General features: G+C 33.1%; 38 protein-coding genes (1 of these 38 running past the window's edge). 23 read left to right on the top strand and 15 right to left on the bottom strand.

Annotated elements, in window-relative coordinates; genetic code table 11:
* From AABL81_RS10395 to AABL81_RS10375, 5 genes are all read right to left on the bottom strand, one after another.
* On the bottom strand, positions 1-1,606 hold the 5' portion of the coding sequence (locus tag AABL81_RS10395; protein ID WP_158209183.1) for an ABC transporter ATP-binding protein. It extends 224 nt beyond the left edge of the window; 1,606 of the gene's 1,830 nt are visible here — the first part of the coding sequence; its start codon is at positions 1,604-1,606; its stop codon lies off the left edge, out of view.
* A 63-nt stretch (positions 1,607-1,669) separates the two neighbouring features.
* Positions 1,670-3,397 carry a phospho-sugar mutase gene (locus AABL81_RS10390; protein ID WP_341340989.1) on the bottom strand — a complete coding sequence of 576 codons (1,728 nt, stop codon included), beginning with the start codon at positions 3,395-3,397 and terminating at the stop codon, positions 1,670-1,672.
* 21 nt (positions 3,398-3,418) lie between these two features.
* Positions 3,419-4,375 carry a glycosyltransferase family 2 protein gene (locus tag AABL81_RS10385; protein WP_341340988.1) on the bottom strand — a complete coding sequence of 319 codons (957 nt, stop codon included), beginning with the start codon at positions 4,373-4,375 and terminating at the stop codon, positions 3,419-3,421.
* Positions 4,376-4,378: 3 nt separating this feature from the next.
* Positions 4,379-4,969, bottom strand: a complete 591-nt coding sequence (locus AABL81_RS10380) for a DUF4199 domain-containing protein (RefSeq protein ID WP_341340987.1) — start codon at positions 4,967-4,969, stop codon at positions 4,379-4,381.
* 209 nt (positions 4,970-5,178) lie between these two features.
* Entirely contained in the window at positions 5,179-6,474 is a 1,296-nt protein-coding gene (locus AABL81_RS10375; RefSeq protein ID WP_341340986.1) for a S28 family serine protease, read from the bottom strand.
* Between the two features lie 275 nt (positions 6,475-6,749).
* Between AABL81_RS10375 and AABL81_RS10370 the strand changes: the two genes are divergently transcribed.
* Both AABL81_RS10370 and AABL81_RS10365 read left to right on the top strand, forming a co-directional pair.
* The gene (locus tag AABL81_RS10370) at positions 6,750-7,001 is read left to right on the top strand and encodes a type B 50S ribosomal protein L31 (RefSeq protein ID WP_090407597.1); all 252 of its coding nucleotides are present in this window, start codon (positions 6,750-6,752) and stop codon (positions 6,999-7,001) included.
* 132 nt (positions 7,002-7,133) lie between these two features.
* Positions 7,134-8,324 carry a GlmU family protein gene (locus tag AABL81_RS10365; RefSeq protein ID WP_158209178.1) on the top strand — a complete coding sequence of 397 codons (1,191 nt, stop codon included), beginning with the start codon at positions 7,134-7,136 and terminating at the stop codon, positions 8,322-8,324.
* 92 nt (positions 8,325-8,416) lie between these two features.
* On the opposite strand, the gene AABL81_RS10360 is transcribed toward AABL81_RS10365, so the two are convergent.
* Both AABL81_RS10360 and AABL81_RS10355 read right to left on the bottom strand, forming a co-directional pair.
* A complete protein-coding gene (locus tag AABL81_RS10360; RefSeq protein ID WP_341340985.1) occupies positions 8,417-10,219 on the bottom strand; it encodes a hypothetical protein in 1,803 nt (600 codons plus the stop codon).
* A gap of 128 nt (positions 10,220-10,347) precedes the next feature.
* Positions 10,348-10,791, bottom strand: coding sequence for a DUF4268 domain-containing protein (locus AABL81_RS10355; protein ID WP_158209176.1), 444 nt, complete (start codon positions 10,789-10,791; stop codon positions 10,348-10,350).
* 50 nt (positions 10,792-10,841) lie between these two features.
* Here AABL81_RS10355 and AABL81_RS10350 point away from each other — a divergent pair, with 50 nt between their 5' ends.
* Entirely contained in the window at positions 10,842-11,480 is a 639-nt protein-coding gene (locus tag AABL81_RS10350; protein ID WP_158209175.1) for an NUDIX hydrolase, read from the top strand.
* A gap of 155 nt (positions 11,481-11,635) precedes the next feature.
* The gene (locus tag AABL81_RS10345) at positions 11,636-12,442 is read left to right on the top strand and encodes a lysophospholipid acyltransferase family protein (RefSeq protein WP_158209174.1); all 807 of its coding nucleotides are present in this window, start codon (positions 11,636-11,638) and stop codon (positions 12,440-12,442) included.
* A 44-nt stretch (positions 12,443-12,486) separates the two neighbouring features.
* Here AABL81_RS10345 and AABL81_RS10340 read toward each other — a convergent pair whose 3' ends face one another.
* The 5 genes from AABL81_RS10340 to AABL81_RS10320 all read right to left on the bottom strand — a co-directional run bounded on the left by AABL81_RS10340 (position 12,487) and on the right by AABL81_RS10320 (position 19,280).
* Positions 12,487-13,023 (bottom strand): TlpA family protein disulfide reductase, encoded by a 537-nt coding sequence (locus AABL81_RS10340; RefSeq protein WP_341340984.1) that lies wholly within the window; start codon positions 13,021-13,023, stop codon positions 12,487-12,489.
* 18 nt (positions 13,024-13,041) lie between these two features.
* A complete protein-coding gene (locus tag AABL81_RS10335) occupies positions 13,042-14,139 on the bottom strand; it encodes an efflux RND transporter periplasmic adaptor subunit (RefSeq protein WP_341340983.1) in 1,098 nt (365 codons plus the stop codon).
* A 26-nt stretch (positions 14,140-14,165) separates the two neighbouring features.
* Positions 14,166-17,339: an efflux RND transporter permease subunit gene (locus tag AABL81_RS10330; RefSeq protein WP_341340982.1), complete on the bottom strand. Its 3,174-nt coding sequence runs from the start codon at positions 17,337-17,339 to the stop codon at positions 14,166-14,168.
* 11 nt (positions 17,340-17,350) lie between these two features.
* Complete coding sequence (locus AABL81_RS10325) at positions 17,351-18,736, bottom strand: TolC family protein (RefSeq protein ID WP_341340981.1); 1,386 nt, start codon at positions 18,734-18,736, stop codon at positions 17,351-17,353.
* 121 nt (positions 18,737-18,857) lie between these two features.
* Positions 18,858-19,280: a hypothetical protein gene (locus AABL81_RS10320; protein WP_341340980.1), complete on the bottom strand. Its 423-nt coding sequence runs from the start codon at positions 19,278-19,280 to the stop codon at positions 18,858-18,860.
* Between the two features lie 671 nt (positions 19,281-19,951).
* On the opposite strand from AABL81_RS10320, the gene AABL81_RS10315 reads away from it, so the two are divergent.
* The 13 genes from AABL81_RS10315 (at position 19,952) to fabV (ending at position 45,295) form a co-directional block, all read left to right on the top strand.
* The gene (locus tag AABL81_RS10315) at positions 19,952-22,333 is read left to right on the top strand and encodes a hypothetical protein (protein WP_341340979.1); all 2,382 of its coding nucleotides are present in this window, start codon (positions 19,952-19,954) and stop codon (positions 22,331-22,333) included.
* A gap of 910 nt (positions 22,334-23,243) precedes the next feature.
* Positions 23,244-24,194, top strand: a complete 951-nt coding sequence (locus tag AABL81_RS10310; protein ID WP_341340978.1) for a helix-turn-helix domain-containing protein — start codon at positions 23,244-23,246, stop codon at positions 24,192-24,194.
* Positions 24,195-24,210: 16 nt separating this feature from the next.
* A complete protein-coding gene (locus tag AABL81_RS10305) occupies positions 24,211-25,338 on the top strand; it encodes a helix-turn-helix domain-containing protein (protein ID WP_341340977.1) in 1,128 nt (375 codons plus the stop codon).
* Between the two features lie 1,109 nt (positions 25,339-26,447).
* Entirely contained in the window at positions 26,448-26,843 is a 396-nt protein-coding gene (locus tag AABL81_RS10300) for a hypothetical protein (protein ID WP_341340976.1), read from the top strand.
* Positions 26,833-28,644 carry a DUF11 domain-containing protein gene (locus AABL81_RS10295; protein ID WP_341340975.1) on the top strand — a complete coding sequence of 604 codons (1,812 nt, stop codon included), beginning with the start codon at positions 26,833-26,835 and terminating at the stop codon, positions 28,642-28,644. The genes AABL81_RS10300 and AABL81_RS10295 overlap by 11 nt, the downstream gene beginning before the upstream one ends.
* Positions 28,645-28,682: 38 nt before the next feature.
* Positions 28,683-34,595: a hypothetical protein gene (locus AABL81_RS10290; RefSeq protein WP_341340974.1), complete on the top strand. Its 5,913-nt coding sequence runs from the start codon at positions 28,683-28,685 to the stop codon at positions 34,593-34,595.
* 429 nt (positions 34,596-35,024) lie between these two features.
* Positions 35,025-36,359 (top strand): gliding motility-associated C-terminal domain-containing protein, encoded by a 1,335-nt coding sequence (locus tag AABL81_RS10285; RefSeq protein WP_341340973.1) that lies wholly within the window; start codon positions 35,025-35,027, stop codon positions 36,357-36,359.
* Positions 36,360-36,371: 12 nt separating this feature from the next.
* Entirely contained in the window at positions 36,372-37,304 is a 933-nt protein-coding gene (locus tag AABL81_RS10280; RefSeq protein ID WP_341340972.1) for a PorP/SprF family type IX secretion system membrane protein, read from the top strand.
* Positions 37,305-37,316: 12 nt separating this feature from the next.
* Positions 37,317-39,290, top strand: a complete 1,974-nt coding sequence (locus tag AABL81_RS10275) for an OmpA family protein (protein ID WP_158209161.1) — start codon at positions 37,317-37,319, stop codon at positions 39,288-39,290.
* Between the two features lie 452 nt (positions 39,291-39,742).
* Positions 39,743-41,014, top strand: a complete 1,272-nt coding sequence (locus AABL81_RS10270) for a gliding motility-associated C-terminal domain-containing protein (RefSeq protein ID WP_158209160.1) — start codon at positions 39,743-39,745, stop codon at positions 41,012-41,014.
* Positions 41,015-41,027: 13 nt separating this feature from the next.
* Positions 41,028-41,960, top strand: coding sequence for a PorP/SprF family type IX secretion system membrane protein (locus AABL81_RS10265; RefSeq protein WP_158209159.1), 933 nt, complete (start codon positions 41,028-41,030; stop codon positions 41,958-41,960).
* A gap of 11 nt (positions 41,961-41,971) precedes the next feature.
* Positions 41,972-43,939, top strand: a complete 1,968-nt coding sequence (locus AABL81_RS10260; RefSeq protein WP_341340971.1) for an OmpA family protein — start codon at positions 41,972-41,974, stop codon at positions 43,937-43,939.
* A gap of 162 nt (positions 43,940-44,101) precedes the next feature.
* Entirely contained in the window at positions 44,102-45,295 is a 1,194-nt protein-coding gene (gene fabV / locus AABL81_RS10255; protein WP_158209157.1) for an enoyl-ACP reductase FabV, read from the top strand.
* 102 nt (positions 45,296-45,397) lie between these two features.
* Here the strand turns inward: fabV and AABL81_RS10250 are convergent, their stop codons facing one another.
* Positions 45,398-47,323 (bottom strand): hypothetical protein, encoded by a 1,926-nt coding sequence (locus AABL81_RS10250; protein WP_341340970.1) that lies wholly within the window; start codon positions 47,321-47,323, stop codon positions 45,398-45,400.
* Positions 47,324-47,624: 301 nt separating this feature from the next.
* On the opposite strand from AABL81_RS10250, the gene AABL81_RS10245 reads away from it, so the two are divergent.
* A complete protein-coding gene (locus AABL81_RS10245) occupies positions 47,625-49,034 on the top strand; it encodes an FISUMP domain-containing protein (protein ID WP_341340969.1) in 1,410 nt (469 codons plus the stop codon).
* Between the two features lie 76 nt (positions 49,035-49,110).
* On the opposite strand, the gene AABL81_RS10240 is transcribed toward AABL81_RS10245, so the two are convergent.
* Positions 49,111-51,546 carry an ATP-binding protein gene (locus AABL81_RS10240; RefSeq protein ID WP_341340968.1) on the bottom strand — a complete coding sequence of 812 codons (2,436 nt, stop codon included), beginning with the start codon at positions 51,544-51,546 and terminating at the stop codon, positions 49,111-49,113.
* A gap of 152 nt (positions 51,547-51,698) precedes the next feature.
* Positions 51,699-52,841: an acyl-CoA dehydrogenase family protein gene (locus AABL81_RS10235; RefSeq protein WP_090407668.1), complete on the bottom strand. Its 1,143-nt coding sequence runs from the start codon at positions 52,839-52,841 to the stop codon at positions 51,699-51,701.
* Positions 52,842-52,941: 100 nt separating this feature from the next.
* On the opposite strand from AABL81_RS10235, the gene AABL81_RS10230 reads away from it, so the two are divergent.
* The 5 genes from AABL81_RS10230 to AABL81_RS10210 all read left to right on the top strand — a co-directional run bounded on the left by AABL81_RS10230 (position 52,942) and on the right by AABL81_RS10210 (position 57,527).
* Positions 52,942-54,030 (top strand): anhydro-N-acetylmuramic acid kinase, encoded by a 1,089-nt coding sequence (locus AABL81_RS10230; RefSeq protein WP_341340967.1) that lies wholly within the window; start codon positions 52,942-52,944, stop codon positions 54,028-54,030.
* Between the two features lie 328 nt (positions 54,031-54,358).
* On the top strand, positions 54,359-55,078 hold the full coding sequence (locus AABL81_RS10225; RefSeq protein WP_090407674.1) for a MotA/TolQ/ExbB proton channel family protein: 720 nt from the start codon (positions 54,359-54,361) through the stop codon (positions 55,076-55,078).
* Entirely contained in the window at positions 55,078-55,473 is a 396-nt protein-coding gene (locus AABL81_RS10220; protein ID WP_158209149.1) for an ExbD/TolR family protein, read from the top strand. Before AABL81_RS10225 ends, AABL81_RS10220 begins: the two co-directional genes overlap by 1 nt.
* 3 nt (positions 55,474-55,476) lie before the next feature.
* On the top strand, positions 55,477-56,289 hold the full coding sequence (locus AABL81_RS10215) for an energy transducer TonB (protein ID WP_158209148.1): 813 nt from the start codon (positions 55,477-55,479) through the stop codon (positions 56,287-56,289).
* A 20-nt stretch (positions 56,290-56,309) separates the two neighbouring features.
* Complete coding sequence (locus tag AABL81_RS10210) at positions 56,310-57,527, top strand: bifunctional folylpolyglutamate synthase/dihydrofolate synthase (protein WP_341340966.1); 1,218 nt, start codon at positions 56,310-56,312, stop codon at positions 57,525-57,527.
* Positions 57,528-57,671: the final 144 nt, after the last annotated feature.

The raw sequence follows: 57,671 nt of genomic DNA, 5'->3' as shown, positions 1-57,671 counted from the left end.
AAGTAGCTTCGTCAAGTATCATAATAGGAGGGTTTTTCAATACTGCTCGTGCAATTGAAATACGTTGTTTTTGTCCACCTGATAATTTGTTTCCAGAATCTCCAATGTTAGTATCAATACCATTTGGAAGGTCTTTTACAAACTCATAGGCATTAGCAATCTTTAATGCCTCTATGATTTCTTCATCAGTAGCATTTTCTTTTCCTAATTTAAGGTTATTTTTAATAGTATCATTAAACAAGATGCTGTCTTGTGTAACTAAACCAATCATTCCTCTTAAATCGTGAATATTCAAATCGCGAATGTCTTGTTCATCTATCTTTATAGCTCCTTCATTAATATCCCAGAAACGAGTCAATAAATTAGCCATTGTACTTTTTCCACTTCCAGATTGACCAACCAGAGCAACTGATTTTCCTTTAGGAATAGAAAGAGAAAAGTCTTTTAGCACATAATCCTCTTCATATTTAAAAGAGATATTATCTACTTTGATAGCCTTGTCAAAAGAAGATTTAGCAATAGCATTCGGTTTAGAGTCAATAGGGTTTTCTTCTTCTAATATTTCTAACACACGTTCTGCTGCTGCATTACCACGTTTTAAGCTATAAGAAGCTTTAGACATTGCTTTAGCAGGAGTTAGAATATTATAAGCCATACCAATGTATGCAATAAATGAAGCACCTGTTAAAGTACCTTCACCTAAAACTAAATGACCACCGTAAACTAATAAAACAGAAATAGTTACAATTCCTAAAAACTCACTCATAGGAGAAGAAAGGTTTTGACGATTTAATATTTTATTGTTTAATTCATAAAAAGTTTGTGTAGAACCTTGGAATTTATCGTTGAATCTCTTCTCTGCATTAAAGCTTTTAATTACTTTTAATCCAGCCAAAGATTCTTCAATAATAGATAAAAAGTATCCTTGTTCTTCAGAAGCTTTTTGTGAGCTTTTCTTTAAAGTTTTACCAACTTTAGAAATGATAATTCCTGAAATAGGTACAAAAATAAATACGAATATAGTCAACTCTGTACTGATGAAGAACATTGCTACAATTGTAAATACAATCGTTAATGGCTCACGTACCACTACTTCTAAAATAGAAAGGAATGAGTGTTGAATTTCTAATACGTCAGAGGTAATTCTTGAAATAACGTCACCTTTTCTTTTTTCAGAGAAGAAAGCAAGAGGTAAGTCAACTGCTTTTTTGTACATCGCATTACGGATGTCCTTTAATACACCATTACGCAAGAATGTAATAAAATACATTGCCCAATAGTTAAATAAGTTTTTCAATAAGAAAAGCGAGATGATAATTGCCGCTAACCACATCAATGTGTTTTGTGCTCCATGTTCAGCAGAGTACTGCGTAAGGTAAAACGACATTGAGTCTTGTAAATAGTTTTTAGCGTGTCCAAGCGTAGTATATACAGGTTTTTCAGTGATAGGTTTCTCATCACCAAATAGTACAGTAAGCATTGGAATTAGGGCAACAAAAGACAATGCACTGAAAAGTGCATATAGGATATTAAAGAATATATTTAAGTAAGCGTAGTTCTTATAAGGTTTCGCAAAGCGAATAATCTTTTTGAAATATTCGTTCATATATTGTTGTTGTATAAAGGGGAAATAAAAAGATAGACTGGCATTGCTACCAGTCTATTCTATTTAGTTTAATTTCATTTCTTTAATGATATCTTGAATTTTCTGGTCTAAAAGTTGCTCAGTAGCTTTTACTTCAGACAAGTCGTGTAACGGTTCGTTTACACTGAAATAGAACTTAATCTTTGGCTCAGTACCACTTGGACGAGCTGCGATTTTCGTACCATCTTCAAGATAGTAAATCAACACGTTTGACTTAGGAACATCAATCGTTTCAATTTCATTTGTAATTAAGTTTTTAGCCTCACTACTTTGATAATCTTCAACACATACTACGCGTTGTCCGATAATTTCTGTTAATGGGTTTTGTCTTAATTGAACCATCATTTCTTTAATTTCTTCTGCTCCAGAAATACCTTTTTTCACAAGAGAAATTAAATGTTCTTTATAGAAACTATTATCAATGTAAAGGTTCATCAATTCTTGGAAGAATGAGCTTCCAGCAGCTTTTGCAATTGCAGCAATCTCACAAACTAATAACGTAGAAGCAACAGCATCTTTATCGCGTACTGCGTCACCTACCATATATCCGAAACTTTCTTCACCACCACCGATGAACTTTTGATCTGGACATTCGTTGATGAATTTAGCAATCCATTTGAATCCTGTTAAACCAACTTTACACTCTACATTGTAGCTTTCTGCTAAGTCTAACATCATAGGAGTCGATACAATTGTAGAACCGATAAATTCGTTTCCTTTGAATCCTTTGTTTCGTTTCCATTGCTCTAATAAGAAAGCAGTCATCATAACCATAGTTTGGTTACCATTTAACAATCTCATATTTCCATCAAGGTCACGTACTCCAATACCGATACGGTCAGAATCAGGGTCAGTACCAATAACGATATCTGCACCTTTTTCATCTGCTAATTCCATTGCCATTTTCAATGCTTCTGGCTCTTCTGGATTTGGAGATTTTACAGTTGGGAAGTCCCCATTTGGTTCTTCTTGTTCTTTTACAATGAATACATTTTTGTATCCAGCAGCTTCTAAAGTTCTTGGAATAAGTTTAATAGAAGTACCGTGTAAAGAAGTATAAGATATTTTTAATCCGTCTTTGATATTTTGAGGAGTATCAAAGCTTGCATTTTCAATTGTAGATTGGATGAATGCTTTGTCTAACTCTTCACCAACGTAAGTGATTAAGCTGTCGTTTCCGGTGAATTGTACTTCGTCATAGCTTAATGAATTGATTTCGTCAATAACTGCAGCATCGTTTGGAGGAACAATTTGTCCACCATCTTGCCAGTACACTTTGTACCCGTTGTATTCAGGAGGGTTATGTGAAGCAGTCAATACAATACCAGCATTACAGTTGTAATGTCTAACAGCGAAAGACAACTCAGGAGTAGGACGCATTTCAGAGAATAAGTAAACTTTTATTCCATTTGCTGTAAAAACGTCAGCTACTACTTTCGCTAATTCTTGACTGTTATGACGACAGTCATAGTTAATAGCTACTTTCCACTCTTGTCCAGGGAAAGATTCTTTGATATAGTTAGATAAACCTTGTGTATTTTTACCCAAAGTATATTTGTTGATGCGGTTTGTACCGATACCCATAATACCACGCATACCACCTGTTCCAAATTCTAAGTTTTTGTAAAAACTATCTTTAAGTAGGGCAGGGTCAGTATCAATCATTGTTTGAACAGAAGCCTGTGTGTCAGCATCGAAAGGTGATTTTAACCACAATTCTGCTTTTGCTAAGATTTCTTTTTCTATTTGCATAATATTAAATTTTAGTGTGGATTAAAAACCGCTTTGTTCAGCGATTTTATATCTACTAATGTTTGTTCTCGTTTTTAAAATCATTTCTCCTAAGAAACCAGCAAGGAACATTTGTGTTCCAATTACCATTGTTGCTAAGGATATATAAAACCAAGGATTCTGTGTAACCAAAATCGCTGTTTCATTGTTGTATAACTTGTATAATTTACTCATTCCAATACCAAAGGCAGCACAGAATCCAATACCAAAAGTTATTCCTCCTAAGGTACCGAAAAAATGCATTGGTCTTTTCCCAAATTTTGATAAAAACCAAATTGTAATAAGATCTAAGAAACCATAGATAAAACGGCTCATACCAAATTTAGTTGTACCGTATTTTCTTGCTTGGTGTTGTACTACTTTTTCACCGATATTGTCATATCCTTCATTCTTTGCAAGAACAGGAATGTAACGATGCATTTCACCGGATACTTCAATGTTTTTAATCACCTCGTTTTTATAGGCTTTTAATCCACAATTGAAATCGTTTAAAGTAACACCGGATGTTTTACGGGCAGCCCAATTGAATAATTTAGAAGGAAGGTTTTTAGCAATGACTGAGTCATATCTCTTTTTCTTCCAACCAGATACCATATCAAAACCATCAACAGTAATCATTTTGAATAATTCTGGGATTTCATCAGGACTGTCTTGTAAGTCGGCATCCATTGTAATGACTACATCTCCATTCGCTTGTGCAAATCCAGCGTGTAGTGCTTGTGATTTACCAAAGTTACGTTGAAAACGTATTCCTTTTGTATGAGAATCGTCATATGATAATTGTGAAATTATTTTCCAAGAATCATCTTTACTACCATCGTCTACAAATAAGATTTCATACGAAAAGTCGTGCTCACGCATAACCTTCGTTATCCACTGATGCAGTTCGGGAAGCGACTCTGCTTCATTAAGCAAAGGAATTACAATTGATAAATTCATTTATTACTTGCGTTTCTTAGGCTGTTTTGGTTCAGCAATTACTTCTTCTGTGTGTTCTTCAACAGGTGGAATAAATTCAGACTTGTTTTTAAAAATAGCAGCTAAAAGTAACCCTAAGATAGAGTTTCTCAATATACTACCAGCCCACATAAACAATTGAGATTTTGGCGCAAACTGACTTATGTCGCGTGCTTTTTGTAATTGTTCATCTATTTGGTCTTGTGGTAAACCTGAATTATCTAATGTTTGAATAAGCATTTCATACAATGCTTTATTTACGACATCTTTTGCCGCTGGGTCAACAACGTTAAACAATAAGTTATATACAATATAGTTTACGGTAACCCCAATAGTAATCATGATTAAGTAAGGAGTAAACGCCTCTCTAAAAGTTACATATCCACCACATTTGTTTTTAGCAACAAGGACAGATAAAATACCAAGACATACAACAACTCCCATATTGAAGAAACCTGCAAGTGTGTTGGCAAATAATGTTTGATCTGTGAAAAAGATAACACAGTTAAACAAGATATAATAGATGGCTAATATAATTCCAAAAGTGATTCCTACTTTATTTACGGTACTCTTCATTACGATTTTAATAGATATAATTGACAAATATACTAAAAATAACCCTTTACCTTTTGGTTACAATAAGAGAATATTAACATTAACTATGGAAGATTTGCTGTCTGTTATAGTTGTACTACAAGAAGTTTGTGTAGCTAATTGATCAGTAGGGAAGTATAAAACAAGAAGTGAGCCTTTAACTCACTTCTTGTTTCTATGTGTTATAGCATTTAAGGTGTTTGCGTTTGGGGTTTTAAGCCAGTCATTTGTTCTAACGACTTAAAGAAATCTTTTCTCATTTGTGGCGTCATATTCTTTACCCTTGCTTGTCCGTGGTCTTTACCAGGTAAAACAAAAGACTTAGAATTTACTTGTTTTGTTGGTACTACCATAGACGCACTCCAAGTGTCTGTTTCTCCATACACATAAAGAATGTTGTTTGCTTCTGTATCTAACCACATTTTTACCTTTTGGATTAATTCGTCAGAAAATACGTCATATGTAGTTCCTTTTGGCATAAAAGTAGCCAGTGGATTATGGTCAAAGCTAACGTATTGTTTGAAAGGTGTAATATCATACCCATAGTATCCTAATTGTGTGCCCGCTTGGTAAAAGTGTGAAGCAAAACGTTCAATTGTTTTATCGCTAAAGAAGTCGATGTTACTCACACTTAAAAAGTGCTCTGTTAGTTCGTCTAAGTTTGTAGTATTTGGAAATACAGTACAAGAATGCCCAGATTGCCAAAAGCCAAAACTATATTCTAATACTGCATATTCAAAGGCTTTTTCAAGAGAACCTAAGTAGTCAAAAGTCAAGTTAGCTCCTTTAGCATACCAATTTAGCTTTTCTAAGATTGCCTTTTTGTTTTTAAACAAGCTTATTTGAATAGTGTAAATCTTGTCGCGACACGTTTTATCTCCAACTTGTTCAAGAAAAGGGTAGATACGTGGTTCTTCTAAGGATTGGTTAAATGGTGCTACGTAAGGAATCGCTACATCAACATCATTAGGGTAGAAGTATTTGTAGTAAATAGCCGTTTGTCCGCCTTTGCTAATACCCGTACTAATCCATTTTCCGTGGTATAATTCACGAAACAATTGGTTAATTTCGTGTAGATCGGTTGTTACTTGTTCCATTGTCAGAAATTCCCACGGTTTGCCATCAGGAATTGACTCGCCAAAATAGCGATGTTCTATATTGAGGTAATTACTGTTTAAGTAGCTTACCATTTCACTTGCGCGTACATATAAGTTATACCCGTTGGTTTCCATAATCGTTGGTCTGTCAAAACCTCTGTGGTAGTAATGTACTTTTTGTTTAAAATACCCTTTAGAAGGGTCGTTGTGATCTACTAATTGTCGTATAAACAATTCATACAACAGATAGTCATCGTCATTTGTTTCTATCTGTTTAAAAGTTACATTCTTTAAATTGTAAAGTGCTTGTTCTACAACCTTTTTGTCGGGATGAGCAAAAGACAGTAAGTAGAAGCATAAAAAGAGTAAGGTAGTGAGTGTTTTTTGCATTGGTTTTGTGTGTTTGAAGGTGTTATAAAAATAGTTTAGGTTTATCAATATGATGTAAATCCAAGTTTGAAGCCTTGGAAAGCAAAAAGATAGGGATTATACTTTGTTTGAACAAAAAATAATTTAAATACTTATTTGATAATTGAATTTTAGTTGTACATTTGCACACTGAAAAGTAAATAATTATAACAAAAAAGTTATCGGAAGTTTACACCTTTCTTGAAAATAGAAAGCTTCGGGACGGAAAATAACTCAAAATTTAAATAGAATTTATCATGAAAAAAGGTATTCACCCAGAAAATTACAGATTAGTAGCATTTAAAGATATGTCTAACGAAGACGTATTCATCACAAAATCAACAGTAGATACAAAAGAAACTATCGAAGTTGACGGAGTAGAATACCCAGTGTTCAAAATGGAGATCTCTCGTACATCTCACCCATTCTACACAGGTAAATCTAAACTTATCGATACTGCAGGACGTATTGACAAATTCAAAACTAAATACGCTAAATTCAAAAAATAATTTAGTATATCATATAATAAGAACCTCTCAAGCAATTGAGAGGTTTTTTTTTGGTCCGTTGTGAGAAAATGTTGTGTTTTTCCAGCTGATTAAAGTAACTTTGATTTCAATTAGAAAAAGATCCGATTAATTATGAATTATATTTTATTTGATGGAGACGTAAGAGAGGCATTATTGCCATTTACTTTTACTCGCCCAGTAGCTGATATACGTATTGGTATTCTTACAATTAGAGAAAAATGGGAGACTTACCTGCGTTATACTACAACTACATTAACGGAAGAATATTTGTCTGCTAAATTTCCAATGGTAGAGGTAGAAAACAATGTGATGATTAATGCATCTTACTTGCCAAACCGTGAATTAGCTGACCTTATTTTAGACTTAGAGCCAATGCAGGCTGTAGTTTATCAAGAAGATATCATTGCTTTTTATACACAAGAAACACAAGAGGAAGTAGATTTTAATGATTATACATTAATTTCTTATGAAGGAGAGTTAATACAAGTTGCTAATAAATGGGATATTTTCCAAAAGAACGATGAGGCGCTTCGTGCTGACTTTGCTCTTGTTACGGAAGATAGAATATCAGAGCCAATCCCTTCTAATGTTAATGTAATCGCTCCAGAGAACGTATTTATTGAAGAAGGTGCAAAGTTAGCTTTTGTTACTTTAAATGCTTCTACAGGTCCAATTTACATCGGTAAGGACACCGAGATTATGGAAGGGTCAATTATTCGTGGACCTTTTGCTCTTTGTGAAGGTGCCCAAGTAAAATTGGGAACTAAAATATATGGTGCTACTACAGTTGGACCAGAGTGTAGAGTAGGAGGAGAAGTGAATAACTCTGTAATGTTTGGTTATTCAAACAAAGGACATGACGGATTCTTAGGGAACTCGGTTTTAGGGGAATGGTGTAATTTAGGAGCAGATACAAACAACTCTAACTTAAAGAACAACTATGCACCTGTTAAATTGTGGAACTATGAAACAGGTGATTATGAGAATACAGGTTTACAGTTCTGTGGATTAATGATGGGAGACCACAGTAAAAGTGGTATTAACACTATGTTTAATACAGGAACAGTAGTAGGTGTGTCTTGTAGTATTTTTGGAGGTGGTTTTCCTAAAACATTCTTGCCAAACTTTACTTGGGGTGGTGTAGAATCTACAGATCACTACAAAGTAGACAAGGCTATTGAGACAATGAAGATTGTAATGGAAAGAAGACATATCGAGTTAACACCAATTGATGAGGAGATAATTCGTCAAATTGCTGCAGATACTGAATTAGAAAGATTTCAACACAGTTTGAAAAGATAATATGAAAATGTGAAAAGGGGCTATCTCATTGAGATAGCCCCTTTTTTTATGCTTTGTTATTTATCATACACACTACAAGATACAATGTATTCTTAATAATATGATACTGTTTGTGGTCTGTCGTAATTAAAGTTAGGTAACGACATATCATATTGACTTGAATTAGCTCTAAAAATACTTGAACCAGCATCTGGCATTGTAGGGTAGAATATCAATGATATCGCTATTTTACTAAATACCAAGTAATCGTTATTCGCTACTACTCCAATACTAAAACGAGAATACAATTTTGAGTCTAAAAAGCGGTTGTTCTTATCTCCCATAAAAGCTGTTTCTATATTAAAGAATGGGTTAAAGCGAAATCCTTTCCATTCATACGGAGCGTAGGACTGCCATTGGTATGCCATTGAAAACCTACGTGTCCCCGTTATTTTTTGAGCTCTTATTCCTTGTATAACACCGTCTAAGCGCAATTCATCACCAACATTATCTATTCTATTAGTACCTAAAACTAATTGGGGGATGAAGAAATGACGGAACCTCCAATTGCCCATCATAAAGAGTTTAGTGAAATATGTACCTTCTAATCTAAATGCTCCTTGTTCTGCTTTATTGCCAAAGAAATAACTACCCCATTCTATGTTTCCTGCAAAATAACCTAATCTTGTATAACCTCCGATAGAGAATTTAGCACCAAAATAAGCGCGACGCTTAGAGTATTGGTCTTTCATTCCTCCTGTGATAGCAAATACTTTTCCAACTTGTACGTCCTCAATTAAGTTATAATTAAAGATATAACGGTCTTGTACATAGTTAATAGAGCTTAAACTAATAGAGGCAAGATAGGTCCTTTGATCTCGATAGTATTCTAAAGGATCATATATCTCATTAGGTGTTTTTAAAAAGTTCTGTTGCACATAGCGTAAAGACGTACGTAAATTTGTTATTACAGGTTTGTCTTTATAGCTTTTAAACAATGGTATGGAATATCCTGCCCAATAGTCATAAGTATTGTATTTGACAGACTCTAAACTGTATTTATCTTGTGCTTGATTTGGAAGTGAATCTCTTTTAAATCGTTGAGAAACACTTACTCCTCCTGCCCATTTAGTATAGGGTGAATAAAAAGGACGATCTACAACAACTCCTTTTACATAGTTCTGCCAAACATCTTGATTAAACAAAACATTGGCGCGTATAAAGGTGTTTTGAATGTTGTTTACAGAATAGCTGAAAAGCATTCCTTCTTTTCCTCTTTCTTTGTAACGCGAACGATATTGTAAGATTACATCGTGTCCAAAACCACCAAAATTACGGTCTGTCAGTTTAAAACGAAGGTTGTTTGTTGATAAGGAACCTGTTGGGTAAATACTCCACGAGTCTAACTCTCTAATTACCACGTCAACAGAGTCGGGAGATGAAGTAGGTATTGCATACATTGTAACCCTTCTCACAAAACGTTGGGTACGTATTAAACGTTCACTTTCCTTTATTTTAAGGGAGTCGAATTTATCTCCCTCTTTAAAAATAAGGTAATTACGAATGGTAAATTTCTTTGTTTTTAAGTGAAAGTTATTTCCAAGTTTTTCTAAGCTTTTTGTAGGCTTACGCAAAGAGTCGGAATCTGAATAACCAAAAGGATCTAAAGTGGTTATACGGATATTTCTAATAATTTTTCCTTCACCAAGTTCTAAGTGTTGGTCAAGTTTAAGTTCAGGAGCATTAGCAACAAGCTTTCTATTATTTTTATAAATAAGCTTATTGATTAATCTCCCAAACTTAGTTTTTTTATTGTTTTCCTCTAAGTTTTTAAAAATACGAGTAGTGTCGCGTTCTATAACTGTAGGGATTTCTGCTTTTGAATAATGTATAGTAGTTGTTGCTACGCTATCCATTTTTATAGGCTCTAATTCTTGTGCTTTTGAGGGCATCCAAAAGAATAAACATAAAAATAGTATGTAAAAGCAATCACGCATATTCGTTAATACAGTATAAAAAGTAAGGTTTTCTTATAACGATAAACTTACGTGTTTATTTCTAAATCACGAATATAATCTTCATATTCATAGAAAAATAATTCAAAAAGTCCCATTTTTTCATTAAAGAAGTCATAAATATCATTCCAAGTAGCTTTGTTATTGATACAAACATTTGTTTGTTCGATCCAAATACGACTTACAAGCTTTCCATTTTCTAAATAAAAGTTTTCTTCGAAGATAGCTTCAGGTAAATACTCTTCTAAAAGTATTGTTTTTAAAGACTCAATTTTTTGAAAATAAATAGTTCTTTTCTCTTCATCTTTATGTTCTATATCCAATAACACTTGTGCTTTTTTATTGTCAGCATAAAATTTAAATGCAAAGTCTTTAATCTTGGTATTGTGCAAAAGCCATTTACGAGGATAAACATCTGCAAATGTTATCCAAAACTCTCTTTTTATTCTTTGTGCTTCTTCTTTACTGAACATAGGTAATAAAATTGTAATTTTATAATACAAATAATTTGTAGCGCGAAGATATGACTTTTGAAACTTTTTTTCATCAAATACAAGCAATTAAAAGCACTGAGCTTCTTGGTATAGAGGCCCAAGAGGTTATGGTACCTACTGAAAGAAGACCGTATTTAGATGTAGAGAAATTTAAAGAGAGACATCCAAGAACCTCTGCTGTGATGATGCTTTTGTATCCTAAAGAAGGAGAAACTTCACTATTGTTGATTGAACGTGCAACTTATAAGGGAGTACATTCAGGCCAAGTTGGGTTTCCTGGAGGGAAATTTGAGAAGTCAGATGTAGATTTAGAAACTACGGCTTTGCGTGAGACAATGGAAGAGGTAGGGATTACAGCCAATCAAATTGAGGTAATTAAACCTTTTACACAAGTCTATATTCCTCCAAGTAATTTTATAGTACAACCTTTTTTAGGTGTATTAACCGAAACTCCGCTTATTATTCCAAGCGACTACGAGGTTGCAAATATTATAGAGATGCCTTTAAATACTCTATTAGACGACTCAATTGTTCAAAATGTATATCTACAGACGAGTTATGCCGATTATATCAATGTACCTGCTTTTGTGTATAATGACTATACTATTTGGGGAGCTACTGCTATGATGTTAAGTGAGTTAAAGGAGACAATTAAGCTGTCGATTTAAATTTAATTGCTTTTTTAACGTTATTTTACACATTTACAGCTATTTACTTTTGTAATTTTCTTTTTTTAGTCGTAATTCTGTACTAATTATAAGTATTTTAGGTTAGTCTATTCCAAAAGTTGTAAATTTGCAGTTCGCTTTAATGAGTGTTGAATATGGGATTGTTTAAAAGAAATCCATTTGGACATATATTGTTCTTAAAGAAATGGATTATTAGAGTATTTGGTTTTGCAACGCATCAACGCTTCAGAGGTTTCAATGATTTAAAGATAGAAGGATCTGAAGTACTGCGTAATTTACCAGATAGAAATGTTTTGTTTATATCTAATCACCAAACATATTTTGCAGACGTAGTGGCAATGTTTCACGTGTTTAATGCAAGTTTAAAAGGTCGTGACGATTCAATTAAAAACATTATGTACATCTGGCATCCTAAGTTAAATGTGTACTATGTAGCTGCGGCAGAAACAATGAAGTCGGGTATCTTACCTCGAATATTGTCGTATGTAGGAGCTATCACAGTAGATAGAACTTGGAGAAGTAAAGGTGTGGAATTAACAGAAAAGAAAAAGGTTAATAAGGATCAAGTAGAGAATATCCATACAGCTTTAGAAGATGGTTGGGTTATTACTTTTCCACAAGGAACTACTAAGTCGTTTAAACCAATTAGAAAGGGAACAGCTCATATTATCAAGAATTACAAGCCAGTGGTTGTACCAATTGTAATTGACGGTTTCAGAAGATCGTTTGATAAAAAAGGATTGTACCTGAAGAAAAAAGGTATTCTACAGTCAATGGTGATTAAAGAACCTTTGGAAATAGATTATGAAAACGATACAATTGATATGATCGTAGAGAAAGTTGAAATGGCTATTGAGCAACATCCTTCTTTCTTAAAGGTTATCCCTCAAGAGTTTTTAGAACAAGAACAGGAGTTGAATAAACTTCGTAGATATGAATAAAAAAAGACGAGCACATTGCTCGTCTTTTTTGTTTTAGGAACGTTTTATAAAGCTAACACTTGATTCATGAACTTCTCAACTTCTGGCGAATCGTAATCAACACCTCCTACGATGCGTTGTACTAAATTCCCCTTTTTGTCAAAAATTATAGTTGTTGGAACAGAAGTTCCTAAATAGTGTTCTGAGATATTACCTCCAGGAATGTATACTGGTACTGTGTACCTTTTCTTATCCATAAAGGCTTTTGATTTAGCGTATTGTGAGTCCACATCTACCATCATAAAGACAACGTCTTTTTTAGCAAACTTGTCTTTTAGGGCTTGAATGGATGGCATTTCCTTGATACAAGGAGGACACCACGTAGCCCAAAAGTTTACAAAGACAACTTTTCCTTGTAATGAACTTAGAGATACTTTTTTACCATCGCCATCTAAGAAAACAGCATCTACTTTAGAACTGTTAATCGTTGGAGGATTACCCTCTGCTACTGTTGCTGCGTAAGAAGTAAATGAGTGTGTACTCATTAAGGCAATTGCTCCGAAAGCAATTGCTTTTTTTACTGATTTAAAAATAGGTTTCATATTTTGCTGTTTTATATTTTACATAGCTACTTTACCTTCTTTCATTTCTTCTGAAGGTTTATTGATGATTAAATCGTCAAGGGCTAACTGCCCAAATACTTCTGTTATTGTATCTAATTGAGCACCCATTTTCACAGGTATTCTCTTTAAGTTTTGCTCTTTGTCTAAGGTTAGGACAAAAGTACCTGCTTGTGAACGCAAAATGCTTTTAGTGTTTACCCAATAAGTAGGATTATGGCGTTGTAAGTTTAACTGTACTTGAGCGTAATCTCCTCCTTTAAAATTCTTGTCTTTATTGTCAATATCAAACTCTAACGTCAATGAACGGTCTTGGTTGTTTAACAAGCCTGAAGTACGCGATAATTGTGTGTCAAACTTTTGACCTGGTGCGCCACTTACCGTAAAAGTAGCTGTCATTTCATCTGGAACAGCCGCTGCGTGTTTTTCTGGAATAGAAACCGTTAAGCGCAACTTTCCATTCTGTGCCATTGCGAATACAGGTTGAGCTCCGTTGTTTCCAACTAAAGACCCTGTAGACAAATATCTATCCGTAATGATTCCGTCAAACGGAGCTGTAATGCGTAAATAATCTTGTTGTTGATACGCTTGAGCAGTACTTGCTTTAGCAGATTCATAAGCTGCTTTAGCACTATTCATATTACTTTGTGCGCGTTCTAATTCGATTAAGGCAACAGCACCACTGGTTTTAGAAGCATCAACTAAACGCTCATAGACTTGTTTCGCAAGTAGGTAATCTGTGTGTACTTTTTGTTCGGCCGACTTGTCTGATAAATGGCGTTGATTTACTTCAGGAGCTTCTAATAGCGCTAATAATTGCCCTTTCTTTACTTGATCTCCACGGTCAACGTAAAGCGTTTTGATAAACCCAGAAACCTTTGAATACAAGGCTACCTGTTCATACGGTTTCATTTCACCGGGAACTGAAACGGTATAAGAAGGATTAATATGTTGAATAGGCGAAGTAGTAATGGCAACTTTAGCCGTTTCTGTTGTTGGTGTTGTAGTTTGCTGTTCTTCTTTAGACGAGCAAGCTGTTAGTAAAACTGAGAATGCAAGCACTGCTTTCACAGGGAATGAAAATGAAAAAGTTTTCATACTATATTGAAATTTTTGAGTCATTGTTAATTAGTTTCTACTTCGTAATATTTACTGTCTTTATCATCAGGGTCTAATGAAGGACCAACGATGCTTGACTTCGCCATCATAGAGGTAAAGAAATGAGGTAGCAACAACAGAATTGTGATTGTTGAAGCAATTAATCCTCCGATTACCGCTTGTCCTAATGGAGCTACTTGTTCTCCACCATCTCCAAGTCCTAACGACATTGGTAACATACCTGCAATCATCGCTGCTGCTGTCATTAAAATCGGGCGCAAACGAGATGAAGCCGCTAATCTTGCTGCGTTAACAGGGCGTAGGCGTACTTCTTTTCGGTAGTGTTCTGCTTGGTTAATCAAGAGAACAGCATTGGAAACAGAAACTCCAATCGACATAATGATTCCCATATACGACTGTAAGTTTAGCGTACTACTACTTAGGAATAGAACAATTAAACTACCTGTGATTACAGCTGGTAATACTGATAAAATAACTAACGGTAGGCGGAACGATTGATAGAAGGCAGATAACATCAAGTAAATTGTAATTACCGCTACTCCTAAACCGATTAATAAGTTGCCTAAGGTTTCGTCTAATAAATTAAGTGTACCTTCTGTCCAAACCATTGTACCTCTTGGTGCTTCTCCCACATTAGCAATGGCTTTTTTAACTGCTTTAGAAGCCGATCCTAAGTCTTTTTGATGAATATTAGCAATAATGGTAACATAGCGGTTTGGACCTTTACGGTTTACTTGAGCCGCTTCAGGAACGCGAGTAATTGTTGCCACATCGTCTAAAGTAGGGCGTAGGCTTCCTTTTTTCAAAGGCATAGCACGTAGTGTTTGTTCGCTATTCATATCTCCTTCCGGAATCTGAACTTGCACTTGGAATACCAATCCCGAATTAGGGTCAACCCATAAGTTTTTGTCAGTAAAACGTGTAGATGAAGTTGCTGTAGCTAAACTTTTAGTAACGTCTCTCATCGTCAAACCAAATTGTCCTAATAAATCCCTGTCCACTTCAATTTGTAAAGAAGGATAAGCAAGCGGTTCTGCTATGCGTATATCTCTTAAATAAGGAATTTGTTTTAACTCTGCTTCAATTTTCTTAGCGTGTCCCTCTGCCACTTTTATTTGGCGAGAACCTACTTTTACTTCAATCGGCGTCATAGCACCTTGTCCCATAATCTTTTCAACCAACTCCATCGGTTCAAAGTTGATTTGTACGTCAGGTCTGTTTGCTGCAACTAAAAGGCGAATCTTTTCTTTTAGTTCAACCATAGAACCAGTGTATATACTTTGGTCAACAGCTACTTGTAATACGGCTTCGTGAGAAGCATTTGTAAACAAGAAAATAGGGTTAATTGGCGTACCTGACGGTTGCATACCCACATAAGCTGAGGTAATAGACAACCCATTTTCAGGTAAGATAGACTTGATGTCACCAATGATATCCTTGACAATCCCCTCTGTTTTTTCTAAGCGACTTCCTTGTGGTGCTTCAATTCTAATTTGGAAATCTCCACTGTTAGACGTTGGCATAATATCCATTCCAATTACAGGCAATAACAGAGCTATAGCACCAATAGCAATGGCAACATACCCTATAAATAATACTCTTGAACGTTTATGTGAAACACGCACCACTTGCGAATAACGCAGTCTGAACTTCTCAAAAAACTTGCGTTGTCTTTTAGTCTTAGATTTGTAAACTTTCTTCAACTTGTTTTTCATCAACCAGTTTGCCAAAATAGGCACAAAAGTTTGAGAAGCTAAGAAAGAGAATATCATTGCAAAAGCTACTGCCATAGATAGAGGCATAAACATATCTCTTGGGATTCCCGCCATAATAAATGCTGGCGTTAATACAGCAAGAATACACAGTAAAATCAGTAATTTAGGAATAGATATTTCTAACAATGCATCTAAAATGGCTTTAGGCTTTCGCTTGCCCATTTCCATATGTTGGTGAATATTCTCAATGGTTACGGTGGCTTCATCGACGAGGATACCAATTGACAAGGCAAGACCACTCAAAGTCATAATGTTAATGGTCTGACCAAAGAAGTATAGCGTAGCAACCGCCGATAAAATAGCAACAGGAATGGTTAGAATTACGATTAACGCTCCACGTGGATCTCCTAAGAAAAGAAAAATCATTAGTCCTGTAAACAAAGCACCTAAAATACCTTCGTGAATTAAGTTTGTCAATGAACGCTCAATGTATTTCGATTGGTCAAATTCATAGCGAATACTCACGTCTTCTGGAAGGGTGTTTTTAAGCATTGGCAGCGACTCTTTCAAGTTGTTTACTACGTCAATTGTAGAGGCATCTGCCTTTTTGATAATAGGCAAGTAAACAGAACGAGAGCCGTTAATTAAAGCATACCCCGTTGTTTGGTCAGCCGCATCTTGTACATTAGCAACATCCTTGATATAGATTGTTCTACCGTCTTTATTCTTAATTGGTGTGTTTAAGAAAGTCTCTTGATTTTTGGCAATTGAGTTAATCGGCGCCATTAAGTTTTCTTCTCCAATGCGGATATTACCAGCAGGAGAAGGGTGGCTATTCTGTGTAATAGCAAGTGTTACTTCTTCTGGGTTTAAGCCATTTGCTTGCATTGCTTGTTGGTCTAAGCTAATTACAATCGAACGCACGTTTCCACCAAAAGGAGCAGGAGCTGTAACCCCAGGGATTTGCACAAACATTGGTCTAATGCGCGTTTGTACCATTGTTTGTAGTTCTGTGATAGAACGCTGAGAACTCTCAAAAACTAATTGTCCTACCGGTAGGGAACTACCGTCAAAACGCACCACCATAGGAGGTACCGCACCAGGAGGTAAGAATCCCATTGCACGCGACACTTGGGTAGAAACTTCTCCCGCAGCTTGTGCCATATCAGTACCAGGATAAAACGAAAGTTTCATCAACGTTAATCCTTGTACACTTTTAAAGTCAATATTTTGAACTCCCCCTACGAAAAGTAATACCTTTTGGAACTCATTAGCCATAAAACCATCCATATAAGCAGGCGATAGTCCACCATAAGGCATAGCAATGTAAATAGAAGGCAGTTCTATTTCAGGGAATATATCTACGTTTATTTTTTTAATTGCATTAACTGATAAAAAGCCCATTGCTAAAACGATAATCATAATCGCAATCGGTTTCCTCAATGCAAATCGAATAAGATTCATAGTAAGTTGAATTAAAGATTGTTGAAAAGAAATTGGAAATCAGTGGTCAATGTCGCTTGTGCTACCAATTGCAACCAGTACTGTTGAGATGCTTCTATATGCGTTTTCTCAGCTTGTTGCAATAGCGATTGAATCTGCAATAATTCGCTCAAAGCAATTAAACCACTTTTATAACGTGCTAAATACATTGTGTAAGCCTGATGTGCTTGCTCAATAGCCTGTTTTGTCTTTTGCAATTGCTTTTGTTGCTCATTGATTTTAGCGATGCTCGACGCCAATTGCGCTTGCATTTGTTGGCTGTATTGTTCCTTTTGAAAATCAACACTCTTAGCCATTTTAGCAAAGTTTTCTTGCTTGTGCTTATTCGTAAAAAGAGTTGTAAAGTTCCACGTTAGTCCAACACCAACCAGATAGTTATCTACGCTATTTGAGAAACCATCTTTCCAACGATCAGATACATAACCAGATTTGTCTATTCCAGACCCTCTAACAGCATATCCTCCTAAAACTTTGAAGGATGGTAATCCACTGCGAGCGATAGATTTACTTGAATGCATCAGTGATTCCGATTGATGTTCCAGTGATTGTAAGAAAGGGTGATTGTTTTCAATTGCTGTAGCAGGTTGATTTTCAATTGTAGAAAATGTTAGAAAACGCTCGGTTTCAATTGTATTCATTCCGCTTTCTTCCCCCGTTAGTTCAGCTAAGTGTATAAGCGAACTCTCCTTATTTCCTTGCCATAAGTCTTGCTGACTCAACGCTTGTAAATAAGAAGAATGTGCCAATAAACTATCAGCTTGTGGTTTCATTCCTGCTGCAGTTAAACTGGCAGTAATTCGTTGTACTTCATTAAGGCGATTGGTATTTTTCTGTGTCCAATCTAAGTTAGCCTCATTGTATAAAGTACGGATATAGCGAGTTGTCAGTTCCTTTTTGAGTTGAATAGCATAAGCCTCTTTATCAGCAATAGACTTATTTAAAGAAGCCTTCGTTGCTTTGGTAGCTTGTTTTTGTTTGCCAAAAGCAAATATTTCCCATTCCACAACAGCAGAACCAAAGGAGTTCATTGTATTATCTGCTCCGTCAAACGTATCAGGATTACCACTTACGTTAAAAAATCCAGGTTGAGGAAAGAAAGCACCATTGCTACCTTCAAACGAACCATAAGAGTTTTGTGCTTGAATGCGAAGTTGTGGTAACGCTTCCGTTTTAGAAGATTTATAATGATGTTGTGCAGCATCTACAGAGGCATTTTTAGCTTGTAGTCCCACATAGTTTTGTTCAGTTTTTTCCCACAAATCAATTAGTGAAAATTGAGGTGTATTTTGGGCGTACCCCCATTGAGAAGTAAGTGAAATCACTCCTACAATAGCGGTTGTAAAAAGGTGTTTTTTCATCATCAGGAAGATTTTGAAAAGGCTGTAAAAGCTTGATAGCCTTGATTAATTTGAAAAATTTAAGCATAGTAATGCTTACCCAATAGTGTGAATATTGCGTAGCTAAATCGTTGCTTTTAAATCAAATTCTAAAATTCTGATGTTGTATAAACAGAGGTAAGTTTCCTCTAAGCAGCGTATTGCTACTATACAGAGGGTGAACAGTGAAGTCTTTTAAAAACGCAAAGCCAAAAAAGAAGAAAACAAAAGTAGAGATAAGCAAGGCAACATAAGGGTTGCTGATATCTATACCTGCTTTTTGTATCACAATATCGCTATCAGCAGTGAATTGATTCTGACAATTCTCTGGGCTAAAAACAACTTTGTTACTGTGCTTTGGTTTATTGGGTTTAGTGCTTTGTTCAATAGAAGTTAAGTCATTTGTGCTAAGAGCAGAAATAGTAGCTTGAACAGTACACGAAGATAAAATAACCCACAAAAGACTAAATAGGGCAAAGAACCTTTGACCTTGAGATTTAATGTTATGTGAATTGATTTTTTTCATATTACGCAAACATATATGTTTCTGTTAATAGTTCAAAGGAATAAATGACAAAGATTTGTTAATAGCAAAAGAGGCTATGAATAGATGTTATGAGGTGTTTTAAAATAAAAAGAGGTAGTTTTTTGAGGTAAAAAGGTATGTTTTTCTGTTTTTTTGGTTAAAAAAATGTCTAAAAGTGCATTTTCTCTTGTTTATTAAGTGTAATAGAGGTGTTTTTAAAAATGATTTATATGACGTATTTATAGCCTTTAAGTCAGCAATAATAACGGCTTTAGCTATGTATTTGTTTAGGGTTTAATGTAGTTAAATAGGAACCTTGTTCGACACAAGTTCGACACAAGTTCGAGATTCCTTAGGAAAACGGTCGTTTTGTCGAAGGAGTGTGGTGGGAATGTGGTAGGAATGTAGTAGGAGTATCAAAGAAGATTTGAAGAATAATCGATTTATTTTAGTGTAAAGCGACTATATAATGAAGATAGTTTTCTAAAATTAGAGACTATAGTGTTGTTGCCGATAATAGATGTAGCAAAATTTATGAGGAGAGTAGTATAGGGAATTAAGTGGGTTTGAAAAAGTTTCATTTATAGTAAGTTGCATTAATGTAATAGGAAGATTACTTGGGAATTGTAGTATATTTATGGTTTTATTAAAAATTTGCAGAAACAATAGATATGGCACAAAAAGATATAAGATTAGAAGAAATTAAGGAGCTTTATGATCAATTGATAGTTGGTGACAAATTATTGGAGGCTAATGAAGAAGAGAAAGCTATTTTTTATGCAAAGAATCAAAGTTTGTCTGAACAGGTATTATCTATTGTAGAGGAGCTCTTGAGAGAAAATGCCTTAAATGTAGAGGCTCTGTTTTGGAAAATAAGTATTCACAATGGTCCATACTATGATGATGTCTCTGTAATACTTTCTACAGCACAAGAAATTATTGACAATGTGTCAAATGACAAAGAAGCTGTTTTTTCTGCTTACGACTTAATAGCGTGGTCGTATGAACATAAGTTAGAACTAAAAGAGAAAGCAATTGAAGTTTTACACGATAAGTTGATTGAAATTTCAAAGCTAAAAGATGATTATAGTTTACAAGATAAAGAGTTCGGAGATACATATTATAAAATAGCTTTCCTCTACAGAGAGTTGGAAGACTTTAGTACAGCAGAAGCTTTTTATAGAATGAGTTTTGAACACGCTCCAGATCATTATTACACAGGATTTCAAGGTGGTAATCTATTTCTTGAAAGAGGTAAGTATGGAGAAGCTTTTATTTATATGAATTCTTTTTATAATTTTCACAGTAATGCATATTGTAGCGTATTTGTAAAAGCAATAGAAGTAGAATATGAGGCAGGAAAAATAGACAACGAATGGGGATTACTGTATTTAATGTATGCTATTGCAGTTGACTATCCTACAGAATGTGGGTATAAAAATGTACGTGAGGTTGGTGCAAAGTATGCTTCATTAATTGAAAAAGGATTGGAAGAAAATCCTGATAATGCCTTTGCTTTACAGATGAAGGCAAAGTATTATTTAAGTGTAGAGAAGAATACCAAACGTGCTTTTGAGTATTTGCATCAGTATTTTGATCAAAATAAAAAGATAGAAGGACCTCTTTATTTTATATTTTACGAATTAGGAGAACGTTTAGGTATTGATATTCAAGAGTATGGGTATGAGTTAGATTGTGAAGGTTTTTTCGCATATAATTTAATGACTCTTTTTCTTGAGAAAGGAAGTGAGTATCGCGATAATGACGATATTGAAAAGGCTTTAGTTTACTATGAGAATGCGAGTAATATTGGAAAGTATGCAATTCCTCTTGCAGAAACTTATTTTGAAACTGGTGTTGGTAATAAAGTAAACAACAATAAACACGGGTATGCTTTGATATGCAATAATTTAGGGATAGTAAGTAAGAATATTGTACAGTTAACAGATGGGAATTATGCCGTTGAAGACTGTGTTGAAGCTTTACAATTGCATAGAAAAGGGTATAAAGCTGCTCCTTTTTGGGAAAATATGGAAAGCGGATTACGTTTGGCTGAATTGATGAAAGAGTATGATGAGGTTGAATATTTTGCTAATGAGTTATTAAGTTATTACGATGTATATAGTGCAACTTATGTAGCAATAAAAGGGAGAATCTTAAAAAACTATTTGAACGCAGGTAAATTTGAACAAGCTGAAGCATATTTTAAAGCGGTTCGTGTTGACTTTGAGTTAAAAGAGATAGAAGATGAAGACGTGGTTGCAGAGGTGATTTATATGGCAGCCGATATGTTTACATATCTGCGTTATGAATTAAAAGATTACCATAGTTCAATCGATATGACCGAAGCCTTTTTTAGTAAGTCTAAGTACGTAGAATTAAATGAAGAGGTAGCTAATATTAATTACTGGTTTAGTTTAGCTTGGGCTTATCACGGATTAGAAGATTTTGAAAAAGCATCAAAGTACTTTGATTTGATGAAGTCAAACTATGAACATAATGAGCGCTATAAAGGGACGCTTGAGGATATTCCGGCAGAGTATAATTTACCTAAAGAAGAGCGAGAAGCGTTGAATCGTTTATGGGTGTTTAATCGGCAAGAAGTTGAATCAATAACTAATTATCCTTTAGAAGATACATTTGGAAATGTAGCCCATTTAAATAAGATTGTTGATTATATAACAGGAGGACGTCAAATAAGAGTAGAAGGTTGGTTAAGTGATGATGTAAATTTGAAGGTAGTCCCAAGAGTACAGCGAAAGGATATTAAGGAAGAAGTTTTTGATACTTCTTTAGATTTCTATTTCCAAAAGGAAAATATTACGATTCGCTTCAATATTGATGAGCGCAATGAACAGATTAAGTCATTTTTTGGGTTAAAGTCAAAAAATGTATGGAAAAAGGAGATGTATGTCTATTATTACTTTTATAAGGAAGGAGAGACAGCATCGAATGATTTTGATGTATTTGGCAATGGCAATAAAGAGTTAGATGGCAAGGCTCAGTTATTTTGGAATGCATTCGTCAGTAAATATTACCAATTAAATAAATAATAAGTAATGATATAAAATCCCAAACAATTTTGTTTGGGATTTTTTGTTTTTAGTCACTAAGCAAAGGAAAATAAAAGGCTTACAAAAAAAAACGCGTAGTGTTTTATTTTTTTTATAAATGTCTGGATTGGAAACAAGAGATTAAACAGTTTAAACTTGCATATTTAACATAGCTAAGAAGAGTGTAAATTATGTTATCATAAAGTAAAATGAAATATTTTAAACTTTATGATTATTGTGTAAAGCTTAGTTTATTAAGTTAATTAATGAATTAATTACAATCTATTTATTATAGTTAGTAGTTTTTGGTATTAAAAGGTAGGTTTGTTTATGTGGTAATGTTCACAAAATGTAGTACTTTGCTATAGCATTCTTCAGGAAATGTGACTTTTTGTGATAAACATTGTCTAAAATGGGACTGAAGAGGCAGGTTGCTAAGAGGTAGATAACAAAAAAACGGAAAATATGCCTAAATATAACAGTATGATTATTTAAAAAATGATATTTATCATATGTTGTATTTGAAGTTTGTTTTAGTTAAAAAGAAGAGTTTGTGACAATTTACGAATTGATTATTGTTAAAATCGCTTATTTTGACTTATAAATATGTTTATTATATACTATTTAATAAATAATATTTAATATAAAACGGCTTTTAGGTTGTTTAATGTTGCGTATCTTTTTCATTTATATGGGATTTTCGCAAATCTAACGTTGATATGTTAAAAACACTTTTAGAATTAGAAATAAGTAATAATTTTGCAGAGCTTTTTAAAATAATTAGAATATGCGAATATTCTAAATATAAGTCCCCACTTAATAAAGCGACACATAGCATAACGAAGTTGTGCTTTGTTGTATCGTTGTGAGGATTTATGATTGTAAAGCAAGCTATAATTCTCACAATGATATGACTGTATTAAACAAAATAAATAGCGTTTTAATCGAGAAAACTAACTTCTTAAAGTTAGTAGGTCTTGTATTAGTTGTTTCTGTTATTCAGTTACTATTTGCTATTTTTGGATTTTCTATCACTTTTATCTGGTTAACTATTCCACTGTTTTATATTTATACAAAATATGAAACAATAGAAAAAAGCAAATTGTGGAAAGAATTAGTTGCTCATTACATTGTAACAATTCTTGTAATGGGAGTGCCATTTAGTGATGATAACTATTATTTTGAAATAGTTAATCTTCCTTATTTAATGTTTTATTCTTTTGCGATCTATACTAATTTAGTTGCAAAGAGAGAACATAGTTTTTCAAATCAAACAATCAATTTTATCGGCGTATTTAGTTTTTACTTATTCATAAGTATTTTTGTACTAAGCTTTTTAACTGTAATGGAATTGACAGGAAGTCGTTTCACTGTTAAGGGGGAGTTTGTAAACAAAGGATTAGTTTTCTTTATGAGTTTGTTTTCTTTGGTAAGCTATTTGAGTTTTACGAATCAAGAAATGGTTCAGGATATGGGAGCTTTATTAAATGATAATATCGCAAGTAGCACTGAAGAGGCTGTTTCTGATTTTGAAATAAAAGAGAAAAAAATTATAAGTTTCTTTAATAACAATAAAGGTTTTTTAGAAACATCGTTTTCATTAGAACAATTAGCTAAAGAAGTAGGGTTAAGTAAACAAGAAGTTTCTGAGGTTATTAATCAGAACCTAAATTCGAGCTTTTACCAGCTTTTAGCTAAGTATAGAATAGAATATGCTAAATCATTATTGATGAGGGATAAAAACCTTACTATCGACGCTGTAGTTGATGAATGTGGGTTCTGTTCGAAATCAACATTTAATAAATATTTTAAAATGTACGTTGGGCAAACACCTTCTGTTTTTAGAAGCCAAGTGGCATAGGGCGTAATTGATGTAAATGGAGGAATCGTATTTATATATAATTATTTTAGCAGCGGCAATAATATTGTTGTCAATCTCCTATTTCATTAATAGTAGTTTAGTAGCAAGACCTAAGTCAAGAAGACTTGCCAATGGTTTTTTAGTTTTGTTTACTATTCATTGCTCAATAATTATTTTAACAAGATTCTTCTACAATGATTATGTCTTTGTTTATTTAGGATTGCCTTTGAGTCTATTTTACGGACCTTTTTTGTATATCAGTTTAAATGCAATGACAAAAGGGAAGGAAGGTGACTATGTAGTTGGATTTTCAAATTCACTTTTGCACTTTATTCCGGGTATTGTTTTTTTCTTGATTTATGTACAATCTATTTTTATGATTGATAAACTAAGTGTTCCTTATTTAGTTTATTATTATTTAGTATTGTATGTTACGCAGGCAATTCAATTTATGGGATATGCTTTGTACTGTTACGTTCAAGTAGGGAAAGTGACATTAGAAAACCAATCTCGCCTATTAATTTTGAGAATTGTTTGGATTCTTATTTTTATGGCAATGATTTTTATAGGATTAGTTTCTTATAATGCTATTCCAAACAACGATCAGAATATTATTTATATAGGAATGTTCTGTTATTCATTGACTATTTTTCAATACTATGTTCAGCGATTGAAAAATTCTAAAATAGTAGAACACGGAGTTGAGGTTGAGGTTGTTGAAAAAGTAGAGGATACTGCTCCTGTTGTAGAAGTAGTACAGAAATATGAAAAGTCTAAAGTAAATGGAGAACATTTAGAAGACTATAAAGCTTTAGTAGAGAAAGTGATTATTGGTGATAAGTTTTATTTAGATTCTGGTTGTTCTTTAGAACGCTTGGAGAAAATGACAAAAATATCAAAACACCATCTTTCTCAGTTCTTTGCTTTACAATATAACTCACATTTCAATGCGCATATTAATAAGTTGCGTGTGGAATTTGCAAAAAAAGTTTTAAAAGAAAGAAATAATGAAATTACTGTTACTGAATTAGGAGAGTTAAGTGGATTTAATTCGCGCACTTCTTTTTTCAGAGCATTTAAAAAATTCGAAGGGGTTTCTCCTTCTGAATTTATAGAAGAGCAATTACGATTGAACAACAAATAACAACAGATTACCGGAGTTCTAAAGCCACGAACTCCAACAACAACTTAAAAAATCACATCATTTAGCCAATGCATGTGATTTTTTTTTGCTTTATACTGAGTTGTTTTGTTGATAAGTAGCTTTAAATCAATTAGGTATATGTAAAGGTTGATAGTTTTTTAGCTGCACGATTGGTTGCTCTTTCTTTGTAATCATAATCTTAATTTACATTTAAAGGCAATTAGGTCGTAATTAAGTCGTAATTGAGTCGTAATTAGTTCGCTAAAAAGGCTTTTAGGTGAGGTAATTACGAGCTATTTACGGCCTAATTGCGAGTTAATCACCTGTGAGGTATGTTTTTTGTGTTGTAAATCAGGTGTTTACGTAATCTTAATAGGTGGTAAAATATGTAATTTCTATCTGTAGTATATACAGTAACTGCTGCTATTGGTTTTATATGTGGTGTTTTTTTTCTTTTTTACTATTGCTAAGGTAAGGGGTGCTATATTTTGGATCTAATTTTTGTTGTGTTAGTTAGATAGGGTAGGTGCATTAGCTTGTCTTTTTATTGGAGTTTACTTTTTAGCACTATAATCTATCTGTTTTTTGTATTGTTTGGGACAAGAAAACCGCTGTTTTTTAAAGATTTTGTGTTCAACTTTACTACTACCTCGCGTTTTCGTGCGTTTTTTATACCAATAGGTGTATTTTTTATACCGCTGTTTTATATTTTTTATCAGTTTTATTGGTGTTTTTATCATTCAAACTTATTTTTTCTTCCATCTAAAGTAATTTTTTTCACTGCTTTTTTACGTTAGTAGTTTAAGGTATATTTTTCGATTAATTAAATGATTTTTAAGCGGTTTTTTCAAGTAAAAGTACGCCTGTAGATGATGTCTTAAATCGGCTGTATTCGTTTTTTACAATATATAGTAGAATATATACTAAAAGGCTGATTAGTAGTACTCTGTTACAGGGATTGAGGCGTGTTTCATATTATTGGGAGGTATGACGTACTAAGAAAACGCAACCTTTACTACGTTAATTATCAACACTTTTGCAGTGTTAAATCGGATGTACATATAATGATGTCAGCCAGTTTAAAAACAACAAAAAAAATAGTTTAAAATATGAAAAGAAAATTATTTACAAAGGTGCTGCTAACATTAACCATGCTATTTGGGTTAAGTGGAGTAGCGAATGCACAAGTTGATCCTAAAGTAGAAGCTCAAGTAAAAGAGCAATCTGCAAAAGAGTTGAAACTAATTAAAGATTACTTGAAATTGGAGGATACAGGATTAGAGAAATTAGAAGAGATTTTGGTCTATAAGAATTTTTATTTATTAGAAAATGATTTAAAAGAAGGTCGCACGATTTGGACATTACGTTATGATTATTTGAATAAAGTTGGTGATTATTTTTTTCGAAAAGGTAGAAAAGATCTTTATGAGAAGTTTTTATTAAACGAATTATTGCTTGAACAATTAAATTTAAATGTTTTAAATAAGGTTGAGAATGATAAATAATATAAGAAAGAAGGTTGTATATCTATTAAGCATATTTATAACTTTATTTAGTTATAGTTATTCTAATGCTCAGGATCTTGAGCCAGCTGTGATTACTAATAGTTTTCCAACTGTGAAAGCAATATTAGACTCTTTGAATGGTGGGGGATTAACTTTATCTAATCCTGTTTTAAAGGCAGGTGAAATAGGTTATACTAAAAATAATAAAAAAGGATCTCAGGTTGTTATTTTTAGTGGTGGTAAAAAAGCTAATTTAGGAATGGAAAAAGGAGTTTTGTTTTCTACAGGTAATGCTATTTCTGATATAAATTCTCGAAATAATAACTTAAGAGTTTCCGATGCTGTTACTACATATTATAATGAGTCTACTGGAAAGTGGGTTGATATTTTAACCTACGATAAAGATTTACAAGGTATTTATGAAGGGGCTACTCGAAATGCTGTTATTTTAACATTTGAAGTAACATTGGAAAAACATACTTCTGCTTTGCGTGTAGCATTTCAATTTGGATCAGAAGAATATCCTAACTATGTAGGATCACAGTATAATGATGCTTTTGGATTCTTTGTTTCGGGTCCAGGAATTGAAGGTACAGTAAATATGGCTCGTAATCCATATAACCAAAATACTATCAGTGTTAATACTATTAATGGTGGTTTTATTGGTTCATCAGGTCAACCGATGGATGGTATAGATTTACGAAATTCACAGCACTATATAAACAATGGTCATATAACTAGTACTCATAGTGAATTTTATAGATATGATAATTATAATAACCCTGTGTATTATGATAAAGTATATAATAATAATGAATATAATTCGAATAATAACTTATACAAGCCAGTGTATATTGAATATAATGGATTAACGAAGCTAATTACTTATGACTTAACAGGACTTCAAGGAGGAAAAACGTATAAGTTTAAGATTGCGATTGCTGATTCAGGTGATACTCAATACGACTCAGGAGTAATCATTCAAAAAATACAAGGAACAACGGGTGCTGATTTAAAGATAGAAAAAACAGTTGATAATATGACTCCTAATGTTGGAGATACTGTTGAATTTACCTTAACAGCTACTAATACTGGACCTTATCTTGGACATAATGTTAGAATAGAGGATATCCTACCAAGCGGATATGAATTTATTAGTGCTGTTTCATCAAAAAAAGATGCTGATTATGATCCAAAAACTGGTTTGTGGGCGTTTGAAACAATAGAAGCGATTCATGAAGTAGCTACTTTAAAAATTAAAGCTAAGGTGTTACCAACTGGTGTTTACACGAATAAAGTTAAGATAACATCAGACGAACCTGATCCAGATCCAACTAATAATGAGGATGAAGTAACTCCAGATGTACAGAGACCTGCAGGTATTGATTTAGTTAAAATAGGAAAGGTAGATGATACAGTAGATGGAACTTATGGTAATGGAGTTATCAACTATACTTTTACAATTACAAATATTGGTGATGTTCCTTTAAACGATATTCGCTTAGTGGATACGAAATTACCTGTCGGTACTGTATATAATTATACAGGTGATACAAATGGTAATGGTTTATTAGATACGGATGAATTTTGGACTGGGACAGCTACTTATCATATAACAGATGCTGATACAGACGCTGAGAAAGTTGAAAATAGAGCTACTGTTTATGGAACATCTCCAAAAGATGTTGAAGTTTCTGCAGAATCAAGTGATGAGCAAGGAAAGAAACAGCCAACAATCACAATAGTAGAAGGTGGTGGACCTTTAATGACTAACCCACACATTTATCACAAAGTACAATAATTTTAATTAAGACGTTTAAGACACAAAAATATATCGTTATGAAAAAAAGATTACTTTCAGTTGCTTTCTTAATGGGAGCTATGGCAGCAAATGCACAGGTTGGTATTGGAGTTAAAGATCCTAACTTATCTGCTGAGTTAACAGTAAGTGCTCCAAATAGAGGTTTGTTGATTCCAAATGTGAAATTAACAGATACTAAAGATATAACAACAATTACAAATAAAAACGTAGAGAGTCTTTTAGTTTATAATATCGCTACAGTAAAGGATGTAACTCCAGGATATTACTATTGGCATATTAATAGATGGGCTCGTTTAACAGCTGATCAAGATATTCCTCAAATTGTAGTGAACAAATTTGAAGAGATCCTTAAAATGGATGGAGATAAGGTAACTACACTTATTAAAAATTTAATTAAGGGAAATGAAACTTTAACTGTATTAGCTTATAATCCTACAACAGGAACTTTAACATATACAGATGAGAAAAAACAACCTACTACTGTAGATATTAAAGCAGCTGTTAAAAGTTTTGAAACAGTAACTTCTATTGCTACAGATGCAGTTGCAGGTACAATCACATTTAAAGACGAAGCAGGTAAATCAACTGTTTTGAACTTAAAAGAATTAGTAGAAGCACACGAAACAGTTACCGTTCTAACGCGTGTAGCTCCTGGTAAATATATATACAAAAACGAAGCAGGTACTAATAAGGAAATCAACGTAATAGGTGATATTACTGAGGTGATTAAAAATAAGACTGACCAAGATTTATACAATGTATTAAAGAATATTGTTAAAGTAGAAGAAACTTTAACTAAGTTAATTTATAATGCACCCCAGAAACAATTAACTTATACAGACGAAAAGGCTGTTGCTCATAATATTGATGTAGAGAAGTTAGTTCAAGATAATCAAATTATATCTGAGTTAAGTGCTGGGAAGAATATCTCAGTTACTCAAGTTCAGAATGGAAATAAAATTACATATACATTAGATGTACCTACTGCTACTAAAGACGTTCCAGGTGTTGTAAAACCAGGAAGTGGATTAGATATAGATGCAGATGGTAATTTGACTGTAAACTTAGGTTCTGCTTTAAACGGTAAAGATTTAGTAGGTAATAATATTATTGTTGTTACTGATGGTACAGGAGCTGTTTTAAAAGAAACTAAATTATCTGTAAACGAAAAAGAAATTAAGTTAGAGAACTTAGGAGGAACATTAAACTTGACTCAACTTCAAAATGGAAAAGCAGGTGATGTTTTAGTTGTGAATGAGAATGGTGAAGTAGAATGGTCTGCAAAAGAAGCAATTACTACAAACAAATTAGAGTTAGTAGGTAGTGAATTAGTATCAACTGTTAATGGTGTTGGATCAAAACAAACATTAGAGGATAAGTTGACTACTGAAATGTTACAAAACAAATCAGTTACTGCTGAAAAGTTAGGAGCTACTCCAGCTGAACAAGGGAAAGTACCTGTAGTTCAGAAAGATGGTTCTGTAGTTTATGGAAATGTATCTTCTGATAATGTAGATGGAAAAGCGTTAAAGTCTGCTAATGATTTGATGACAGTTTCTTTAGAGGCTGGTGTAGTGTTAAAAGACGTTACATTAACTGTAAATCAAGGAAACTTTGACTTAGCTCAAATAGGTGGAACTTTAAAGTTAACGCAACTTGAAAAAGGAAAAGATGGTGAGGTTTTAGTAACAGACAAAGACGGAACTGTTAAATGGGTAAAAGGTGATAACCAAGTTATCAAAGAGATGGTAAAAGCGAATGAGACTGTTACTACTTTAGTTGATAACGGTAATGGTACTTTTACTTACCACAATGAGGATGATTATGATGTTGACGGAAAGTTAATTCCTGGAAAAGATGGAATTACTTTTAATGCTAACACATTGGAAATAGAAGTGGCTGATGGAGTTTATACTTTTATTGATGGTAATGGTGAATTAGCAAAAATAGATACAAAAGCAAAAGCTTCTTCATACGATAATTCAAATTCGGGATTAAAATCAGAAAACGTACAAGATGCTATTGACGAATTGATTAAAAAGGTTGGTGTTGTTGCTAATACAAAAGGTAGCTTAACATCTACTGATATTACTGTAGGTAATGGTACTGATGCTTTATTAAAAGATGTCACTTTGGCTATTGCTGATGGTGCAGTTACAACTGATAAAATTAAAGACGGTGCTGTAACTACAGAAAAAATCAAAGCAGGAAAAGATGGTGAGGTTTTAGTTACTGTAACTGAAAATGGTACAGAAATAACTAAATGGGTTCCTAAAGATACTGTTGTGAAGTCAGTAGAAACAGTTACTCAATTGGTTGAAAATGCAAATGGAACATTTACGTACTATAACGAAAGTCAGATTGGTGAGGATGGAAAACCTAAAGCAGATGCTAAAGGAGTTGAAATCGATCCAGCTTTAGTGAATGTTGAAAAACAAGGAGATTCTTATGTTTTCACTGATTCAAAAGGTACTACAATTGCGACTATTAAATTTGCAGCTGGAGATATTTCATATACTAATACTAAATTAGGAGATACTACTACAGTAGGTGGTGCTATTGATAAATTAGTAGAAAGAATTGAGGCTATTGAAGCAAAAAGAGCTGATTTAAGTACAGATGGAATTATCTTAGTTAATGATAGTGATAAATTAGCAAAATCTGTATTAGAAGCTGCTACTTTATCTATCAAAGCAGGAGGAATCACTGAGAAAGAATTAGGAGAAAACTCTGTAACTACAGAAAAAATCAAAGCAGGAAAAGATGGTGAGGTTTTAGTTACTGTAACTGAAAATGGTACAGAAATAACTAAATGGGTTCCTAAAAAAGATGCTACTTCTAATGAGTTAGAATTAGATGGAAATAAATTAGTATCTACAGTTAATGGAAAAGAAGCTTCAGTTGATTTAACAGATAAGATTTCAAATGAAATGTTGAAAGACGGATCTGTATCAGCTGATAAGATGACTTCATTCACAGAAGGTAATGGAACAACTAATCCAGTAGAAAAAGGAGCAGTACCTGTTGCTGATGGTAAAGGTGGTGTTAGCTATGAAAAAGTTTCAGGAGAGACTTTAAATGGTAATGCATTAACTTCTGGATCTATTAAAGTATTTGGAGGAGAAAAAGCATTGTTAGATGCTACAATTATTGAGGTTTTAGGAGGAGAGAAAGATGGTCAAGTTTTAGTAACTAAAACAAAAGAGATTGTAGTTGGTAAAAATTCTGATGGAACTGATAAAAAAGAGACTCATAAAGTTACAGAATGGGTTGATGCTTCAGATTTAGGAAATACTGTTATTGTAAGTAATGGTCTTACTAAAAATGGAAACGAGATTGAATTAGGAGGAGATTTAACTAAGCCTACAGTTATCAAAGCAACAGAAGCAAATTCTTTAGCTATTGAAGGAATGAAAGACTTAGGAGATAAAGTAGATTCTACTTCTGATAAGTTAGTTGTTGCTGGTAAAGACGGAGTTTTAAAACAAACTTCAATTAAAGATATTATTGGTGATGCAATTGATAATGGAGCGAATGGTGGTGAAGAAATTAAAGCTAAAGCTTTAAAAGGTGATGGAATTACTGTTACAGCTGGAGATATAGCAGGTACAGATTCTGCGGTTGCTAATTCATTATTAAAAGACGTTACTTTAGGAATTGCTGAAAATGCAATTACATCTGATAAAATTAAAGATGGTGCTGTAACTACTGATAAAATTGAGGCAGGAAAAGATGGTGAGGTTTTAGTTACTGTTAAAGATGATAAAGGTAATGCGGTAACTAAATGGGTTCCTAAAGATGCTACTTCTAATGAGTTAAAATTAGATGGAAATACATTAGTATCTACAGTTAACGGAGTTGAATCTAACGTTGATTTAACAGATAAGATTTCAAAGGAAATGTTGAAAGAAGGATCTGTTACTAAAGAAAAAATCAATAAAGATGTAGCTGGAGAAGGATTGACTAAAAATGAGAATACAGGAGCTTTAGATGTTGATTTTGATAAAGTTAAAGAAGAATTAGCTAAAGGGAATGTTACTTCTAAAACAATCGTTGTAACAGGTGGAGATAAATCTACTTTTAAAAACGTAGAATTAGAAATCAAAGCAGGTGAAAATGCTGGAGATGTTTTAGTAACTTCAAAAGATCCTTTAAAAGATGATAAAGGAGAAGTAGTGAAAGATGAAAATGGTAAACCAGTTTACAAAACAGAATGGATTACTAAAAAAGAAGCTACTACTAATGAGTTAAAATTAGATGGAAATAAGTTAATTTCTACTGTTAACGGAAAAGAAGCTTCAGTTGAATTAACTGATGCGAATATTGCTTCTACTAAAGGAATCAAAGGAGAAGGAATTACAGTTGTAGGTGGTGAGAATTCAACATTGAAAGATGTTACTTTATCTATTACAGCGGGTGAGAAAGAAGGAGATGTTTTAGTTACTAAAGTAGATGGTGAAGGAAACAAAACTACAGAGTGGAAAACTCCTGAAGTTGTTGCTACTACTAATGAGTTAAGTTCTACTGAAAACACAATGACTTCAAATGTTAATGGTATTTCTAAGTCAGCTAAAATTATTAACTCAGTTGAAAATTCTTTAGATAACGACAATAAGTTGGTTACTACTGTAAATGGTGTTCCTGGAGAAGGTTTAGATTTAACTCAAGCTATCGTTGCAGGACAAGAAAAAACAGAAGTAGCTGCAGGTCATGCTGTAACTGTAACTTCTAACACAATAGGTAAAACGACTACTTATACAGTGGCAGTAAAAGATGCAGAAGTAAATGCTACAGCTACTGAATTAGATGGTGATGTTACAGGAACTGCAGGTGCTAATACAATCTCTCAATTGCAAGGGAATCCTATTGATGCAAAGAATCCAGCAGGCGGAAATGTATTAGTATTCGAAGGAGGAAAGTGGATTAACAAAACTCCAGTTATTGATGCAGGAAATGTGACTAATGGGAAAGCATTAACTTCAGGACAGAATACAATTTCTATCACTGGAGAAGGATCTACTGCTTTGTTAAAAGATGTACAGATTGATGTTGCTAATGGAGCTATTACTTCTGATAAATTAGGTAAAGATGCTGTAACTTCTGATAAAATTAAAGATGGTGCAGTTACACCAGGTAAATTAGAAGCAGGAAAAGATGGTGAAGTACTTACAACTACAGAGACAAAAGATAGCGAAGGTAAAACTATAACAACTGTAGAGTGGAAAAAACCAGTTATTGAAGCAGGAGATGTGACTAAAGGAGGAAACTTAACTTCAAAATCAGAAAATTTATTAACTGTTACTAATGGAAATGGTACTGTTTTACAAAATGTTTCTTTAACTGTTAATGAAAGTGCGTTTGATATTTCTAATATGAAAGGGAACTTAACTGTTAACAGACTTGAAGCAGGAAATGAAGGACAAGTTCTTGAAACAGTTAAAGAAGGAGAGAACGAAGTTGTTAAATGGGTAGATAAATCAAAACCTACAGTAGTTAATGGAGGTAATAGTACTACAAGTAATGTAATTGTTACACCTGGTACTAATGGTAAAGAAAATGAATACACTGTAGATGTGAAAGCAGCTATGCCTAAAGTATTCTATATGCCACCAGTAATGTTTGATACTTCAAAAACAGGAACAGGTAAAACAAGAAACTTGTACGAAGAGTATAAAGCAATGTTTACAGGAACAGGAGCAGTTGTAGAAACACCAATAGTTGGAGATAGACCAGCAATGGTTAAGTCTGATGTTAATGCTACAATTCCAGTATTTGCAGCAAGCGAATTAGATTTCTTTGTTCCTTATTATGATCCAGCAGTTTTTGCTAATGTGAAGATTGATGCGACAGGTAAGTTAACTTACGATATTATCAAGAAAGCAAAATACGGTGCATTTATGACTGTAGTATTTGTTGTGAATAATAAATAAGAAAAGTTAATCGTGTTAGTCTTCGGGCTAACACGGTTTCTTTAAAAATAAGAGTTTGAAATTATACTACGTGCCGTAGATTAAGTTATAAAGTTGTATTCTAAATAAGGGATTATAACAATTAATAGCATAATAACAAGGTGTTTTAAGTAAATATGGTACAATAGTTGCTATATGACTTATGCCTAAGGCTGTGATTCGAGAAGTTTAAATTCTTAAACCTTTGATAATAAGAATGTTTTACTGTATTCTGTCTTCAGAAAGTCAAGTTAGAATGAGGATGTAGTAAAAGATAGAGTTAGTACAAAGGGAGAATTGTTAAAAGGTGTTTTAAACAAGAAGACACAAAAGGTATTCGTAGAAAAATAATATACAGATTGTAAGTTTTGGGGGTAATTCTTACTTATAATCTAAAAAAAAACTGAAGTTATGCAATCAAAAAAGTTATTTAAATCAGTTGCTCTAATCGGACTTATTGTTCCTTGTGCTGCATTTGCACAGAAAGCAGAAAAAGCAAAAGAAGATAAAGTAATGATTAATAAAGGTAAGATGTCTATCGTTAATGGTGGTGTGATGTCTACGCTTTATGATTTTGAAAATACAGCAGAAGGAATCGTTAATAACGATGGAACTGTTTATTATTATAGCAATTTTCACAACGAGAATATTTATTCTCACAGCAAAGATGCTAAAGGATCTAAAGCTATTTTTACTCCAGCAGATCCTGCAAAAGGAGCGCAAAAAATATCAACTAAAGCGACATCAAAAAAGAAACCAGGTATTGCTGAGTTTTACAATGTGGAGTTAAATAATCCTACAGCAGTAATGGCGTTTGACCTTAAAGGTGAGATGGACGTTAATGGTACGGTTGATTTTAAAGATGGTATTATTAAAGTTGATCCAAAAGAAGGAGCGCTTACCTTTTTAAAAGGTGCGAAAGCTAATAACCCTACGGATAAAAGTCACGCTGAAGGATTTGTTGGAAAAGTAGGAAACGAAGAGTTTCAATTCCCTAAAGGAGATGAAGGTTTATACAGATATGCTCGTATCAGTGCACCAGGTGCAGCAGAAGATGCTTATGAAGGTAAGTTCTCTACGAATGACGCAGAGGCTTTCTTTAGAGCTCGTAAAAACAAAGCTGGAGTTATTGACTTAGTTGACATGAAAGAATACTGGACTGTTGAAAAAGGAAATGACAATAGTAAAAATGATGTAATGCTTACCTTAAGTTGGGATGAGCGTACTACACCAGCTGAATTGTTGACTAATCCTGAAAAAGAATTACATATTATTCGTTGGGATGCAAAACAACAAATGTGGGTAGATGAAGGTGGAGCTGTTGACCTTGAGAGAAAAGAAATTACTACTGTTTCTACAGTTAGAGGTTATGGTTTCTTTACTTTAGGAACAGTGAAAACAGATTTATTATTAGATGGAGATGTAGTTATTTACAACTTAGTTACTCCTGATGGAGATGGAATGAATGATTACTTCATTATCGATAATATTAATAGATTCCCTAATAATACGGTAGAGATTTACAACCGTTGGGGAGTTAAGGTTTATGACGCTAAGAACTATGATAGTGCTGGCGATGGTTCAGTAAACGTTTTTAACGGATATTCAGAAGGCCGTGTTACAGTTAATAAAAACGAGAAACTACCAACAGGTACTTACTTCTACATTGTAAACTATGAGTATAAAGATGCTCAAGGTTCAAGAATGATTAAGAAATCAGGTTACCTACACTTAGACACAAATTAATAGAAAGAATTTATGAGTATTCAACATAAAATAAAAAAGATTGGAATCAGCCTACTTGCGTTAGGCTGTTTCTCTCAAATGCAAGCGCAACAAGATCCTCAGTTTACACAGTATATGTATAATACAAATAATGTAAACCCTGCCTATGCTGGATCAAGAGGAACTCTTACTGTTTTTGGGATGTATAGAACGCAATGGGTAGGTCTTGATGGAGCACCTAAAACAGCAAATGTTTCTGTTAATACACCTTTAGGTGAAAGTGGTTTAGGTTTAGGGGTAAACTTTACCAATGATCAATTAGGTGCAATGGCAGAAAATAATATTTCGGTTGATTTATCGTATGCAATTAACCTTAATAGAGATTATAAATTAGCTTTTGGATTAAAAGGGACAGCTAATTTATTAGATGTAGATTATACTAAACTTAATATTCATAATCCAAATGATCCTGTTTCTCAGGAGAATATTAATAATAAATTTTCGCCAAACCTTGGAGCTGGTGTATATTTGTACTCAGATAAAGCATATTTAGGTTTTTCAGTTCCTAACTTTTTGACAACAGATCGTTATGATGATAATGATGTTGAAACAATGCGTCAAAGAGCTAACTTTTATTTAATGGGGGGATATGTATTTGAGTTAAATCCAAGTCTTAAGTTGAAGCCAGCCTTCTTAGCAAAAGCAATAGAAGGAGCACCATTACAAGTTGACTTAACAGCCAATTTATTAATTGTAGATAAGTTTACTGTAGGAGCTGCATACCGTTGGGATGCATCTGTTAGTGCATTAGCTGGATTCCAAATAAATGAAAATTTGTTTGTAGGTTATGCTTATGACGCAGAAACTACTAAATTAGCAAGATATAATTCTGGGTCACACGAGATCTTCTTGCGTTTTGAGTTGTTTAAACGTGGCGGTAGAATTAATACACCAAGATTCTTCTAATAGATTTATAGTATGAGAAAAGAGATTATTAAAATAGGATTGTTTACAATGTTGCTTTTGGGAGCTGGAATTCAAGGTTTCGCTCAGAAAGTAGCTGAGAAAAAAGCTGAGAAAGCATCCGAAAAATTAGCTTATGTAGATGCTATTAAGATTTATGAGCGCATTGCTGATAAAGGTTATACAAATGCATCAATGTTACAAAAGTTAGCTGATGCTTACTATTTCAACGGAAAGTTGATCGAAGCTAATAAATGGTATAGTGCTTTGTTTAATAGTGAATATGACGATAAAGATTTAAACGCAATCTCTTCGGAGTATTATTACCGTTTTGCACAAACTTTGAAAGCAGTAGAAGACTACGATTATTCAAAGCAAATGATGGAGAAGTTTGCAGAAATGGAAAGTTCGGATTCTCGTGCTAAATTATTTGAAGAACAAAAGGATCGTTACCTAAAAGATATTGAAGCGAATTCTAATCGTTACCAACTGACGAATATTGGTGTAAATACTCCTTATTCTGATTATGGAGCTGCTTTATTAGGAAATCAGTTAATCTTTACTTCGGCAAGAGAAACTGAGGATAAATCAGGTAGAAGAATTCACGAATGGACAAACGAGAGCTTTACAAGTTTGTTTTCGTCAACAATTAATGCTGATGGAACTTTTGAAGCACCGGAAAAGTTTGCTCCAGAATTAGATAGTAAAGTAAACGAAGCTACGGCTGTGTTTACTGCTGATGGAAAAACAATGTACTTTACACGTAATAATACAAGTGTAAAAGGGAAAAAGAAAAGAAATAAGGATAGAGATACTTTATTAAAAATCTATAAAGCAACTTTATCTGATGAGGGTAAATGGGAGAATGTAGAAGAGTTACCTTTTAACTCGGATAACTTTAATACAGCTCACCCTGCATTAACTCCTGATGAAAGCTGGTTATACTTTTCTTCTGATAGAGAAGGAACTTTAGGGCAGTCTGATATTTTTAGAGTTGCTATTTATCCAACAGGAGGTTACGGAAACGTTGAGAATGTTGGAGATAAAGTGAATACTGCAGGTAGAGAAACATTTCCTTTTATCTCTAAAGATAATTTCTTGTTTTTCTCTTCTGATGGTCACCCAGGTTTAGGAGGATTAGATGTATTTGTAGCTAAAATTAATGTTGATGGAAGCTTTGGTACGGTTACTAATATGGGAGCACCAATTAATAGTAGTACAGATGATTTTGCTTTTTATATTGACAACAAAACTAAAAAAGGATTTGTTAGTTCAAATAGAGCAGACGGTGTAGGAGGAGATGATATTTATTTCTTTATGGAAAGAGTTTGTCGTCAAATCTTAGAAGGTATTGTATTTGATAAGGATACTAAAGAGGTTTTAGCAAATGCAACAGTTACTGTGTTTGATAATACGTATAAGAAAATAGGAGAAATCTTGACTGATGAGCAAGGTTATTACAAAGTTGAAGAGGCAGAATGTGGTGTTAAGTATCGTTTGAAAGCCGAAGCTCCTGAGTATAATACTGAAGAAGTAATTGTTCAGTTAGACTTTAATCCAGGTGGTGTATTCAAGCAAGATATCGCTTTAGAGAAAACAGAGAAGCCTATTGTAGTTGAAGATGACTTGTTTAAGAAATTAAAATTACAACCAATCTATTTTGATTTTGATAAGTCTAACATTCGTCCTGATGCAGCGATTGAGTTAATGAAAGTGGTAGAGGTATTAAAAGAATACCCAACTATGAAAATTGATGTTCGTTCTCATACTGATAGTAGAGGTAATGATAATTATAACCTTAGTTTATCAGATAGAAGAGCGAAATCTACAATTCAATGGATGGTTAAACAAGGTATTGATGCAAGTAGAATTACAGGAAAAGGTTACGGTGAAACAAGATTGTTAAACAAATGTAGTAACGGAGTACCATGTACTGTTGAAGAGCACCAATTAAACCGTCGTAGTGAGTTTATCGTATTGGAACTTTAATCTGTTTCGTTAGAAACAATTATAGATATTTGTTCAGAGCAACAAAACAATTTTTTTTTCGACCCATCTACTGTGAGATGTAAAAATGCAGTACTTAGCCAAAAGTAAGGGCTGCCTATTCCTAGGCAGCCCTTTTTTTATGTTTAATATTTTTTTAGTTATCTATTAATAGTTAGTTGTTGAAATTTTGTATTTGATTCTGAGGGATTTATGAACTTATCTGGTCTGATAATATAGAAAACCTAAGGTATTTTCATTTTTTTTTTATTAGTGTAATCTTGTTAAAAATGATATTAATTCTAAAAATAGTTAAAATAATTATTTTGTGTGTGTGCTTTTAACTTGTTGTTTTGTGATTAATATAATTCTTAACATAAATTAGTTGTTTTTTTATTATTTTGCTAATTTTGTATTATTAAGTGTGAAAAAGAAAATTGAAAAATACTAAAACTATGAAAAGAAAAATTACATATGGAAAAGGGATATTCCCGTTAGTGCTTTTAGCAACTACTGGAGTTTCTTTTGGACAAGAAACATCTGCGTTTTATAATGAAGGAAAATTTCTTGTAAGTGGTGAAACAGTGCTTTCTACTGTTGGTGAATTTGAGAATAGCGCGTCGGGTAATTTTACAAATGACGGGAAGGCTTATTTCTTAGATGATTTTAAGAATGAAGGGATCTATAATTTTAGTTCATCTTCAAAAGAAGGGCATACATTTTTTGAGCAAAATGATGATAATAAAGAAAAAACTGTGCTAAGTGGTACTAAGGGAACAAGTTTTTTTAATATCACATTCGATACGAAAGAATTGTCTTTACAGAATGAAATAGATATTAATGGGAAAACTTATTTTAAAAGAGGAAATGTTCTTGTAAACGAGAAAGAGCAAGGTGCAATTACTTTTCTTGAAGGAGCTTCTGTAGAAGAAGTAGGAGATGATAGTCACGTTGTAGGTGCTGTTGAAAGGGATGGACGTGATGAGTTGACTATGCCGGTTGGTAATGGAGAATATTATCGTCCAATTACTTTAGGAGCTTCTATAGGTAAGGATGACTTATTTAAAACAGTATATAGATATGAAAATCCATTACTAAAAAGACCTCATACCGCTAAGAATGCGATTTTAGAGGTTGATGATACTGAATACTGGGAAGTTGAAAATAAAGCTAAAACAGGCTTTGTAATCGTAGCGTTATCTTGGAATGAGAATACTACTTCTAAAAATATTTTAGATAATGTTAATAATGGATTGCATATTCTTAGATGGGATGAAGAAGCTAAAGTTTGGGTAGCAGAATCAGGAGAAGTTGATTCAGTTAAGAAAACTATTACTACACCGTCAGCTATTGATGCTAAAGGGATTTTTACTTTAGGTATTGTTGATAGCAACTTTACAGATGAAATTAAAATTTATAATGCTGTTTCACCTAATGGAGATGGTCAAAACGACTATTTCATTATAGAAAACATTAATCATTATCCAAATAATAGTGTTCAGATTGTGAATCGTTGGGGATCTAAAGTTTTTGATACAAATAATTATGACCCTAATGGAGATGGTTCTGAGAATGTGTTTATAGGTGAGTCAGGAGGTAGAGGAGTTATTGGAAGTGGAAAATTACCGTCAGGTACTTACTATTATATTTTAAAGTATGAGAAGAAAAATGGTAATGGTACAGAATGGGTTACAAAATCTGGATACTTACATTTAGAAAATAATTAGAAAATAAATTGCAATGAAAAGAAGTAAATATATAAAATTAAGTGTTCTATTATCAGCAATGTTATTTGTTGGTTTAGATGTACAAGCACAACAAGATCCACAGTATACACATTATATGTATAATACGACTAATATAAACCCTGGTTATACTGGTTCTCGTGGTATGATGAGTATTTTTGGAATGTATAGAGCGCAATGGGTTGGTTTAGATGGAGCGCCAAAAACGGCTAACTTATCTATTGATACACCAATTGGAGATAAAGGGATGGCTGCTGGGATAAACTATACAAATGATAGGATTGGTGCAATGGATGAGAATAATATTTCGATTAATGGATCTTATACTATTGATTTAAATAATGAGTTTAAACTTGCATTTGGTTTAAAAGCTACAGCTAATCTTTTAAATGTTGATTATACTAAGCTTGATATTAGAGATGGTGAGGATATTACTTTTCAAGAGAATATCAGTAATAAGTTTAATCCAAACTTTGGAGCAGGACTGTATATGTATTCTGATAAAGCATATGTAGGATTCTCTGTACCGTCATTTTTAACATCTGATAGATTTGAAAATGAAGGAACTAAAATGATGAGAGAAAAAATGCATTTCTATTTAATGGGAGGATATGTATTTGATTTAAACCCAAGTTTAAAATTAAAACCTGCATTTTTAGCTAAAGCAGTGTCTGGGGCTCCTTTACAAGTGGATTTAACAGCTAACTTTTTAATTGTTGACAAGTTTACGGTTGGAGCTGCTTATAGATGGGATTCGTCAATTAGTGGTTTGGCTGGTTTCCAAATTAATGATGGACTATTTATTGGGTATAGTTATGACGCAGATACATCAAAGTTAGCACGTTATAATTCAGGATCTCACGAGATATTTATGAGGTTTGAATTATTTAGCCGATTTAATAAAGTAAGTACATCACGTTTCTTTTAAAAAATGAAAATATGATTAAGAAAAATACAAAAATTATTTTATGTAGTTTATTTTGCTTAGGCTTTTCTTTGAGTGGCTTTTCACAAAAAGTTTTAGAGAAAAAAGCAGAAGTAGAGTTTGAGAAATTTGCGTATATAGATGCAATTAAACTTTATGAGAAAGTGGCGAAAGAAGGGCATAGAAATGCTGATATTCTTAAGAAGTTAGGTGATGCTTACTATTTTACAGGGAAGTTTATTGAGGCAAATAAATGGTATTTTGAATTGTTTGAAGGGACTTACATTGATAAGGGGAAGGGGACAGTAGGTTCAGAATACTATTATCGTTATGCAGAAACATTAAAGTCTATTGGTGATTATGAGAAGTCAAATCGCGTAATGGTACGTTTTTCAGAATTAGAAAGTGAAGATTCACGAGCTAAGTTGTTCTTGTCAAATAAAGATTATTTAAAGAAAATTGAAAATAAGGAAGAAACATTTGAGTTAACTAACCTTATTGTAAACTCTCCTTATTCAGACTATGGAGCTACAGTTTACGGAGATCAGTTTATTTATACTTCTGCTCGCTTGACACCAACTCAACCTAAAAATTTGATTCATAAGTGGACAAATGAGAGTTATACAAGTTTATTTTCAAGTACAATTAGTTTAAATGGTTCTTTAGAAAATCCAGTTTTGTTTTCTTCTGAATTAGATTCTGAAGTTAATGATGCTACCGCTGTTTTTACACGCAATAAACAAACAGTTTATTTTACAAGAAATAACTCTTCATCAAGTGGAAAGAAGAGAAAAAATAAAGACAATAGTACTTTAACTAAGATTTATAGAGCTTCACTTTTAGGTAATGGTAAGTGGGGAAAAGTAGAGGAGTTACCATTTAATTCTGATAATTTTAGTACAGCTAACCCTGCTTTGTCACCAGATGAAAAGTGGTTATATTTTGCTTCGGATAGAAAAGGTGGTTTAGGACAATCAGATATTTATAGAGTTGGTATTTTTGGTAATGGAGAGTTTAGTACGCCAGAAAACTTAGGAAGTAAAATTAATACTTCAGGGCGTGAAAACTTTCCCTTTGTTTCTGCTGATAACTATTTGTTCTTTTCATCTGATGGATTGCCAGGTTTAGGAGGATTGGATGTTTTTGTTGTAAAGATTAATGATAATGGTACTCTTGGAGACCCTGTAAATATGGGAACGCCTATTAATAGTAGTTATGATGATTTTAGCTTTTTTATTAATGGAGTAGGAACAGATGGATACGTTAGTTCAAATCGTCCTGGTGGAAAAGGTGGAGATGATATTTATTCTTTTAAAGAAAAACCTTGCTTACAAGAGTTAACTGGAAAAGTTTTTAATAAAGAAACGAAAGAACCAATTATAAGTGCTATGGTTATAATATCAGATGCTCTTTATAAGTCTGCAGATACATTATACACTAATAATGAAGGTATTTATAAGTCAAAGGTTTTATCTTGTAATGAGAAATATAGAGTTTTAGCTCAAAAGAATGGTTTTAATACAATCGAGACAGTTTTTGAGATATCTGGGGTTTCAGGTTTAAAGGTATTAGATATAGAATTAGAACAAGTTATTGAACCAATTAAGGTTAATGACGATTTATTTGAGAAATTAAAACTTAAACCGATTTATTTTGATTACGATAGGGCTGAGATTAGACAAGATGCAGAAGTAGAATTGTTTAAAATTGTAGAGGTAATGAGGTTGAATCCTGACTTAACAATTGATGTGCGTTCTCATACAGACAGTAGAGGTAATCCTACTTATAATTTAGCTTTGTCTGATCGACGTGCTAAATCTACACGAGATTGGATTGTTTCGCATGGAATTCAAGGTAATCGAGTAACTTATCGTGGTTTTGGTGATACACAATTGCTAAATGGTTGTAGACGCGGAGTTAAGTGTAGTGAAGATGAGCATGCTGTTAATAGACGAAGTGAATTTATTGTAACAGATTTATAATTAAAATAGCCTCTTATTGTATTATACAATAAGAGGTTTTTTTTATAAAATAGTTAGTACTATTATGTAAGTATAAAATTCTATTATTAAGTGTGTTTTATTCTTATAAAATGATTAATTTGCAACTTGGAATAAAGTCAATTAAGTAGAAAAAGATTTAAAATGATAATACAACCTAGAACTAGAGGATTTATTTGCTTAACTTCTCACCCTGAGGGATGTGCTGAAAATGTTAAAAAGCAAATTGAGTATGTAAAGTCTAAAGGACAAATTAACAATGGACCTAAGAAAGTACTGGTTATTGGTGCTTCTACAGGTTTTGGATTAGCTTCAAGAATATCAGCTGCTTTTGGATCTAATGCTGCTACTATTGGTGTTTTCTTTGAAAAACCTGGTACTGCTGGTAGACCTGGTACTGCAGGTTGGTATAATACAGCTGCTTTTGAAACAGAAGCAACTAAAGCTGGTTTATATGCAAAAAGTATCAATGGAGATGCTTTTTCTGATGAAATTAAAAAGCAAACTATAGAGTTGATTAAGCAAGACTTAGGTCAGATTGATTTAATAGTATATAGTTTAGCTTCACCTCGTCGTACGCACCCTAAAACAGGTGTTGCTTATGCATCGGTTTTGAAACCAATTGGAGAGCCTTTTACTAATAAAACAGTAGATTTCCATACTGGCGTTGTTACTAATATTTCTATTGACCCTGTTAAAGAACAATCGGATATTGATAATACTATCGCTGTAATGGGGGGTGAAGACTGGAAGTTCTGGATAGAAGATTTAAAAGCTGCAGGGGTTTTGGCTGATGGTGTTAAAACAGTTGCTTATTCTTATATTGGACCTGAATTGACATATCCGATCTACCGCAATGGTACAATTGGTATGGCTAAAAATGATTTAGAAGCTACTGTGTCTACAATTAATGAGCTATTAAAGGATAAGAATGGTGTTTCTTATGTTTCTGTAAATAAAGCATTAGTAACTCAGTCAAGTTCTGCAATTCCTGTTGTACCTCTTTATATATCATTATTATATAAAGTAATGAAAGAGAAAGGTATTCACGAAGGATGTATCGAACAAATGCAACGTTTATTTGCTGAGCGTTTATATGCTACTGATGCACAATTAGATTCAGAAGGACGTATTCGTGTTGATGATTTAGAAATGAGAGAAGATGTTCAAGCTGAAGTTGCTAAGCTATGGGCTGAAGTAACTACTGAGAATATTGAAGCTATTTCTGATTTAGCTGGATATAGAAGGGACTTCTTTAACTTATTTGGATTTGAATTTGATGGTATTAACTACGATCAAGAGAGTGATGAGTTAACACAAGTTGAAAGTATAAAATAATATATAATTATTTTTATAAAGAAAGGGGATCGTAATTTACGATCCCCTTTTTGTTATAAGCTGAATGGATAAATGTAGTTTACCTATTCATATATTTTATAATTATTCTCGAATACAACGGATAGAAGCTCCTAAAGCTCTTTGTGCAGTTTGGTTATCTGATATCCATCCTTTTTCAATTAAGAAACTTGAAGCGTTAGTATTATTAGATTTTGGTTTTGTACTTGATGTCCAATAATGTGCTGTTTTTCCTTCTCTTCCTGGTCCAACAGGTGCTCCTGATGTAAACATTAAGTAGCTTGGATCAGTTGAGAAAGTTATTTTCTGTCCATTTTCAGCGTTAAATTCCCAACTTTCATTTACAAATTTTCCATTGTCTGAGTCAAAACTTTCAAAAGCTTCTGTAGGAGGTACTCTATAACCAATTGGACAAGGATCGTAAATAGATTTTTTACCTAAGTTATTTTCTAAATTACCCCATAATTCGTTATTTCTATTTTCTATACCTGATGTTTTTCCATTCCAATCAAAGTCACTTCCGTGTGAAGCTTTAAAGTATCCTGTAGGGAATTTTACTGCTTCATCAATAGCAGAGTCTTTACCATTTGCAGTAAATGTACTTGCTTGCCATCCATATTTAGTGTGGTAAACAATTCCTTCGTGTTCAGAACCATCTAATTTAAAACCGTCTTTTAAGAATGGATCTTTTCTTCCCCATTGGTATTTTAATCCATTACCTTTTTTATCTGGATCTACTGATAATGCTCCTAAATTTATAGCCATAAATTGAAACTTATCTCCAGCTTTACTTTTTACAGTAATGTCTTTATTTACGTCATAAGGAGTGCTCCAAATATGCCAGCTCCAAAGAATTGTTCCCATAGGGAATTCATCTGTAGGCTCCCCATCAGTTACTGCAATTAACGCATTACCACCAATTTTTTCTGATGTAATGAAAGTAACAATCCCATTTTCATCAAGAGATACATTTGCAATTACTCCTTTTTCTGTTTTTGAAGATTCCCAAACAACAAATGCTTTTTTAGGAGTCAATTTCTTAGGAGTTATTTTAGATGTAGATTTTCCATTCCCCTGAACTTTAGCATCAAATTTATAAGCTTTATTTGCTTCGCTTACAATATAACTATTAGCATAACCATTTTTATTTAAATCTTCTGCAGGAGAGAAGATAATAAGAGGAATATTGTAAATATGATTAGGTAAATAAGCTTCAGGTGCAATATCAAAATCTAAAGTTTTACCATCAACTTGTACTAATATTTTTAAAGGTTGTTTTTCTAATAATGGATTAATTGTAATACGCGCTTTAATAGAGTTAGTATTTAAAGCATCATTTTTACTTTTTAATGTAATTGATTTAGCTGTATTCGAACCTGTTTGAGTAATTACTTTATCAGCAGTTAAGTCAACAGTAAAGTCTCCTGCTAAATTTTGGTTTTGTGAAGTAATAGTAATTTCTGATATTTTTTGATCAGGTGATTCTAATGTAAAGTCAAACTCTAATATTGAGAATAAGTTTTTTAACCCAAAATTAATAGATGAATTGTTATTGTTTACGCTAATTTTTTGTGTAGCATAAAAGAAAGAATAGTTTGCAATATTATCGTTTGTAGCAGTTTCAGCTTGATATTGTTCACTTGGTAAATTAACTATCACTTTTTTCGGATCATTTCCGTGTGATTCATGGTGTGGATAAAGAGCACTAAAAGTGTGGACACCTTTTTCGAAGTTTGAAATTGGTTCAAACGTTGCTTGATTTGTTTCTGCTCCACTGATAAGTTTTGAAGTAAAGTGATTTAATTCATTTTTACCACTTTCAGTAGACATTGAATGATAAATTCCTAATTTAGAATTGGTATTCCATTTAAATTCTCTTGGTAGTTGTGCTTCAATTCTACCATCAAAATTAATAGGGTCAACAGGATTATTGTCACTGCTGCTACAAGCCGAAATTGTTGCTGCAATTGAAGCAGAAGCAATTAGCCCGTAAAAAAATCTTTTTTTCATAAAGCTTTAAATAAGTTTGTTAGTTTACCTCTCATCTATATTGGTGATTTGAATTAATTACTAAATCATTTGGGAGGTTTTATAGTCGGCGAATATATTAATATTGTTGTAAAATTTATAATATAAAATGTTAATTTAAAAATTACAGTTTTGTATTTTTTATGAATAATATTTTTATATCGATTAATTATTGATTTAAGTTAATTAATTACTATTAAAAAATAAATTAAAAATAATTTCTACTATTTAGTTTAAAGTATATATTTGTGTGACTATTAAAAACTATTAACTAAATTAAATTATGGGAAAAAAGAATTTGTTACTCTTAGGAGTTGTGTGTTTTGTTTCATTTTTCACGAGTTGTTCAAGTGATGATGGAAATGTTGAAAGTATTGAAAGTATTGAAGGCTTTAAAGTAGATCAAGATTTACTGAATTATGAAGCAAATGGAGGGAAAAAAGAAGTGAAAGTAACTTCTAAATTGGAGTGGAAAGCTGAATTAGATGAAGCTACTGCTTCTTGGCTTTCTATTGAGAGATTAGTAGATAAAATTGTAGTTGAAGCAAAAGTTAATGAAACTACAGAAGAACGAGTAGGAGTGGTTAATTTACTATCTAATGAGACTGGGAAGTCTCTTCTGAAAATTAATGTAAAACAACTTGCTGCAGATAAGAATGTTGGTAATAAAGCTTATCAATTGGCTATGCCTACAAAAGATATGTTTAAAGGGTCAAATATTTATAAAGTACTCGATGATTCAGGTAATGAAGTAGCAAGATTATACTTAGAGTATTTAAAATCTACAGAAATAGCAGAACAAAGAATTACTTTACATACTTTAAAAGATGGTAAGATTAACAATACTGAAGGAGTTGTATTACCTGATGGAGGAGCTATTAAATGGGATTTAAAACTTAATAAATTTACTTATTCAAAGGGTGCAAATGCTGATGCTAAAACTGTTTTTATACAAAATGACGGAAGTGTTACTTTTTCTAAAGGTGAGGGATTAACGGTTGTTGATGCTAAGTTAGAAGCTTATGTTCTTGAAGATAAAAGAAATGAAGAAGTTAGTAAATATGCGTTAGTGAAAATTGGTGGTCAAATTTGGTTGGCTGAAAATTTAAAAACTAAGTATTATTTAGATGGTTCTCCGATTAATGGCTATATAAACAAGAAAGATTGGCACGAAACTACAGAAGGAGCTTATGCTTTTTACGATAATGATATCGCTAATAAGGATGTAATGGGAGGATTATATAACTGGATGGCTGCAACAAGTCCGAAAGGATTAGCTCCAAAAGGATTTAGAGTTACTGGTCATAAAGATTGGGCAACAATAGCTTATTATTTAGATCCTGCAAATTTTGATATTGATGATACTTATGGTGGTGCAAGAGAGTCGGAAACTATTGCTCCAATAATGAAATCTACTTCAGGATGGCTGTTTAACAGTAGTGTAAACAAACCGGGAGATGGAAACAATTTATCAGGTTTAAATATTTTTGCTTATGGTTCTACATCTGAAAGTAGTTTTATGGAGTTTTCTGGTAAAGGGAGACAAGCATATTTTTGGACTACTGATGAATATGAAGAGAAAACAGCAATGTTTAGAAGATTTTATTATGATGAAGTATTCGTAAATCAATGGTTTGAGAATATGAACTATGGATATTCAATAAGATGTCTTATTGAGTTAGATAAATTCTAAGCACTAAGTAATAAACAAAAATGCCATCACAACGTTATATTGTGATGGCATTTTTATTTATAAAACCTTTTTTTCTTTAGAAATTCTCCTCTTTAATAAGGGCTAATATTGTATTGATTTCTTGTTCAATAGTTGTAATGTATAAACTTACTTCTTCTTGCTTATCAAATGAAATATTATGGTTTTCTAAATCTTCCAATAGAGGTATTACATTGTTAATTTCCAGTTGTCTGAACATAGGTAACATCTTGTGTGCTATGTTTCCTAAAGTGTCTAAGTCAAAGTCCTCTGCAGCATAATGCATATCTAAGATGTTCTCTTTTGTACTATCTAAAAAGATCACAAGTATTTTGCGCAATGCTTCTTTTTCTGGGCCAATAAACTGAATTAATGTATCTGTGTTATAAGCTTTGTTTTGATCTGTTTTACTTTCGTTTACAGCAGCTGGTTTAATTGACTCTATGCTATTATCAGGATATAGTACGTTGCTGATTAACATCAATAATTCCTCTAATTGTAGCGGTTTTGGATGTGCTGCAGTAAAACCGCTATTGATAAATTCTTCTTCTGTAATATCTCTTTTACCAGATAATGCAATGATTGGAATATTAGTAAGCTGCTCTTCTTGTTTGATGGCTTGTAATAATTCAAAACCATCTAATTTAGGCATTTGTATGTCGGTTAATAAGATGTCTATCTTTTTATCTGAAATAACCTGAACTACCTCTGTAGAGTCGTCAATTAATATTACCTTTTTGAATAGGGGAGTTAATATTTCCTCCATTAATTGTAATTGTATTTTATCGTCATCTACAACAGCAATAGTGTTGTTTTGTAAGATGTCAAAGCGTTTCTGAGTGTTTTCAGTATGTGCGATTTCTTGTTCCTCTTCCATAGTAATTGCAGGAAGGTTAATTGAGAATGTAGAACCTTCTCCTAATTTACTTTCCACAGCAATTGTTCCGTCTAATAATTCAATTAAACGTTTGGAGATATTTAATCCTAATCCAGTTCCTCCAAATTTTTTCTCAATACCATCGTGGGCTTGTTTAAACTCTTTGAAGATATTGTCAACTTCACTATAATCAATACCAATACCAGTGTCGTTTACTAAGATTTGTATAGCGTCATTTTCAATAAATGCTCTAACAGATACTCCACCGTTTTGTGTAAACTTAATCGCGTTTGTGATTAGGTTCGTAAGAATTTGTTTGATGCGGTAAGGGTCTGTATAAAACTTTTGGTCTAATGCCTCATCTACTTCCCACGTTAAACTAATCTTTTTGTTTTCTGCTGAAGGAATTAATACCTGGCAAGTGCTAAAAATAAGCTCTTTGATATTGATATTTTCTTTTTGAATACTTATTTTATTGTTTTCAAGACGTGAGAAATCCGTTAAATCGTTCACCAGGTTAGTAATATACTGTGAAGAGGATTTTATATTAGCCACGTATTGCTTTTGCTTATTTTGCAAAGGCGTTTGGTCCAATAAGTCGGCAAACCCTATTAAACTGCCTAAAGGGGTCTGTAAATCGTGAGTTACTGTAGCAAATAACATTGTTTTACTGCGTAATAACACTTCTTTCTCTTGGTTTAACTTTTCTAACGCAACCCTATACTCTTGGGTTTGGTTAAGATCTCTGATGATAATCCACCCTAATATGATAATAACAATAAGAGCAGAACCACCTAAATAAGCAATATTTGTAGAAGCAGTACTTATTCGTGATTTAGATTCGTTTATTTTTTGATATGAAAGGACTAAGATATTTTGTTCTACATTTTGTAAAATCTCTCTTAGCTGATTGGTGATATTCTTGTTTTCTTGTAATAATTTTTGTTCTTGTTGTAACAGTTTTTTCTGTTGTTCATTGATTTTAGCCTGAGTAGAGGTTATAATTTTCTCCATGGCATTAATCAATGAATCAGATACACGAGGGTAGTTAATAGTCGTCTTAATGGTATCTGTATTATCTCCTTTAAAAAGACGTGCCCACGCGCTGCGTTTTTCTTTCTCCTTAGATTGGATTACTATAGGTTGAGCCTTGTTTTCAATCTCTTCTCTAATATTGTATATTTCAGAAAAAGCCTCTGTGTATTTCGTGTCTTCAGACAGTTCTTTACGGGCTTTAATAATACTTTTAAAGCTAACTTTTTTCTTAGCTAATAGTTCTTTTACGGAGTTTAGTTTTGATATAGTGATTGGATCTTGAACTTGTTTTTGCATCAAGTCAATTTGCTTTACAATGGTGTCAAGTTCCTTGTAATATAAGTTTATATCACTTTGATTACCTGTTAATATTGCACTACGGCTATAGGCTTCACTACTATAAAGGTTATTAATAGTACTACTGACTAAAAATATTTTATTGTTTTCTTCAACTACTTGCTCTTCTGGAATAGTAAACTTTTTTGCCTCTTTGTAGATGTATGCTCCAGAGAAGATTACAGCTATAAATAGGGTAAAGTATAAGAAAAGTATTTTGGTTTTTATAGATCTTGATGGCTTCATAGTATAATTGAAATATGGCGTAAAAATACAAAAGTCATTTGAATGAAAGTCATCTTTCAATATTAGTTGATTGACAAATTGTGGAATGGTAAGAAAACAAAAAAGGATGTACCGCACAGTACATCCTCTTTATATTTAAACGAATGGAAAAACTATTCTTTAGCGATACCTCTTGAGATAACGATTTTTTGAATCTCAGAAGTACCTTCGTAAATTTGAGTAATTTTAGCATCACGCATCATTCTTTCAACGTGATATTCTCTTACGTATCCATTTCCTCCGTGAATTTGAACAGCTTCGATTGTTGTATCCATTGCTGTTTTCGAAGAGAATAATTTAGCCATTGCTCCAGAGATAGAGATATCTTGTCCTGCATCTTTTTCAGCTGCTGCTTTCATACAAAGCATTCTTGCTGCAGAGATGTTAGTAGCCATATCAGCTAATTTGAAAGCTACTGCTTGGTGGTTGATAATTTCTGTACCAAATGCTTTACGTTCTTTAGCGTATTTTAAAGCTAATTCGTAAGCACCTTGTGCAATACCTAATGCTTGAGAAGCAATACCAATACGCCCTCCGTTAAGAACATTCATTGCGAAAGCGAATCCAAATCCGTCTTCTCCAATTCTGTTTTCTTTAGGAACTTTCACATCAGTAAACATTAATGAATGCGTGTCAGAACCACGGATACCCATTTTTTGTTCTTTTGCTCCAATTTCAAATCCTTCCCATCCTTTTTCAACGATGAAAGCATTGATTCCTTTGTGTTTTTTCTCTGGGTGAGTTTGTGCTATTACTAAGTAGTAATCAGCTGTACTACCATTTGTAATCCAGTTTTTAGTACCGTTTAACAAGTAGTAATCTCCCATATCTACCGCAGTTGTTTTTTGCGATGTAGCGTCTGATCCAGCTTCAGGCTCTGATAAACAGAAAGCTCCGATTACTTGACCTGATGCAAGAGGAGTAAGGTATTTCACTTTTTGTTCTTCACTTGCATATTTTTCTAATCCTGCACAAACTAATGAGTTGTTTACAGACATAACTACTGCTGCAGAAGCGTCTACTTTAGCAATTTCTTCCATTGCTAATACGTATGATACGCTGTCTAATCCACTTCCTCCATATTTCGGGTCAACCATCATTCCTAAGAAACCAAGTTCTCCAAGTTTTTTTACTTGTTCTGCTGGGAAAATTTGATTCTCGTCTCTTTCGATAACACCAGGTAGTAATTCTGTTTGAGCAAAGTCACGAGCAGCTTGTTGAATCATCAACTGCTCTTCTGATAATTTAAAGTCCATTTTTCGTATCTTAATTTTTTAGTTGATTCTTAGTATTGTAGTTTCCAAATATATATGAATTAAATCAATTATTCAATGAACATTGTTTAATTTTATCCCTATGAAAAAGTTTCAGTATAATATTATCGGAGTAATGTCAGGAACCTCATTAGATGGGGTTGATTTGGTATATGTAGAATTTACTTGTGATAGTGGCAAATGGTCTTTTGAGGTTTTGAATGCAGAAACTGTACCTTATTCTGAAGCGTGGAAGACGAAGTTAGCCAATGCAATTAATTTGAATAGGGAGGAAATAGAACATTTTGATGAGCGATATACTGTGCATTTGGCAAGTGTTATTCGCGAATTCATTATTACACATAAAATAAAAGAAGTAGATGCTGTTTGTTCACACGGACATACGGTATTTCACAAGCCTGATTTAGGCTATACATTGCAGATAGGTAATTTGCCTTTATTGTCTGATTTGATAGAACAGAAGGTAGTTTGCGATTTTAGAGTTCAGGATGTGCTTTTAGGAGGACAAGGCGCACCATTAGTGCCTATCGGCGATCGTTTGTTGTTTGCCGATTATGAGGCTTGTTTAAATTTAGGTGGATTTGCCAATGTGTCTTATGAGAATAATAGAGGGTATAGAATTGCTTTTGACCTTGTTCCTGTAAATACACTACTCAATGCACAGATGAGTAAAGTAGGATTAGAATATGATGCGGAGGGACATCACGCATCAAGAGGAAAAGTGAATAGTGAGCTTTTAGCAGAGCTAAATGCATTAGATTACTATAAAGAAAAGGCACCTAAGTCTTTAGGAGTAGAGTTTGTCAAAACATTTGTTAATCCAATTTTATCCAAGTTCCCTTTGTCTGTGGAGGATTACTTAGCAACTTTAGTAGAACATATCGCCATTCAAACTGCTAACGGATTATCGTTAAAACAAGGAAGTACGGTATTGGTAACAGGTGGTGGTGCACACAATAATTATCTACTGTATCGCATTAGAGAGAATAGTCCCCATTTAATCTTCAAAAAACCAGATAATTTGATAATAGACTTTAAAGAGGCTATTATATTCGGGTTTTTAGGAGTCTTGAAAATAAGAGATGAGGTGAATTGTTTAGCAAGTGTAACTGGTGCAAAATACGATCACAGTTCAGGAAAGATTTACAATTTTTTTGAAAAACACGATTAGTGAGTTATTGAATTGTTAAATTAATCTCTTGACAAAATAGCATAATAGCTATCATATGTTAAGAAAATTATATACTTTATGGTTGATGTGTAAAAAATAGGGTGTAGAATGAGAAAAATCTTTAAAAAACATTCTATATTTGGACTTTATTTCAGCGTCATATTGCGACTATTTATTGGGGTACTAAAGTGTTATTTTTTATCAGGTTAGATATTAAAATCGCTTTTTTATCGTTTATGATAGTATAGTAGTCTTATCACTTAAATAGATAAGCTATAATATGGGCGAATTTCAACATTGACATTAAAATTAAAAACACGAATTATTTATGTTTCATTTCTTACAAGTGGATACTACAGCAGTTGCTCAAAACTTAACTGATGCAATTGAAAAAACAGAAGGTGCAGTAAACAAAGAGTTAGCATTAAGCGACATCATCTTTAGTGGTGGAATCATCGGACAATCTATTATGGTTGTTATTTTCATTATGTTGTTTATGGCTTTGTACTTATATTTAGAGAGATTTTTTGCTATCAAAAAAGCATCTAAAGTAGATGAAAGCTTTATGAGTCAAATCAAATTATTTTTATCTCAAGGTAAAATTGACCAAGCAAAAGTGCTTTGTGCTCATACAGATACTCCTGTTGCAAGATTAGTAGGAAAAGGGATTTCAAGAATTGGTAAGCCATTACAAGACATCAATATTGCTATTGAGAATGCAGGTAAATTAGAGGTTTACAAAATGGAGAAGAACATTAACTTATTAGCTACTTTATCTGGAGCAGGACCAATGACAGGTTTCTTAGGAACAGTAGTAGGTATGGTTATGGCGTTTCACGAAATGTCAACTGCAAGTTCAGCTCGTATAGATATGAGTGTATTAGCAGAGGGTATTTATACTGCGATGATGACTACAGTATTTGGTTTAATCGTTGGTATTATTGCTTATGTTGGGTACAATCACTTAGTAAGTAAAATCGATAAAATTGTTCACCAATTAGAAGCAAACGCAGTTGAGTTTTTAGATTTATTAAATGAGCCTGCCTAATGAATATCAGAGGAAGAAATAGAGTTTCGGCAGAGTTTAATATGTCGTCGATGACTGATATTGTGTTTTTGTTACTTATTTTCTTTATGGTAGCAATTACAACGATGACAACGACGAACGCTTTAGATTTGGTATTGCCAAATTCTGATGGTAAATCAGATTCAGTTGAAACAGTAGCGATTAGTATAGATAATCAATCTAATTATTTTATAGATCAAGACCAATTTCCATCAGAAGGATTAGAAGAAGGGTTAAAACAGAAATTAGCTAATCAAGAAGAACCGAATGTGGTTTTACACGTGGCTAAAGGTGTACCTGTTGAAGATGCTGTATTTGTGATGGATATTGCTTATCGAAATAATTATAAAATTGTATTGGCTGTAGAGCCAAAATAAGGTATGAAGATATTAGAAACAGATAGTGAAAAGAAAGCTTTTGCAGTTACATCTACTGTTTTTGTAATTCTTTTTTTGCTGTTTTTCTTTTACAAAATAATGACTCCTGTTCAAGAGACAGTTTTGACAGGGGGTGAAATAGCTATTAACTTTGGTAATACAGACAAAGGAAAAGGTGATGTTCAGCCAAAAGAAACTATTGAAATGCAACCCGAACCAGAGGTTGCTCCTAAAGTGGAAACACCAAAGGTAGAACCAGTAGTTACACAAAATAAGGTTGATGTGCCTGTGGTTAAAAAAGTAGAAGAAACACCTAAGCCAAAAGAGGTTGTAAAAGCTGAGGTACCAGTGAAAAAACCAGACCCTAAACCGAGTCAAAGTACAACTGACGCATTAGCCAGCTTGATTAATGGTCCAAAGAGTACGGGAGAGAAATCTCAAGGACAAGGGGATTCTTCTGTAAACGGAGACCAAGGTAAGTTGGATGGAGATATGTACTCTAATTCTACTTATGGAAATGGAAAAGGACAAGGTGCTGGAGGAGGTACAAGTTGGGGACTAAACGGAAGATCATTAGCTTCACGTGGATCAGTAGTACCCGATTGTAATGAAGTTGGTACAGTAGTGGTGGAAATTAGAGTAGATAAATCAGGAAAAGTGGTTTCTGCTCAACATACACGTGGTACAACTAACTCGGCTAAATGTTTAACTGACGCAGCAATTGCAACAGCTAAAACATTTAGATGGAAATCAGATGATAAAGCACCTAATATTCAAATAGGTTTTATAGTTATTAATTTTAAAGTAGGATCTTAGGTCCTATTTTTTTTGTAGATATGACATATCAAGAAACATTAGAATGGATGTATGCTCAGCTTCCAATGTATCAACAAAAGGGAGCAGTAGCTTACAAAGCAGATTTATCTAATACGATTAAATTAGTAAATCATTTAGGTAATCCACAAAAGGAAATTCAAACAATACATATAGCTGGTACTAATGGAAAGGGATCTACTTCTTCTATGGTTGCTTCAGTTTTACAAGAAGCGGGTTATAAAGTAGGATTATATACTTCTCCGCACTTAAAAGATTTTAGAGAACGAATTAAAATTAATGGAGAGGAAATCTCAGAAGCTTTTGTTGTTGATTTTATAGCAAAAAACAAACCTTTTTTTGAGCAAGAATCGCTTAGTTTTTTTGAAATGACAGTTGGTATGTCTTTCGAATATTTTAAAAACGAACAAGTAGATATTGCTGTAATAGAAGTAGGAATGGGGGGTAGATTAGATGCTACCAATATTATAGACCCCCTTGTTTCTGTAATTACGAATATTGGAAAAGATCACACGGCATTTTTAGGAAGTACTCTTTCTGCTATTGCGGGAGAAAAGGCGGGGATCATAAAACCAAATACCCCTGTTGTAATTGGCGAATATACAGAGGAAACAAAACCAGTGTTTGTGGCAAAGGCTGCTACATCTAATGCACCTATTTATTTTGCACAAGAAACGTATGCTAACAATGTGCTTACTTCAGATTTGAAAGGGGATTATCAAAAGTCAAACATTCGAACTGTACTTCAAAGCATCGAGTTGTTGCAAAAACACTATACTATTACACAAGAAAACATTGAAAGAGGACTTTTAAATGTTGTAAAGAATACAAATTTGCAAGGTCGTTGGCAGGTTTTAGGAAGCAATCCTAAGATAATTACAGACACTGCACACAATTCACACGGGTTAACAATTGTAATGAATCAGCTAAAACAAGAGAAGTTTGAGCAATTGTACATTGTTTTCGGTGTAGTAAATGACAAAGATTTAGATTCAATTTTGCCATTATTGCCAAAAGAGGCAAAATATTTTTTTGCAAAGCCAAATAATTCTCGAGGCTTAGATGCTGAGGTTTTAGAAGCGAAAGCAGGGGAGTTTAAACTTTATGGTAAGGTTTGTGGTTCAATACCAGATGCTTATGCGGAAGCTAAGTCTGTGGCAACGTCTGAAGACTTGATTTACGTGGGGGGAAGCACATTTGTGGTTGCAGAAATTTTATAAAAAGTTGCATAAAAAACTTGCGTAATAAAAATGAGGTCGTATATTTGCACCCGTAATCAACAAACGATTACACGTTCATAAAAGAAAAAGGGCGATTAGCTCAGTTGGTTCAGAGCACCTCGTTTACACCGAGGGGGTCGGGGG

Source organism: Myroides sp. C1519 (assembly GCF_038039755.1).
GTDB lineage: Bacteria > Bacteroidota > Bacteroidia > Flavobacteriales > Flavobacteriaceae > Flavobacterium > Flavobacterium phaeum_A.
The sequence above is the reverse complement of the archived record's forward strand: the minus strand, read 5'-3'. Positions and strand labels throughout refer to the sequence as shown.

Bases quoted from the DNA above. Each gene is read 5' to 3' on its own strand.
- AABL81_RS10280 (WP_341340972.1), top strand. From the start codon at position 36,372: ATGAGTATTCAACATAAAATAAAAAAGATTGGAATCAGCCTACTTGCG.
- AABL81_RS10215 (WP_158209148.1), top strand. From the start codon at position 55,477: ATGAAGATATTAGAAACAGATAGTGAAAAGAAAGCTTTTGCAGTTACA.
- AABL81_RS10310 (WP_341340978.1), top strand. From the start codon at position 23,244: ATGACTGTATTAAACAAAATAAATAGCGTTTTAATCGAGAAAACTAAC.
- AABL81_RS10260 (WP_341340971.1), top strand. From the start codon at position 41,972: ATGATTAAGAAAAATACAAAAATTATTTTATGTAGTTTATTTTGCTTA.
- AABL81_RS10220 (WP_158209149.1), top strand. From the start codon at position 55,078: ATGAATATCAGAGGAAGAAATAGAGTTTCGGCAGAGTTTAATATGTCG.
- AABL81_RS10355 (WP_158209176.1), bottom strand. From the start codon at position 10,791: ATGTTCAGTAAAGAAGAAGCACAAAGAATAAAAAGAGAGTTTTGGATA.
- AABL81_RS10245 (WP_341340969.1), top strand. From the start codon at position 47,625: ATGGGAAAAAAGAATTTGTTACTCTTAGGAGTTGTGTGTTTTGTTTCA.
- AABL81_RS10295 (WP_341340975.1), top strand. From the start codon at position 26,833: ATGATAAATAATATAAGAAAGAAGGTTGTATATCTATTAAGCATATTT.
- AABL81_RS10350 (WP_158209175.1), top strand. From the start codon at position 10,842: ATGACTTTTGAAACTTTTTTTCATCAAATACAAGCAATTAAAAGCACT.
- AABL81_RS10240 (WP_341340968.1), bottom strand. From the start codon at position 51,546: ATGAAGCCATCAAGATCTATAAAAACCAAAATACTTTTCTTATACTTT.
- AABL81_RS10210 (WP_341340966.1), top strand. From the start codon at position 56,310: ATGACATATCAAGAAACATTAGAATGGATGTATGCTCAGCTTCCAATG.
- AABL81_RS10325 (WP_341340981.1), bottom strand. From the start codon at position 18,736: ATGAAAAAACACCTTTTTACAACCGCTATTGTAGGAGTGATTTCACTT.
- AABL81_RS10370 (WP_090407597.1), top strand. From the start codon at position 6,750: ATGAAAAAAGGTATTCACCCAGAAAATTACAGATTAGTAGCATTTAAA.
- AABL81_RS10320 (WP_341340980.1), bottom strand. From the start codon at position 19,280: ATGAAAAAAATCAATTCACATAACATTAAATCTCAAGGTCAAAGGTTC.
- AABL81_RS10230 (WP_341340967.1), top strand. From the start codon at position 52,942: ATGAAAAAGTTTCAGTATAATATTATCGGAGTAATGTCAGGAACCTCA.
- AABL81_RS10360 (WP_341340985.1), bottom strand. From the start codon at position 10,219: ATGGATAGCGTAGCAACAACTACTATACATTATTCAAAAGCAGAAATC.
- AABL81_RS10380 (WP_341340987.1), bottom strand. From the start codon at position 4,969: ATGAAGAGTACCGTAAATAAAGTAGGAATCACTTTTGGAATTATATTA.
- AABL81_RS10250 (WP_341340970.1), bottom strand. From the start codon at position 47,323: ATGAAAAAAAGATTTTTTTACGGGCTAATTGCTTCTGCTTCAATTGCA.
- AABL81_RS10265 (WP_158209159.1), top strand. From the start codon at position 41,028: ATGAAAAGAAGTAAATATATAAAATTAAGTGTTCTATTATCAGCAATG.
- AABL81_RS10305 (WP_341340977.1), top strand. From the start codon at position 24,211: ATGGAGGAATCGTATTTATATATAATTATTTTAGCAGCGGCAATAATA.
- fabV (WP_158209157.1), top strand. From the start codon at position 44,102: ATGATAATACAACCTAGAACTAGAGGATTTATTTGCTTAACTTCTCAC.
- AABL81_RS10315 (WP_341340979.1), top strand. From the start codon at position 19,952: ATGGCACAAAAAGATATAAGATTAGAAGAAATTAAGGAGCTTTATGAT.
- AABL81_RS10275 (WP_158209161.1), top strand. From the start codon at position 37,317: ATGAGAAAAGAGATTATTAAAATAGGATTGTTTACAATGTTGCTTTTG.
- AABL81_RS10300 (WP_341340976.1), top strand. From the start codon at position 26,448: ATGAAAAGAAAATTATTTACAAAGGTGCTGCTAACATTAACCATGCTA.
- AABL81_RS10270 (WP_158209160.1), top strand. From the start codon at position 39,743: ATGAAAAGAAAAATTACATATGGAAAAGGGATATTCCCGTTAGTGCTT.
- AABL81_RS10375 (WP_341340986.1), bottom strand. From the start codon at position 6,474: ATGCAAAAAACACTCACTACCTTACTCTTTTTATGCTTCTACTTACTG.
- AABL81_RS10340 (WP_341340984.1), bottom strand. From the start codon at position 13,023: ATGAAACCTATTTTTAAATCAGTAAAAAAAGCAATTGCTTTCGGAGCA.
- AABL81_RS10290 (WP_341340974.1), top strand. From the start codon at position 28,683: ATGAAAAAAAGATTACTTTCAGTTGCTTTCTTAATGGGAGCTATGGCA.
- AABL81_RS10285 (WP_341340973.1), top strand. From the start codon at position 35,025: ATGCAATCAAAAAAGTTATTTAAATCAGTTGCTCTAATCGGACTTATT.
- AABL81_RS10225 (WP_090407674.1), top strand. From the start codon at position 54,359: ATGTTTCATTTCTTACAAGTGGATACTACAGCAGTTGCTCAAAACTTA.
- AABL81_RS10390 (WP_341340989.1), bottom strand. From the start codon at position 3,397: ATGCAAATAGAAAAAGAAATCTTAGCAAAAGCAGAATTGTGGTTAAAA.
- AABL81_RS10365 (WP_158209178.1), top strand. From the start codon at position 7,134: ATGAATTATATTTTATTTGATGGAGACGTAAGAGAGGCATTATTGCCA.
- AABL81_RS10330 (WP_341340982.1), bottom strand. From the start codon at position 17,339: ATGAATCTTATTCGATTTGCATTGAGGAAACCGATTGCGATTATGATT.
- AABL81_RS10385 (WP_341340988.1), bottom strand. From the start codon at position 4,375: ATGAATTTATCAATTGTAATTCCTTTGCTTAATGAAGCAGAGTCGCTT.
- AABL81_RS10345 (WP_158209174.1), top strand. From the start codon at position 11,636: ATGGGATTGTTTAAAAGAAATCCATTTGGACATATATTGTTCTTAAAG.
- AABL81_RS10235 (WP_090407668.1), bottom strand. From the start codon at position 52,841: ATGGACTTTAAATTATCAGAAGAGCAGTTGATGATTCAACAAGCTGCT.
- AABL81_RS10335 (WP_341340983.1), bottom strand. From the start codon at position 14,139: ATGAAAACTTTTTCATTTTCATTCCCTGTGAAAGCAGTGCTTGCATTC.